Source organism: Citrobacter sp. LJND-P06, assembly GCF_058188415.1.
Genome location: NZ_CP187317.1, coordinates 3,104,848 through 3,162,518, shown reverse-complemented (window position 1 = coordinate 3,162,518; position 57,671 = coordinate 3,104,848). Strand labels below are relative to the sequence as shown.

Genomic DNA, 57,671 nt, shown 5'->3' with positions numbered 1-57,671 from the left:
CGAGTTTTAAATAAAATATCTAAAACCAGTTCGTACGGTCCGGCGTTTTTGGAACGGATTACCTGTGCCAGTGAACAAATTGACTGTTTCATGCCTGGATTCCTTCTGGCGTCACCTGTTCGATGTGGAAATCAAAACGCAGTGCGTCGCTTGCCTCAATCAGATGGTAGATTGAGAACTCATACACCGGCCCACTCGGAATATCAGACGGTGAGAACGGGAAGGCGAGGTTGCCCGCCGTTGCAATGCGGTTTTCATAACCGTAATGCAGCAGGGTAGAGCGCACCAGCGAGCAAACGCTGTTGGCAATGTCCTGCGTTGGCGCAACCACGTCCAACAAGATCCCCAGTTCGTGTCCGGCTGACTGCATAGGTTCATGGAGACCCATGACGCCGTTTTTACCGTACAGATGGAACGTGATGCGGATGCTGTCATCATTCAGAGAGAGGTTGCTCGCCACGCTGGCTTTCACCTCTTCAAGAATGGTGTCAATGCCCGCGATCATGATCGGATCGCGTGTTCCGGCGATGGTCATGCAACGGAACCCGACCTGACGCGCACCTTCCAGTTTCAGTGCATAAGGCGTCTCTTCATGGCGTGAGCCGCTGACGTAGACTTCGCCCTCGTTCACAGCCTTAAAGCTACAGCCTTTCAGGTTCAGCACGCCGCCGGGGCCTGGCAGGAAGTAGGGATCTGACTTCTCATACAGGGTGTGGGCAGCGGCCGAGGTTTCGGTAAATTTACGCTTCGGATTAAATGTCTTCAGCGTGAAACCGTTGTCATCGATAATCCCCATCGCGCAGTCTGAACCGGAGCCAGGCGTTGCAGCAATGGCAGCACATTCAAGGATCTTCCCGCAGTGCAGCGCCAACCCTTCATCGAAACCTTGCATGATGGGCAGGGCGGCGAAGCAGACCGGGTCATATGCTCGTCCGCCAAGTACGACCTGCGCACCGGCTTCCAGCGCACGCTGGAAAGGTTCGACACCCATTTGCGCGACGATGTAGGTGCTCGCGTCAATGGCTTCGTGAGTGAGTTCCGGCACGAAGTCGAGGGCGGTAATTTTCCCGTTATCCAACGCCTGGTGAACGACGTCTTTTTCAACATCCGACGGGATTAACGCCATTGAGAAGCTCAGTTTCTCTTCCTGCGCAATCTCGAGGATTATCTGGCGACACCATTCCAGATGCGGTGCCGCGCCGGATCCACCGGCAGTACCAATCACCACAGGAATATTGTTTTTCACGCCAGCGGTGATCATATACCGCAGATCGCGTTTAACGCCGGCCCTGTCGGTAAACGGTTTACCCGCGCCCAGGTAGTGAGGGCCTGGATCGGAGGATCCCGCGTCAACAGCAATAAGATCCGGTGACTCTTCCATGGCTTTGCGAAAACTCTCTTCCGGGAAGCCATAACCCAGAATAGCCGTCGGCGATAAGATCTTAAATGTGCGAGCCATTTCTTAATCCTTTGTCTGCAACAACGCGATGGTACGGTTCATTTCGTTGAACACGATATTGAGACCTTCATCGAAGCCCATACCCGGTTTGATCAGCATACGCATTGGGCGTGCGGCCAGTGCGACATGCACACAGGTGCGGGCGCTGATCTCGGTTTCGTTGCAGGTACCGCCCTGATAGGCTTCCATTCCGTGCTTGTTGCAGTACAGCACTGCATCAACGATGTTGTGAATACCGCCCAGATCCGGGGTTTTAATCTGCACCATGTGGCAACTGCCAGCATCGGTGAAGTCCACGATATCCTGGTAGGTGTTACACCATTCGTCGGCCACAATTTTCACGCCGGAACCCAGACGGGTCAGCTCTTTGGTGATTTCGGTCAACAGACGGATCTGATCCGGTTTGTTGCCCGCATCGACCGGGCCTTCAATGTACAGCGGCAGACCCTGTGCTTCTTGTTCCAGGCTGGCGATATACGCTGCGCAGCGTGCCGGGTCCATATCGAAAATCAGGCCAATCGTGCCGTACACATCGATATGCAGCGTTGGGTGATAGTTCTGGCTGGTACGCAGGCTCAGGATGCGGTCAGACAACCAGCGCACGTACTCACGCAGTTTTTCACCTTCAAGACCCAGTTTCTCTTCGACGTTGTTGATCAGCGCGTGAGGCAGAACATCAACACCTTTGAGGATCATTTTGTCGACGGCGATATAACGGTCGTCGCCGCTCTGACCAAATAAAGGAATCGCTTCCGGAACGCATGGCAACTGCCATTCGTCGCAAACGACTTCTGTTTTCAGGCGACCGGATGCCAGCGCGGTGGCGTCCAGCAGTGCCTGAGACAGACCGTAACGTACTGCGGTATGCAGCAGTTGGCCGTCAATGCGTAACTGGTCGAAGAAGCGGGCGTTCGGCAGGAACGCATCCACATCGCGGCCTTCCAGCAGCGGTTTAATGTGGTCATTCAGGAAGGGAATGAAATTTTCCGCCAGGAACAGAGGGTCACGACCGCCCGCACCAGAGTACTGCACCGCAGCGCAGTCACCGACGGCGACCGTGCCGTTTTCCAGAATCAGTTGTACGGAGACACACTCACCGGCCTGACGGACGGAAGTAAAGCCAGGGGTTACCGGATCGCCGGTGTAAATGAACCCATCATGACCTGCACCATTTTTGATCGCCTGCTGATCGTCAAAATAAAATGAGGAGTAGCCAGCGGTGAAAAGGGCCTGTTTAATTTTCATTATGGTCTTCCTATTAATTTGCTGTGGGATACGGCGTTAATGTCATCGATAACCATCTGGAAGGAAGGTTTACGTCCTTCGAAATTCGCACGCTCTGCGACGTAGTCGTGGTGCAGGGCGAGAATGTCTTTCGGCAGCGGAACCGCACCGGCTTCGAGAATACGAATCGCGCCTGCGTTATCGCGTACCGGCAGGATTTTGCCTGCGTTACAGGAGGCCGGTGCGAAAGGCACGTCCAGAACACCGGCTTCAAAGGCCAGCACTGTGCCGCGCGCAATGTCGCCGTTGCCCAGTTCGAAGACTTTTTTCAGCACTGCGCGGACTTCGCTCTTGATCAGATCCACTTCCTGTTCCACTGCAGCGCACTGCGGGAATTTCTGGTCGTAGACCATGTTGAGCATCTGGCGAGAGGCTTTAAGCCCTTGCGCATTTGCCGCAGCGGTCGGAATACCCCATGCTTCGTGCGGGCTCTTGGTGATCACTTTAGTGGCGCCGGACATACCTGCGACCGCTGCACCCCAGGAGATGATGGCGAACGCTTTGGATTCATCTTCCGGGAAGCCGCCCATCCACTGGTGGAATACCGTACTCAGCTCGTAATCGTCGAAGCCATAATTCTGGAAGTATTCGTGAGACAGTTCGCGCAGGGACTGAATCGCTGCGATATCCTGCGTCAGGCTACCCACCTGTCCGTAACCGACGGTAATCGATTTAACGCCCTGTTCCAGCGCCAGCAGGCCTTCAATAATCGCCACCGAGTGGGACATAAACGGTGGGATCAGCGTGCCGGTCAGCGGGCCGAACGGTTCACGGTTGATACGAATGCCGTGTTCTTCATACATCCCCATCATACGGTCGCAGTACTGCCAGTCGCGGATGGATTTTTCCAGCGTGACGCGCTTGGCGTAAGGGATGTTGTAGGAGATACCACCGCCTTCATAGCTGGTGAATCCACTGGCCATGGAGATTTCACCCAGCAGACGTGCATCTGGCGTACCGTGACGAATCTGCAGGGGTTTTTCCAGCGTTTCGGTCAGACGACGGCAGGCTTCAACCCCGTGGTTAACAACCGGTAACCCGTTAAGTTTTGACGTACCCGCTTCAATGGATTTCTGAATCCCGATCGCCGCTTCTTCATAGCGATTCAAACGGGTATACGCATCGATAGTGGTCGGCAGAAGGTCGCACTCTTGCTGCAATGTTTTGAGCAGTTCAATGTGCTCATCCATTAACGCAACGCCCGCGCGCGGCTGACTCAGGGTTTTACCTTCCTGGTCGGCTTTCAGCAGTGCGTGAGAAAAGCGTTTACTCTCTGGAATAGTCTGTTGGTATTTAACGCCATCTTCGAAATTTTCGACGTCCTTGCCGGTATGCCAGGTCTTGATAACCTCGGCGCGCTCGGTCATGAATTCATCATGGGTTAACTTTTTATTTCGGAGTTCCATTCTTTGTAGCCTTATGTTTTATAGGGTTAAACATTGAATGCTGGTGCGAGCAGCGGCTTGCGGGTACAACCTGGCAACGTTAGCCAGTAGTGGAAGCAGGCCATGGGAATCGCGGTAATATTCGAACTGATTCGGCAACAGGATCCTTCTGCCGTCGTCATCCAGTTCCCGGTATTTAAGCCAGTTGTGAATATCGAACTGGCTGGCGCGTGAGAGCCATCCGCCAGAACCGACGATTTTGCGTACGGTGGTGAGATCGCGACCCATCTGTAAGTCGACGTTTCCCACACAGGTACAGACCTGTTTTTTGGTTCCGGCGTGTCGCTCGGTGGCGTAACCTACACAGAGTCCCGCCAGCAGGGTGTCGAAGTATTTTTCTTCTTCGTTGTGCGGCAGGTAATCCGGGTGTGCCACCAGGTGACGCAGATAGCCGTAAAAGGCTTCCTGACGTGCCGGTTGTTGTGCAAATACGACATTCACCATTTCCTGGGTACTTTCACCCACCACGACGGCGGAGACGCGCATACCCAGATCGCCTTCAACGGTACGTTTGACGAAAGGTTCCGGTACGCCATGCAGTACGGTGTCAGGGGAGAGCGTGTTAGCGCTGGCAGAGTAGACATCCGTCGTGGCACCACCCATGTCGATCAACATGAACTCTTTCCACGCGCTGTCGTAATCGCTTATCGCTTTCACCAGCTCAAAGACAGTCCAGGGCGTTGGCATCGGCTCTTCACCGGTCGCGTCCACAATGACGTCCAGTCCTTTGCCTTTCACGATGCGTGATAAAAACAGATCGCAAATGGCCTGACGGGCGGCATACGGATTCGGGTGATCGAGATCTGGCAGAATGTTGTCTACGATGGTCAGATCCTTCTGCGCCAAAATAGATTGTACTTCGTCCTGAATATCCCGGTTTCCGGCGTAAATAATGGCGCAGTTAACATTCGACTCAGCCAGCGCACGCGCATTTGCCAGGCCGTAGCTTTCTTCGCCACCATCCGTGCCGCCAGAAAACAGCAGGATGTCCGGCGGCGACGATTCCAGTGCCTGGATGTCATGCCGGTTGAGTTTGTACGAGTAATACTGCGCGATTTTTGCCCCCGCAGAGTGTGCGGTGACTTTCGCTGATTCCAGCGTAATAGACGGTACAAGCCCCATTGCGGCAACGGCGAGTCCACCTTTGGCCGATGAGGAATACTTCAACTGCACTTCACCACTTTTCAGTAACGGGCGAGCATCGGTAACATTTAGCACCTGATTCAGGCTGGCAAAAAAACCTTCTGCCAGATGATGCGTGGTGGTTGGCGTCAGGACGTGGTTTACCAGGGTTAACGCGTCCCCTTCGTAATCGAAGAGGGCGGCCTTGGTCCACGTCGATCCGATATCGACAGAGACTGTTTGCATCAGATAGCCTCTTCGAGACAACGTTGTTCAACACCACTGCGCTGTTGAATATCATTGGTGATCAGTTGGCAGACATCTTCCAGATCGTGGCTTGGTGCGAAGACACGGTTAAAGCCCATATCTTTAAATTTCGCTTCTACTTCGGAGAAATCGTGCTTACCGACGACCAGGTTACCGCCGACATAGAGCAGAATTTCGCCGATGCCACGTTCGATGCAGCGCTCACGTAAACCGAGGCAGTCGATATCGCCGTGACCGTAAATAGATGACACCACAATTGCATCTGCACCGGTTTCGATCGCAGCATCGATATATTCATCCTGGCTTACCATCACCCCCAGATTGATTACACGAAAATCATGGTTAGTAAAAACGCGATCCAAAACTTTATTGCCTACCGCATGGCAGTCAGCACCAATGACGCCAATAACAAGTGTAGATTTTTTCATGAGTAATCCTCTGTAGGGCTGTTGGTAAAAAAGTAAGATTCGTTTTTAATATTTAGAACGCAGGTTGTCGTAACCTGTTAATAGCCCAGGAGTGTCTGTTTAAGCTTAAAATGAAGCAATTGATCTATTTTCAAAATATCCTTCTGAAAACGATTGTTTAGAATTTCGTTATTAAATAAAGTGTTTTATATCAGTATGTTATGTTTGTTTTTTCAATGTGATTTTTATTTAATTACAAAAACCACTAATTAAGGCGGATGTCATCTTTGTGATCGAAATCTTATTTACTGTGAATGAGGTTATTTTGTTGCTTAAATAAGGATAAAGATGAAATTGTGAACTGCGTAACGGAATATAATAGGATAAGACGTTAGGTATTTTTATGGTTGTTAATAAAAAGATAAAAATGATAATAATTTGTTTTATCTGATTTGTAACCGATTATACTATTTGCAGTAACATGATTTTATATTTGCGAGCCATGTATCATTCTCCAATTGTAATAATCACGTGAGATACTACTTGATGCTGTTTTCTGCGAGTGAACAAAGCAAATTTATCATCGTCCGTTTTAAACGCATTACGGCAATCGCTAATTACTCAGCCATTTTTTGACTCCACGGGAGACGTTCTCCGGTATCGACGTCGTCGGGCAGGTGCCCGTGTAAAGGTTTCCCTTCGCCGACTGAGGAAGACCTGCGCTGTTCATTAAAATGGCGGAGGGTAGGGAAGAATGTCTCCTGCGTCGGTATCGTTCTTCTGAAAGCGGTCTGTGACGCGATGACTCCTTTTGCCAAAGCGATAATCGACCGCGTGGAAACATGTATGGATGGGCAGATTTGTTCCTTCAGTGGGGGAGGGGAAGTGAAACAGAGATGTTTCTGCCTGCTCAGTCACAGATGTTCAACCAATAACTTGCATGAATAGCAAGCAATCAGACAAAAGCGATACCGGATGCAGATTTGTTGTTAACAGAATAATAACGGGTAAGTGTTAATTAAAATGAGCGTAAAAGTAAAATTATTGTGATTGTTTTTTGTAATGAATTTCCGCTATGGAAAATAACCGTCAATTGACTACGCTAAAAAGTTAAGTCCGGGAACGGGTTAACCCCGCTGATACGTTAATTAAAATACGGTTTTTTTATGCGTACATGCCTATTAGGTAATCATGCGTTTCAATTTCGATACATGCGTGCAACATTGAATTTACTGAAGTTACCAGTAATATACATTGTTAACAGATTTTGTGGATTTTGATATAAATCAAAGTTTAATACTTGGAAAAGCACACTAAAACGCGATAAATTGTCCATGATCAAATTGGTGAAAAAGTGATAAGTTCGCTATAAATTGATCACTGTCGAAAAACGTAAATCTAACTCAATAAAAACCTGTTTATTGTAAGGATTTTGCGGCGTAATATAATTGCGGGATCAATTTGAGTTTTTTATTAACATGTTTGTAACCTTTCATCGTTGCTGTTTCCTCTCACGACAAAACAGTAACGAAGAAAGTGCGCAAATAAATTTGTATTGGGGCATGCGTGTGACCCTTTCTAACGGGGTTCACTCTCGGAGTCTTCATGCGATGAGCAAGGAGTCATGATGTTAGATATAGTCGAACTGTCGCGCTTACAGTTTGCCTTGACCGCGATGTACCACTTCCTGTTTGTGCCACTGACGCTCGGTATGGCGTTTTTGCTGGCCATTATGGAAACGGTCTACGTCCTTTCCGGCAAACAGATTTATAAAGATATGACCAAGTTCTGGGGCAAGTTGTTTGGGATCAACTTCGCTCTGGGTGTGGCAACCGGTCTGACCATGGAGTTCCAGTTCGGGACTAACTGGTCTTACTATTCTCACTATGTAGGGGATATCTTCGGTGCGCCGCTGGCGATCGAAGGTCTGATGGCCTTCTTCCTCGAATCTACCTTTGTAGGTCTGTTCTTCTTTGGTTGGGACCGTCTGGGTAAAGTCCAGCATATGTGCGTCACCTGGTTGGTGGCGTTGGGTTCAAACCTTTCCGCGTTGTGGATTCTGGTTGCGAACGGCTGGATGCAGAACCCAATTGCAGCGGATTTCAACTTTGAAACCATGCGCATGGAGATGCTGAGCTTCTCTGAGCTGGTGCTTAACCCGGTTGCACAGGTGAAATTCGTTCACACTGTTGCCTCTGGTTATGTTTGTGGCGCGATGTTCGTTCTGGGTATCAGCTCCTACTACATGCTGCGCGGCCGTGATTTCGCGTTCGCTAAACGCTCTTTTGCCATCGCTGCCAGCTTCGGTATGGCTGCCATTCTCTCTGTTATCGTTCTGGGTGATGAATCCGGTTACGAAATGGGCGACGTGCAGAAAACCAAACTCGCGGCTATTGAAGCAGAGTGGGAAACCCAGCCTGCACCGGCATCCTTCACGCTGTTCGGTATTCCGGACCAGGATGCGCAGGAAAACCATTTTGCGATTCAAATTCCTTATGCGCTGGGCATCATTGCCACCCGCTCTGTTGATACGCAGGTCATTGGTCTGAAAGACCTGATGGTGCAGCACGAAGAGCGTATCCGTAACGGGATGAAAGCGTATCAGTTGCTGGAAGAACTGCGTGCTGGCTCAACCGATCAGGCCGTTCGCGACCAGTTCAACAGCATGAAGAAAGACCTGGGATACGGTCTGTTGCTGAAACGCTATACCGATAAGGTCACCGACGCGACCGAATTGCAAATTCAGCAGGCAACGAAAGATTCTATACCTCGCGTTGCGCCACTGTATTTCGCGTTCCGTATCATGGTGGCGTGCGGCATTCTGATGCTGGCGATTATTGCGGTCTCCTTCTGGACGGTTCTTCGCAACCGTATCGGCGAGAAAAAATGGCTGCTGCGCACGGCGCTGTATGCGATTCCGCTGCCGTGGATTGCCATTGAGTCCGGTTGGTTCGTCGCTGAGTATGGTCGCCAACCGTGGGCAATTGGTGAAGTGTTACCGACAGCCGTGGCGAACTCTTCGCTGACTGCCGGCGATCTCATCTTCTCGATGCTGTTGATTTGCGGCCTGTACACCCTGTTCCTGGTGGCTGAACTGTACCTGATGTTCAAGTTCGCACGCCGTGGCCCGAGCAGCCTGAAAACCGGTCGTTATCACTACGAGCAGTCCACTGTGACTTCTCAGCCGGCACGCTAAGACAGGAGTCGTCAAATGATCGATTATGAAGTATTGCGTTTTATCTGGTGGCTGCTGGTTGGCATTCTGCTGATTGGTTTTGCGGTCACTGATGGTTTCGACATGGGGGTGGGCATGCTCACCCGTTTCCTCGGTCGTAATGATACCGAGCGTCGAATTATGATTAACTCCATCGCCCCACACTGGGACGGTAACCAGGTTTGGCTGATCACCGCGGGTGGCGCATTGTTCGCTGCATGGCCGATGGTGTATGCCGCTGCGTTCTCCGGTTTCTATGTGGCGATGATCCTTGTACTGGCATCCTTGTTCTTCCGTCCGGTCGGTTTTGACTACCGCTCGAAGATTGAAGACATGCGCTGGCGCAACATGTGGGACTGGGGCATCTTCATCGGTAGCTTCGTTCCACCGCTGGTAATTGGCGTGGCATTCGGCAACCTGCTGCAAGGGGTTCCGTTCCATATGGATGAGTACATGCGTTTGTACTACACCGGTAACTTCTTCCAGTTGCTGAATCCGTTTGGTCTGCTGGCAGGTATCGTGAGCGTGGGGATGATCATTACTCAGGGCGCAACCTATCTGCAGATGCGTACCGTGGGTGAACTCCATCTGCGTGCACGTGCAACGTCGCAGGTTGCAGCTCTGGTTACTCTGGTCTGCTTCGCTCTGGCGGGTGTCTGGGTGATTTACGGTATTGACGGTTATGTTGTGACTTCCGCACTGGATCACCACGCCGCCTCTAACCCGATGATCAAAGAAGTGGCTCGGGAAGCGGGCGCATGGATGGTGAACTTTAACAATGCACCAATCCTGTGGCTGGTTCCGGCGCTGGGTGTGGCTCTGCCGCTGTTGACCATCCTGACGTCTCGTATGGAGAAAGGGGCCTGGGCGTTCGTCTTCTCCTCACTGACGTTGGCCTGCATCATCCTGACTGCCGGTATCGCAATGTTCCCGTTTGTGATGCCGTCCAGCACGATGATGAACGCAAGTCTGACGATGTGGGACGCAACGTCCAGCCAGAGAACATTGAATCTGATGACCTGGGTTGCTGCGGTGTTTGTACCGATCATTCTGCTCTACACCGGCTGGTGTTACTGGAAGATGTTCGGTCGCATCACCAAAGAAGATATTGAACGCAACAGCCACTCTCTGTACTAAGTAAGGAGCTTAAAATGTGGTATTTCGCATGGATTTTGGGAACGCTTCTTGCCTGTGCATTTGGGATAATCACAGCGCTGGCGCTTGAGCACGTTGAAGCAGGCAAAGCCGGACAAGAAGAAAGTTGATGACCAACATTATCGCGATGTTATATGCGGTAATGGATAAGCGCCCCTTGCGGGCGCTTTCCTTTGTGCTGGCAATCGTGTTGGCTGGCTGCATATTCTGGGACCCATCACGCTTCGCAGCAAAAACCAGCGAGCTTGAAATCTGGCATGGTTTTCTGTTGATGTGGGCGGTCTGTGCAGGCGTGATTCACGGTGTGGGATTCCGTCCCCGCGCGGTTCACTGGCAGGGACTTTTCTCGCCATTGATTGCCGATATTGTGCTTATCACCGGTCTGTTTTTCTTCTTCTTCTGAATAAGAAACATCCTTAAATATTTATGGGCTTGCATAAGCCCATAATTTTTTACTCTCCCTTAACTTCCCCCCATTCCCAAGCCTCAATAGCGCGCGTATAGTAGCAACGTTTAAAATCTCTAACTTTTGTTGCATTACCGGGATGTAAAGTGAATACAACGCTATATACAACAGCATTCTCGATGCATCGGGGCGGCAAGTGCGCGAATCACCAGGCGCTGACTGGAGTCAGTGGCTGGAGTGAGTGGACAGAGCCAACAAAGAGGCAGCAGGAATGAATAAGTATATATTTCGATGGCCGGTTCGTGTCTACTATGAAGACACCGATGCCGGTGGTGTGGTTTACCACGCCAGTTATGTCGCTTTTTATGAAAGAGCACGCACAGAGATGCTGCGCCATCATCACTTCAGCCAACAGGTGTTGCTGGCTGAACGAGTCGCCTTTGTGGTTCGCAAAATGACCCTGGAATATTTTGCGCCAGCGCGACTTGACGATATGCTCGAAATCCAAACAGAAATTACGTCAATGCGTGGCACCTCTTTGGTATTCACGCAACGCATTGTCAACGCAGAGAACACCGTGCTGAATGAAGCAGAAGTTCTGATAGTTTGCGTTGACCCACTCAAAATGAAGCCTCGTGCGCTTCCCAAGTCTATTGTCGCGGAGTTTAAGCAGTGACTGACATGAATATCCTTGATTTGTTCCTGAAGGCCAGCCTTCTGGTTAAACTTATCATGTTGATTTTGATTGGTTTTTCGATCGCATCCTGGGCTATCATTATCCAGCGAACTCGTATTCTTAACGCGGCAGGGCGTGAAGCTGAAGCGTTCGAAGATAAGTTCTGGTCCGGAATCGAACTGTCTCGCCTGTACCAGGAAAGTCAGGGGCGCCGTGATACCCTGGCCGGTTCAGAGCAAATCTTCTACAGCGGATTCAAAGAGTTTGTGCGGCTACATCGTGCGAACAATCATGCGCCAGAAGCGGTGGTTGAAGGGGCATCCCGTGCGATGCGTATCTCAATGAACCGTGAGCTCGAAACATTAGAGACGCATATTCCCTTCCTCGGTACGGTTGGGTCTATCAGTCCGTATATCGGTCTGTTTGGTACGGTCTGGGGGATTATGCACGCATTTATCGCACTGGGTGCGGTAAAACAGGCTACCCTGCAGATGGTTGCGCCAGGTATCGCGGAAGCATTGATTGCAACGGCCATCGGTCTGTTTGCTGCAATTCCTGCCGTTATGGCTTACAACCGCCTGAATCAGCGCGTGAACAAGCTGGAACTGAATTACGACAACTTTATGGAAGAGTTCACCGCGATCCTGCACCGCCAGGCATTTACCAGTAGCGAAAGCAACAAGGGGTAAGCCATGGCCAGAACGCGTGGACGAGGTCGTCGCGAACTTAAGTCCGAAATCAATATTGTACCGTTGCTCGACGTTCTGCTGGTGCTGCTGCTGATCTTTATGGCGACAGCACCCATCATTACCCAGAGTGTGGAAGTCGATCTGCCGGATGCGACCGAGTCGCAGGCCGTTAGCAGCAATGACGAGCCTCCGGTCATTATTGAAGTTTCCGGTATTGGGCAATACAGCGTGGTGGTTGAAAAAGATCGTATGGATCAGTTACCGCCAGAACAGGTTATTGCCGAGGCGAAAAGTCGCCTGGAGTCCAATCCGAAAACGGTCTTCTTAATCGGTGGCGCGAAAGATGTGCCTTACGATGAAATAATTAAAGCGCTGAACTTGTTACACAGTGCGGGCGTGAAATCGGTTGGCTTAATGACGCAGCCAATCTGAAGTCTGCGTCCCTCTGGCTTGCAATATAGCGAGTAACAGACGAACAGTTTTTGGGAACCGAGAGTGTCAAAGGCAACCGAACAAAACGACAAGCTCAAACGGGCGATAATTATTTCAGCGGTGCTGCATGTCATTTTATTTGCAGTACTGATCTGGAGTTCGTTCGATGAGAACATTGAGGCTTCAGCCGGGGGCGGCGGTGGATCTTCCATTGACGCCGTCATGGTTGATCCTGGCGCTATTGTTCAACAGTACGATCGTCAGCAGCAACAACAGGCGAGTGCGAAGCGTGCTGAGCAACAGCGTGAAAAACAAGCGCAGCAGCAAGCCGAGGAGCTTCGTGAGAAGCAGGCTGCTGAACAAGAGCGTTTGAAGCAACTAGAGAAAGAACGTTTAGCTGCGCAGGAAAAAGTGCGTGAGCAGACGGAGCAGCAAAAACAGGCTGAAGCCGCAGCGGCAAAAGCGCAGGAGCAACAGAAGCAGGCTGAGGAAGCGGCGGCGAAAGCGGCTGCTGACGCGAAGGCCAAGGCGGATGCTCAGGCGAAACAAGCCGCAGAAGCAGCGAAGAAAGCGGCCGCAGACGCACAGAAAAAAGCGGAGGCTGACGCCGCCGCAAAAGCTGCTGCTGATGCGAAGAAAGTCGCCGAAGTGATGGCGGCTAAGGCTGCCGCTGAAGCTGTGAAAAAAGCGCAGGCAGAAGCTGCGAAGCAAGCACAGGCAGAGAAGGCCGCCGCAGAGAAAGCTGAAAAAGCGGCTGCTGCGAAAGCTGCCGCTGCCGAAAAAGCCGCAGCCGATAAGAAAGCGGCTGCAGATAAAGCCGCAGCGGACAAAAAAGCCGCTGCTGAAAAGGCTGCTGCCGATAAAAAAGCGGCAGCCGATAAGAAAGCCGCAGCAGATAAGGCCGCTGCCGCTAAAAAAGCGGCGGCTGAAAAAGCTGCAGCAGCTTCCGGTGTCGACGATCTGCTGGGCGATTTAAGCTCTGGTAAGAATGCGCCGAAATCCGGCGGCGGGGCGAAAGGCAGCAATGCTTCCCCTGCCGGAAGTGGTAATACTAAAAATAATGGCGCATCAGGTGCGGATATCAGTAACTATGCCGGGCAGATTAAAACTGCCATTGAGAGTAAGTTTTATGACGCCTCGTCCTATGCAGGGAAAACCTGTACGCTGCGCATAAAACTGGCTTCCGACGGTATGTTACTGGATATTCAGTCTGAAGGTGGCGATCCCGCGCTTTGTCAGGCTGCGCTTGCCGCAGCTAAACTTGCGAAGATCCCGAAACCGCCAAGCCAGGCAGTATATGAAGTGTTCAAAAACGCACCATTGGACTTCAAACCGTAATCGCGATGTTGGCCGTCACATCGGTCAACATCAGGCACCGGTTGTCGCTGGGTTCTGGTAGTTTTGTGTATTTGAGTTTGTTAACATTCTGCTAAATTATCGTGGGCTATCTGTCCAGATAAGGGAGATATGATGAAGCAGGCATTACGAGTAGCATTTGGTTTTCTCATACTGTGGGCGTCGGTTCTGCACGCTGAAGTCCGCATTGTGATCGACAGTGGTGTAGATTCCGGTCGTCCTATTGGCGTGGTTCCGTTCCAGTGGGCGGGGCCGGGCGCAGCTCCTGAAGATATCGGTGGTATCGTGGGTGCTGACCTGCGCAACAGCGGTAAATTTAATCCGCTAGACCGTGCTCGTCTGCCTCAGCAGCCGGGTACCGCTCAGGAAGTTCAGCCTGCGGCATGGTCTGCTCTGGGCATTGACGCCGTCGTGGTCGGCCAGGTAACGCCGAATCCGGACGGTTCCTACAATGTTGCGTATCAACTGGTTGACACCGGTGGTGCGCCGGGTACCGTTCTGGCTCAGAACTCTTACAAAGTGAACAAGCAGTGGCTGCGTTATGCGGGTCATACTGCAAGTGACGAAGTGTTTGAAAAACTGACCGGTATTAAGGGCGCGTTCCGCACCCGTATCGCGTATGTGGTTCAGACCAATGGAGGTCAGTTCCCGTACGAGCTGCGCGTGTCTGACTACGATGGCTACAACCAGTTTGTGGTTCACCGTTCTCCGCAGCCGCTGATGTCTCCTGCATGGTCTCCGGACGGTTCCAAACTGGCCTACGTGACCTTTGAAAGCGGCCGTTCTGCGCTGGTCATCCAGACGCTGTCTAACGGCGCGGTTCGTCAGGTGGCTTCTTTCCCGCGTCACAACGGTGCGCCAGCATTCTCCCCGGACGGCAGCAAACTGGCGTTTGCCTTGTCTAAAACCGGTAGTCTGAACCTGTATGTGATGGACATTGGTTCCGGCCAGATCCGCCAGGTGACGGACGGTCGCAGCAACAACACTGAACCGACCTGGTTCCCGGACAGCCAGAATCTGGCATTTACCTCAGACCAGGCCGGTCGTCCGCAGGTGTATAAAGTCAATGTCAACGGCGGTGCTCCGCAACGTATTACCTGGGAAGGATCGCAAAACCAGGATTCTGATGTGAGCAGTGACGGCAAATTTATGGTAATGGTAAGCTCAAATAGTGGGCAACAACACATTGCCAAACAAGATCTGGTAGCGGGTGGCGTACAAGTTCTGTCGTCAACGTTCCTGGATGAAACGCCAAGTCTGGCACCTAACGGCACTATGGTAATCTACAGCTCTTCTCAGGGGATGGGATCCGTGCTGAATTTGGTTTCTACAGATGGGCGTTTCAAGGCGCGTCTTCCGGCAACTGATGGTCAGGTTAAATTCCCTGCCTGGTCGCCGTATCTGTGATAATAAATAATTGATTAATAAAGGAATCATTGAAATGCAACTGAACAAAGTGCTGAAGGGGCTGATGATCGCTCTGCCTGTTATGGCAATCGCGGCATGTTCTTCTAACAAGAACGCCAGCAATGACGGCAGCGAAGGCATGATGGGCGCTGGCACTGGTATGGATGCTTCTAATGGCAGCGGCAACATGTCCTCTGAAGAGCAAGCGCGTCTGCAGATGCAACAGCTGCAGCAGAACAACATCGTTTACTTCGATCTGGACAAGTACGATATCCGTTCTGATTTCGCTGCAATGCTGGATGCGCACGCCAACTTCCTGCGTAGCAACCCGTCTTACAAAGTCACCGTAGAAGGTCACGCGGACGAACGTGGTACTCCTGAGTACAACATCTCCCTGGGTGAACGTCGTGCTAACGCTGTTAAAATGTACCTGCAGGGTAAAGGCGTTTCTGCTGACCAGATCTCCATCGTTTCTTACGGTAAAGAAAAACCTGCAGTACTGGGTCATGACGAAGCGGCTTACTCCAAAAACCGTCGTGCCGTACTGGTTTACTAAGAGAATGACATGAGCAGTAACTTCAGACATCACCTGTTGAGTCTGTCGTTACTGGTTGGCATAGCGGCCCCCTGGGCCGCTTTTGCTCAGGCGCCAATCAGTAGTGTCGGCTCTGGCTCGGTCGAAGACCGCGTCACTCAACTCGAGCGTATTTCTAATGCTCATAGCCAGCTTTTAACCCAACTCCAGCAACAACTTTCCGATAATCAGACTGATATTGATTCCCTGCGTGGCCAAATTCAGGAAAGCCAGTATCAACTGAATCAGGTTGTTGAGCGTCAGAAGCAGATCCTGTTACAGATAGACAGTCTGAGCAGCGGTAGCGCCGCAGCGCAGCCTGCTGCTGGCGATCAAGGTGGTGCGGCAACGACGACTACGCCTGCACCGGCTGCTGACGCTGGCGCAGCAACGTCAGGCGCGCCTGCCTCAAGCGGAGACGCGAATACGGATTACAACGCGGCAATTGCCCTGGTGCATGATAACGCGCGTCAGGACGACGCGATTGTGGCGTTTCAGAACTTCATCAAACAATACCCGGACTCAACGTACCAGCCGAACGCCAATTACTGGCTGGGGCAGTTGAATTACAACAAGGGTAAAAAAGATGATGCCGCGTTCTACTTTGCCTCGGTAGTGAAAAACTATCCGAAGTCTCCGAAGGCTGCTGATGCGATGTTCAAAGTCGGCGTCATCATGCAGGACAAAGGCGATACAGCAAAAGCCAAAGCCGTTTACCAGCAGGTCATCACGAAATACCCTGGTACCGATGGCGCAAAACAAGCGCAAAAACGTCTCAGCGCAATGTAATGCACACCATGCGACCAGAAATCGCGTTATTTCTGGTCGTGTCGTGTGATTCATAAGCAGTTGAGTGATCTATATCGAAATTTTTGTTGCGCTGAAATCTGAAATCAGTAATATATGCCGCCGTTGCCACGGGATATCAAACAAACCAAAAGCAACGCAAAAGTGGGTCGTTAGCTCAGTTGGTAGAGCAGTTGACTTTTAATCAATTGGTCGCAGGTTCGAATCCTGCACGACCCACCACTAACTTAAGTAGATTGTGGTAGTAAAACGTGAAGGATAACGTTGCGTTAGCAACGGCCCGTAGGGCGAGGCGAAGCCGAGTCATCCTGCACGACCCACCACTAAATCAGTTAGTAAGCAGTATCCAGCGTAGTATCGGGTGATTAGCTCAGCTGGGAGAGCACCTCCCTTACAAGGAGGGGGTCGGCGGTTCGATCCCGTCATCACCCACCACTCGGGGCGTTAGCTCAGTTGGTAGAGCAGTTGACTTTTAATCAATTGGTCGCAGGTTCGAATCCTGCACGCCCCACCAATTATTTGGTGGTTCCGAGTAAAATTTTCAGGTAACACCCAAATGGGGCGTTAGCTCAGTTGGTAGAGCAGTTGACTTTTAATCAATTGGTCGCAGGTTCGAATCCTGCACGCCCCACCAATATTAAGGTGGGTTCCTGAAAAGAATAAAGCAGTAAACCCCATAAGGGGGCGTTAGCTCAGTTGGTAGAGCAGTTGACTTTTAATCAATTGGTCGCAGGTTCGAATCCTGCACGCCCCACCAGTGTAAAAAGGCGCCCTAAAGGCGCCTTTTTGCTATCTGCGATTTAGCCGATTAGACAAAATTGTCGGGAACAATTTTGAACAACGCGCCAGCGTTGGCCCGAAGGGCGAGCGAAGCGAGTCATCCTGCACGCCCCACCAGTGTAAAAGAGGGCGCTGGCGGCGCCTTTTTGCTATCTGCGATTCAGGCGATTCGAACCGGTAGGCCGGATAAGACGTTAGTCGCCATCCGGCATCATCAAAAAACGCAATTCTTGTGACTTTTTTACGCCAATCCTCTATCTTGTTTAGCATATAAAACACTTATGCCCGATTAATGCGCGTAGTGCGCTAATGACCGGCAATTTCGTTAAGCCAGTAAAACGAGAAAGCATGATGAGCGTGATGTTTGATCCAGAAGCTGCAATCTATCCGTTTCCACCGAAGCCAGCGCCGCTGAGTGTGGATGAAAAACAATTCTACCGTGAGAAAATCAAACGTCTGCTGAAAGAGCGGGATGCTGTGATGGTCGCTCACTATTATACCGACCCGGAAATCCAGCAACTGGCTGAAGAAACCGGCGGCTGTATCTCGGATTCGCTTGAGATGGCACGCTTTGGCGCGAAACACTCCGCGTCAACCCTTCTGGTTGCTGGGGTTCGTTTTATGGGGGAAACCGCCAAAATCCTCAGCCCGGAAAAAACCATTCTGATGCCGACTCTGCAGGCGGAATGCTCACTGGATCTGGGATGCCCGATCGATGCATTCAACGCGTTTTGCGACGCGCATCCGGATCGTACCGTGGTGGTCTATGCCAACACGTCAGCCGCGGTAAAAGCGCGGGCAGACTGGGTGGTGACCTCCAGCATCGCCGTTGAACTTATTGAGCATCTTGATAGTTTAGGTGAAAAAATCATCTGGGCGCCGGATCGCCATCTGGGGAATTACGTGCAGAAACAGACCGGTGCCGACGTGCTATGCTGGCAGGGCGCCTGTATCGTGCACGATGAGTTTAAAACCCAGGCCTTAACCCGCATGAAGGGACTTTATCCCAATGCCGCCGTGCTGGTACATCCTGAGTCACCGCAATCGATCGTTGATATGGCCGATGCGGTGGGGTCAACCAGTCAGCTCATCACAGCGGCGAAAACGTTGCCGCATCAGCAACTGATTGTGGCGACCGACCGGGGTATTTTCTACAAAATGCAGCAGGCGGTTCCTGAGAAAGAGCTGCTCGAAGCGCCGACGGCGGGAGAAGGTGCAACCTGTCGTAGTTGCGCTCATTGTCCGTGGATGGCGATGAACGGCCTTAAAGCGATTGCTGAAGGCCTGGAACAAGGCGGAGCGTCTCATGAAATCCATGTTGATGAAACGCTGCGAGAAGGCGCTTTAGTGCCGTTAAACCGCATGCTGGAATTTGCGGCTACACTACGAGCTTAATCATGACGTTTTGCTCTGGGGGAAAAGATGGATTTTTTTAGCACGCAGAACATTCTGGTTCATATCCCAATCGGCGCGGGGGGTTACGATCTGTCGTGGATTGAGGCTGTGGGAACTGTCGCCGGTTTATTGTGTATTGGCCTGGCGAGTCTGGAGAAGATCAGCAATTACTTTTTTGGTCTGATTAACGTGACGTTGTTCGCCATTATCTTTTTTCAGATCCAACTCTATGCCAGCCTGCTGTTACAGGTCTTTTTCTTTGCCGCTAATATCTATGGCTGGTATGCCTGGTCCCGGCAAACAAGTCAACATGAAGCGGAACTGAAAATTCGCTGGCTGCCGTTGCCAAAAGCGCTGAGCTGGCTGGCTGTCTGCGTGGTCGCCATCGGTCTGATGACGGCATTCATCGACCCGGTATTCGCTTTCCTGACAAAAATTGCGGTGAATATTATGCAGACGCTCGGGTTGCAGGTCACTGCGCCTGAGCTACAGCCTGACGCCTTCCCCTTCTGGGATTCCTGCATGATGGTGCTGTCGATTGTGGCGATGATCCTGATGACGCGCAAATACGTTGAAAACTGGCTCTTGTGGGTGGTCATCAACGTCATCAGTGTCGTGATTTTCGCGCTACAGGGCGTTTACGCGATGTCGCTGGAATACCTGATCCTGACGTTTATTGCCCTGAACGGCAGTCGGATGTGGATCAACAGCGCGCGCGAACGCGGCTCACGCGCACTTTCCCATTAATGGTGGTGATGTATATGCCCGGATTGCCTCTGGTTCAGTTGGCAATCCGGGCCGTTACAGGGTTGATACTCTAACTGTATGGTGGCGTGTTCAATCTGGTAATGATGGATCAGAAAATGTTGGATACGTTCCAGCAACGCATCATGATCGTGCGGTGGGATCACCTGCACATGCATCGTCATCACCGGCTTCTCGCCGACCATCCAGACATGCACATGGTGCACATTACGCACTTCCGGGATATCCCTGCTGAGATGGCGCTGTAATGCGGCAATATCCAGGGAAACCGGCGCGCCTTCCAGCAGTTCGTTGACGCTATCTTTCAACAAACGCCATGCGCTTCTTAGTACCAGCAGGGAAACCAGAATCGAGAGGATCGGGTCGGCAGGCGTCCAGCCCGTCCAGATGATAATCAGCGCAGCGATGATCGCCCCGACCGATCCCAGCAAGTCTCCCATCACATGCAGGGCCGCAGCCCTGACGTTGAGATTTTTTTCTTCACTGCCGCGGTGCAGTATCCAGAACGAGAGCACATTGGCCATCAGTCCGGCGACGGCGATGACCATCATCATGCCACCTGCAACGGGTTGCGGTGTGTAGAAACGTTCTATGGCCTCCCAGACAATCAAAATGGTGATCACCACCAGCGCGATGGCATTCACAAACGCCGCCAGTGTCGTGAGTCTTAGCCAGCCGAAGGTATGGCGGATTGTGGGCGGTCGTCGGGAAAACTGTACGGCCAGCAGTGCAAAGAGCAGGGCGGCGGCGTCGGTAAGCATGTGGCCCGCATCCGCCAACAGTGCCAGCGAGCCGGAGAGTATTCCGCCCACCACCTCAACCAACATAAATCCGGCAGTGACACAAAACGCGAACAGCAACCGGCGGGCATTTTTATCTTCCGGCAGGTGAGGTGAAGTATGAGTATGTGAGTGCGCCATAGTGCCATCCCTTTGTTATTCTCATCATTACTGTATGACATCATACGGATTTTTGACTGACAAAATAAAAAGGAGAGCTTTTGCTCTCCCGGTATCAGCCAAATTTTCAGGTTTTGGCGACTCAGCAGAAGGGCGCTAACCACTGCGGAAAGCCGATTTAGCGCAGCACAGAATCTGGAAAATAATTTTGATAAGCGTAATTTAAGTTGAAAATTGCAGGCTGGATCTCGTTTTTCGCTACTTTATGGCGTTTTTAAACTGATTTCAGGATTAATCCATGCAAACTGTAAAACCCAGTTTACACTTTCGGGATGAAGATATAGATTGGAGGGATTGCATTCATTTATATAAGTATGGCTACGCTGGAATAATCATGAATTATCAGAACGACGATTTACGCATTAAAGAGATCAACGAGTTATTACCGCCGGTCGCACTCCTGGAAAAATTCCCCGCTACTGAAAACGCCGCCAACACGGTAGCGCATGCCCGTAAAGCGATTCATAAAATTCTGAAAGGCAATGACGATCGCCTGCTGGTGGTGATTGGGCCGTGTTCAATTCATGATCCGGCGGCGGCCAAAGAGTATGCGGCTCGCCTGCTGGCGTTGCGTGAAGAATTAAAAGACGATCTAGAGATCGTCATGCGCGTGTATTTTGAAAAACCGCGCACCACCGTGGGCTGGAAAGGGTTGATCAACGATCCGCACATGGATAACAGTTTCCAGATCAACGACGGTCTGCGTATTGCCCGCAAGTTATTGCTGGATATCAATGATAGCGGTTTGCCGGCTGCCGGTGAGTTCCTCGATATGATCACCCCACAATACCTTGCCGACCTGATGAGCTGGGGCGCCATTGGGGCGCGTACTACCGAATCGCAGGTTCACCGCGAGCTGGCTTCTGGACTTTCCTGCCCGGTAGGATTCAAAAATGGCACCGATGGCACGATCAAGGTCGCCATTGACGCTATCAATGCCGCAGGGGCGCCGCACTGCTTCCTCTCCGTCACCAAATGGGGTCACTCCGCGATTGTGAATACCAGCGGAAATGGCGACTGCCATATCATTCTGCGCGGCGGGAAAGAACCGAACTACAGCGCGCAGCACGTCGCTGTCGTGAAAGAGGGGCTTGGGAAAGCCGGGCTGCCTTCGCAGGTGATGATCGATTTTAGCCACGCGAATTCCAGCAAACAGTTCAAAAAGCAGATGGACGTCTGCGCGGATGTCTGTCAGCAAGTTGCTGGTGGAGAAAAAGCGATTATTGGCGTGATGGTAGAGAGCCATCTGGTCGAAGGGAATCAAAACCTGGAAGGCGGTGAACCGCTGACCTACGGTAAAAGCATTACCGATGCCTGCATTGGTTGGGAAGATACCGACATGCTGCTGCGTAAGTTGTCGAATGCGGTTAAAGCACGCCGCGGATAATCCGCTTATTTGCCCCAGATTCAGAGCCGACTTTTGCAGTCGGCTTTTTTGTCTCTTTTTTACGGAATATAAAAAATTATATAACGATGGCTAAGTACGGTATAATCACGCTTCCGACCCCGTAAGAAAAAGATCTGCCCGCAGACAGATATGCACCCTGATGAAATACTATGTCGCTCTCCGCTAATGTCACTTCCCCAAACGCCATTCTGCGCCTCTACCGGCAGGTTGTGCGTCAACGCTTACTGCTGGCGCTGGTGATTACTCTGGCAATTCTGGCTTCGTTGGTGCTCGATTCAACCCTTGGCGCGTCGGGTTTACCGTTCACGGAACTCTGGAAAACGCTGCTGCATCCTGCGAGCGCGAATGCCGGGGTTCGCGTGATTGTCTGGGATATCCGCTTACCGTATGCGCTGATGGCGCTGCTGATCGGAATGGCGCTTGGGCTGGCGGGCGCCGAAATGCAGACCATTTTAAATAACTCGCTGGCGAGCCCTTTTACACTTGGCGTTTCGTCTGCGGCGGCGTTTGGTGCGGCGCTGGCGATTGTGCTGGGCATCGGGATCCCGGGTATTCCGGCGGCCTGGTTTATCCCCGCCAATGCGTTTGCGTTTGCCTTGCTTTCCGCGTTGTTACTGGATGGCATTACCCGCTGGACGCGTGTAGCGACGTCGGGCGTTGTGCTGTTCGGTATTGCGCTGGTGTTTACCTTCAATGCGCTGGTTTCAATGCTGCAGTTTGTGGCGGATGAAGATACGTTGCAGGGACTGGTCTTCTGGACGATGGGCAGTCTGACCCGCGCCTCATGGGAAAAACTTGGCGTGCTGGCGGTGGTTTTCGTCGTTGTCTCGTGCTGGTCAATGCGCAGTGCCTGGCAACTGACGGCATTGCGGCTGGGAGAAGAGAGGGCGATGAGCTTCGGCATTGATGTCCGGCGTTTGCGACTGGCCGCGTTATTACGCATCAGTCTGCTCTCGGCGCTTTCGGTGGCGTTTGTTGGGCCGATCGGTTTTATCGGCCTGGTAGCGCCGCATATTGCGCGAATGCTGTTTGGGGAAGATCACCGTTTTTATCTACCAGGCAGCGTGTTGACCGGCGGGCTTGTGCTTTCTCTGGCGTCGGTCGCCTCCAAAAACATAGTGCCTGGCGTTATCATCCCGGTGGGGATTGTCACTTCACTGGTGGGCGTACCGTTTTTCCTGAGCATCATTCTTCGCCACCGGGGAAGCGGATTATGAGCGGGCTGATGATTAAGGGGCTGTATGCCGGTTATCCGAATCACCCTGTGATGGGTAATCTGAGTATTCCTGAACTCCCGCGCGGTAAAATCACGGTGTTGCTGGGGCCAAACGGCTGTGGGAAGTCGACCTTGTTACGTGCGCTGGCGGGCTTAACGAAAGCCAACGGAGACGTGTTTCTGGGTGATGAAAACCTGATGTCGCTGCCGTTTGCCCGGCGTGCGCAAAAGGTGGTGTTCTTACCCCAGTCATTACCGCAGGGCGTGCATTTGCAGGTGCTGGAGTCGGTGGTGGTGGCGCAACGCGCAACGGGCGGAAATAACGCTTCGCAGGATCAGGCGCAGGTAATGGCGCTACTTGAACATTTGGGCATTTCACATCTCGCGCTGCATTATCTCGACAGGCTCTCCGGCGGTCAGCGGCAGTTGGTCGGGCTGGCGCAATCACTGATCCGCCGACCTGAACTTCTGCTGCTGGACGAGCCGCTCAGCGCGCTGGATTTAAATTATCAGCTGCACGTTATGGAACGGATTGCTCAGGAGACGCGAACGCGGCAACTGGTGACGCTGGTGGTGGTACACGATATGAATATGGCATTACGCTTCGGCGACCATATTGTGATGCTCAAGGATGGCAAACTGGTGGCGAGTGGCGCGCCGCACGCGGTGATCACCGCAGAACGTCTGGCGCAGGTGTACAACGTCCGTGGGCGCGTGGAACGCTGTTCGCGGGGAAAGGCGCAGGTGATACTGGATGGGGTTATCGGGGTATAAGCACCGGGTAGTCAATCGATGACGAAGGGCTACCCGGCAAATGGGATTACTTCGCTTTGCCCTGATTCGCAACGGCAGCGGCTTTTGCTGCGATTTCGTCAGCATTGCCCAGATAGTAACGTTTGATTGGCTTGAAGTTTTCATCGAACTCATACACCAGCGGTACGCCGGTCGGGATGTTCAGTTCAAGAATTTCATCTTCACCCATATTATCCAGGTATTTCACCAGCGCGCGCAGGGAGTTACCGTGAGCGGCAACAATGACGCGCTCACCGCTTTTGATGCGCGGCAGAATGGATTCGTTCCAGTAAGGGATAACACGATCAATGGTCAGCGCCAGGCTTTCTGTCACCGGCAGCTCTTTGTCAGTCAGTTTGGCATAACGCGGATCGTGGCCCGGGAAACGCTCATCGTCTTTGGACAGCTCTGGCGGTGTTACCGCAAAGCCACGACGCCACTGTTTCACCTGCTCATCACCGTATTTCTCTGCGGTTTCGGCTTTGTTCAGACCCTGCAGCGCACCGTAGTGACGCTCGTTCAGTTTCCAGGATTTCTCTACCGGCAGCCAGGCCTGATCCAGTTCATCCAGCACGTTCCACAGGGTGTGGATGGCACGTTTCAGCACAGAGGTATAAGCAAAATCAAAGCTATAGCCTTCATCTTTCAGCAGTTTACCTGCCGCTTTTGCTTCGCCCACGCCTTTCTCAGACAGATCAACATCATACCAGCCGGTGAAGCGGTTTTCGTTGTTCCACTGACTTTCACCATGACGTACCAGAACCAGCTTAGTTACAGCCATATGCTTACTCCTCAATTATTCATCTAATGATAATTATTCTCATTATATTGCCATGACGCCTCAGCGGCAATGGTTATCCCTATACAATAGCGAAAATTACGTCTTATTGTAACTTTGTTGTAAATGAAAGGTTGCTTTTGCGCTTGAGTAGAAGGGGGGATGAAGTCGGCGTTTAGATGCTTTCCCGGCGTGAAAAGATACTGGAAACGTGAAAATCGTCAAATTCAAAGGTCAATGAGTCACCATTCTTGTCTTTCATCCATTACCGGGTTTTTCCTGTATCAGGTATGGTATTCGTTATTGATTGAATTATTTTACATGGTTTTTTATTGGCACTCCGTCAAAGAGGTTTTAAGCAAAGCGCATTTCCTTATTAAGCGCAGTTTTGAGGGCATTTATTATGATTTGTTCAATAAGTTCTCTGGAGAGAATCATTTTACCTGTGGCCGTAAAATTAGGAAAACAGGTACACGTTAATGCGATAAAAAATGGTTTTATTCGATTGATGCCTTTAACGCTGGTGGGGGCAATGTTTGTTCTTATTAATAATGTCTTTCTGGATTTTGGCGCAGGTTCTTTTTTCTGGTCGATGGGCATTCGGGTTGATGCGGGAACAATTGAATCCCTGAATAGTTTAAAAATTATTGGCGGCAGTGTTTATAACGGCACGCTCGGAATTATGTCGCTGCTGACGCCTTTCTTTATTGGCATGGCGCTGGCAGAAGAGCGAAAAGTTGATGCGCTGGCTGCCGGGTTGTTATCCATTGCGGCTTTTATGACGATCACCCCATATAGCGTGGGCAATACCAGTAATGCCATTGGCGCGAACTGGTTGGGCGGCGCCAATATTATTTCCGGGATTATCATTGGGCTGGTTGTCGCTGAAATGTTCACGTTTATCGTCCGCCGCCGATGGATTATTGTGCTGCCTGATAGCGTTCCCGCGTCAGTCTCTCGCTCGTTTTCCGCATTGATCCCCGGCTTTATCATTCTTCTGATCATGGGGATGATTTCCTGGGGACTGTCGCTGGTGGGGACTCATTTTCACCAGATAATTATGACGTCAATCGCCACCCCTCTGGCATCGCTGGGCGGCGTTGTGGGCTGGGCCTATGTGATTTTTAACTCATTGCTGTGGTTTTTCGGCGTACACGGCGGACTGGCGCTAACGGCATTAAATAGCGGAATTCTGGGGCCATGGGGAATGGAGAACATGGCAACCTACGCTCAGTACGGATCCGTAGAGGCCGCGCTGGCCGCAGGGAAAACCTTCCATTTCTGGACTGGCCCCATGATGGAGTCCTATGTCTATCTTGGCGGGACTGGCGCTACCCTGAGTCTGATCCTCGCGATTTTTATCGCATCGCGCCGCGCTGATTACCGACAGGTGGCGAAAATGGCGCTACCATCCGGTTTGTTTAACATCAATGAGCCGATTCTGTTTGGCCTGCCCATTATTATGAATCCGCTATTGATGATCCCCTTTATTCTTATCCAGCCGATCCTCGCTGGAATTACGCTTGCGGTTTATTCATTGGGTCTGATTCCGCCGTCGACCAATTTTGCACCGTGGACAATGCCTCCCGGCCTTGGCGCATTCTTTAACTCTAATGGAAGCATTGCCGCATTAATACTGGCGCTGGTGAATCTTACCATCGCCACCCTGATTTACCTGCCATTCGTTATCCTCGCGAATAAAGCGCAAACGGTGATTGATGAGGAAGAGAGCGAGGAAGATATTGCTAATGCGTTGAAGTTTTAATGAGAAACTACCATGGAAATTAACACTGTTCATGAGAATCAGTTTTTAAAGGGGAAGGATTTTCACTTCTTTATCCTCGATAAAACTGAGAGTTTCAGTGGATTACATCAACACGATTATTATGAATTTACCCTTGTCCTGACCGGAAGTTACCGTCAGGAGATTAATGGTAAACGCGTTATAATGGAGCGTGGCGACTTCGTGTTTATTCCCGTGGGATCTTATCATCAAACATTTTATGACTATGGCGTAACGCGCATTTTAAATATGGGGATCAGTCGACGCTATTTCGACGAACACTATCTGGATATGCTTCCGTCATGCTTTGTGGCTTCGCAGCGCTACGTGATGTCAAACTCATTTTTAACCTGCGTTGAGTCTACATTATCTACTCTGGATGTGCATCAGAGTGAGTGCGATGAATTTAATAAATTACTCACCTTTTACGTCATTAACCGGCTACAGCATTATGCAGATAATCCTCAGCAGGATTTTGTACCCGGTTGGTTAGCGCAACTGGTAAGAGAAATGCATAAAAAACTGATGTTTGCCGAAAGTGCGCTGGATAATATGGTTAGATTATCCGGAAAAACGCAGTCTTACCTTACACGTGCGACAAAACGATATTATCAGAAAACCCCCGGGCAGATTATTAATGATATTCGTATTAATTATTGTAAGAAGCAGTTAGAGACGACCAATTTTTCGGTGGCGGATATTGCCTTTGATGCCGGGTTCAGTAGCCCGGGTATTTTTATCAATAACTTTAAAAAACTGACGTCTTTCACGCCTGGCAACTATCGCAGGCAATTAATTAATTCACACCAGTAGCACTGGTGTCGATATTCGACAGTGGGCGCGTTTTCTACAGAAAATGCTGGAAACTGTTTTCAGGAGTGAAAATGAAAAAATTAAAAGTGGTCACCATTGGGGGCGGCAGCAGCTACACCCCGGAACTTCTCGAAGGATTTATTAAACGTTATCCGGCGTTACCCGTCAGTGAACTCTGGCTGGTGGATATTGAAGAGGGCAAAGAAAAGCTCGATATCATCCATGCGCTGTGCCAGCGCATGGTAAAGCAGGCTGGCGTACCTATCGCTATCCATAAAAGCCTTGATCGCCGCGAAGCGTTACAGAATGCCGATTTCGTGACCACGCAATTTCGCGTCGGCCAGCTTAAAGCCCGTGAACTGGATGAGCGAATCCCGCTGTCTCATGGGTATTTAGGCCAGGAAACCAACGGCGCTGGCGGGTTATTTAAAGGGTTACGCACCATCCCCGTTATTTTTGACATCATTAAAGATGTGCAGGAGATTTGTCCTCAGGCGTGGGTCGTTAATTTTACCAATCCTGCCGGAATGGTGACCGAAGCGGTGTATCGCTATACCTCATTTCGTCAGTTTATCGGCGTCTGTAACGTTCCGGTGGGGATGCGGATGTTTATTGAGGACATTCTCGGGTTAACGAAAAAGGATGAACTCTCTGTCGATTTATTTGGCCTGAATCATCTGGTTTTTATCAAAGATGTCTGGGTTAACGGGGTGTCGCGATTCGCTGAAGTCATTGATCTGGTGACGTCCGGTATCTATAACGGCAGCACGGTAAAAAATATATTTAGCTTGCCGTTTAGTGGCGGACTTATTCGTTCGTTAAATCTGCTGCCATGCTCTTATCTGCTGTATTACTTTAAGCAGAAAGAGATGCTGGCAATAGAGATGGGCGAATATTACAAAGGCGAAGTGCGCGCCCAGGTTGTGCAGAAACTTGAAAAGACGCTTTTCACACTCTATCAGGATCCTGAACTCGCCGTGAAGCCTAAAGAATTAGAGGCCCGCGGCGGCGCATACTATTCTGATGCGGCCTGCGAAGTAATTAACGCTATCTATAACGATAAACAGACCGAGCACTATATCAACGTTCCTCATGGCGGACATGTCGATAATATTCCCCGGGAGTGGGCGGTGGAAATGACCTGTCTTTTAGGCAAAGACGGCGCGACGCCGCATCCGCGGATTACCCATTTTGACGACAAGGTTCTTGGTCTGATTCACACCATAAAAGCGTTTGAAATTGCCGCCGCCCATGCGGCGTTGAGTGGAAAATTTGACGATCTTTTGCTGGCGCTCAATCTCAATCCGCTGGTGGACTCTGATAGCGGCGCGGAATTACTGGCGCGGGAAATGCTGCTCGCAAATACGCAACATTTGCCGCAGTTCGCCGATGCCATCGACACCCTTCGGAAATGAGGTCAGGGAAGATGTCGACACTGTTAATTGTGAACGCGGATGATTTTGGCTTAAGCGAGGGGATTAATTACGGCATTATTGAAGCGCATCGCCACGGGGTCGTGACCTCAACGACGGCGATGATGAATGCCGGAGGTATTGAGCATGCGGCAGAAATCAGCGCGGATTTTCCCGATCTGGGCGTGGGGTTACACTTTGTTCTCACGTTTGGCGCTCCGTTGTCCGGGATGCCTTCGCTAGCGCGGGAAGGTCACTTAGGAAAATGGGTATGGGAGGTAGCAAAACAGGGCAAACTGGCGGATGAGGATATCGTGGCCGAATTGCACCAGCAGTATGAACGTTTCGTGGCTCTGTTTGCCCGACAGCCGACGCATATTGACAGCCATCACCATGTCCATTTTATCCCCCAGGTCTGGCGGCATGTTGAGCAATTCGCCCGCGAAAAGGGGCTGCCATTACGCATCGACTGGCCGGTCGCCCGGCAGCAAAACATCATCCCGCAGGGGGGGAGGGGCGTTGACCACTTTATCAGTGATTTTTATGCGGAAAACGTTTCAACGCGCTATTTTCTTGCCTCTCTGGCTCAGGCAACGGCAAACGGCGAGCAGAGCGTTGAGCTGATGTGTCATCCTGGATTTATTGATAATACCGTTCGCCAAAGCAGCTACTGTTTTCAACGGCTGGATGAACTGGCGGTGCTGGCGTCGCCTGCATTGAAGCAGGCCGTTCTGGGGCACGGTTTTCGCCTGGGGACATACCACAGTCTGTGATAGCACGCCCGGCGCGGTGCAGTTGCCGGGCGTTTAAGGGAATCAGGCGGGGATAAACTGATATTCCGTCAGGCTCACATACTCTTCGCCCGGGTGAAGAATACAGTCTGGCTGTGGCCATTCCGGATGATTTGGGCTGTCCGGCAGGAATTCACTTTCCAGCGCCAGGCCTTGCCAGTCGGCATACGCGTCCGGCCCACGGGAAGGCGTGCCGCCGAGGTAGTTACCGGAATAAAATTGCAGCGCTGGCGCGCTGGTGTACACCTTCATCTGCAACTTTTCATCCTGTGACCACAGATGCGCGCAGGGAGTGCGTGCATCGCCCCCAGCCTGCAACAAAAATGCGTGGTCATATCCCTTCACTTTGCGTTGATCGTCATCAGCAAGAAACGCACTGGCGATCGTTTTCGCCTGGCGGAAATCGAATGAGGTACCGGCAACGGATTTCAGTCCTTCGCGCGGGATGCCCCCTTCATCAACCGGCAGATATTCATCAGCCAGAATCTGCAGCTTATGATTGCGGACATCGGTTACATCGCCATCCAGGTTGAAATAAACGTGGTTGGTCAGATTGACCGGGCAGGGCTTATCCACCGCCGCGCGGTAGGTAATCGAAATACGATTGTCTTCGGTCAGTCGATATTGCGCGGTGGCGCACAGACGTCCCGGAAAGCCCTGATCGCCATCCTCGGAAGTCAACGCAAACAACACCTGACAATCGTTCTGGTTGACGACCTGCCAGCGACGTTTATCAAAACCGTCGGGGCCGCCATGCAACTGGTTCTCGCCCTGACTCGGTAACAAACTGACCGTTTCACCCGCGAAGCTGTAGCGACTGTCGGCGATGCGGTTAGCATAACGCCCGACGGATGCGCCGAGAAACGCCGATTGTTCGGGATACTGTTCCGGGCTGGAGCAACCCAATAAGGCTTCGCGAACACTCCCGTCACTCAGGGGGATGCGAGCAGAAAGAAGCGTGGCGCCCCAGTCCATCAGGGTGACCACCATCCCTGCGCTGTTGCGCAGGGTAAGCAGGCGAAACGGCTGACCATCAGGTGCCAGCGCTGGGGTTTCATTTAGCACTGTCCGGCTCCTTGTGAAGGTTTGCAGACGTAGAAAGTTTCTTTGATACCGGTTTTTGCTTCGTACTGCTCAGCAACGGCCTGTTGTACGGCGGGTACCAGCGCTTCTGGGATCAGCGCGACGATGCAACCGCCGAAGCCGCCGCCGGTCATGCGTACGCCGCCGTTTTCGCCAATGGTCGCTTTGACAATTTCAACCAGCGTATCGATTTGCGGCACGGTGATTTCAAAATCATCACGCATGGAGGCGTGGGATTCCGCCATCAGCTCACCCATTCGTTTCAGATCGCCGTTTTCCAGCGCGTTTGCTGCTTCAACGGTACGCGCGTTTTCAGTCAGGACGTGACGAACCCGTTTTGCCACCACCGGATCCAGCTCACTGGCAACCGCGTTGAAGGCCTCAAGGCTGACATCGCGCAGAGCAGGCTGCTGGAAGAAGCGTGCGCCCGTTTCGCACTGTTCGCGGCGAGTGTTGTATTCACTGCCCACCAGCGTACGTTTAAAGTTGCTGTTGATGATAACGATCGCCACGCCTTCTGGCATCGATACGGCTTTGGTGCCCAGTGAACGGCAATCAATAAGCAAGGCATGGTCTTTCTTGCCCAGCGCGGAGATCAGCTGATCCATGATGCCGCAGTTGCAGCCAACAAATTGATTTTCCGCTTCCTGGCCGTTGAGCGCGATTTGCGCGCCGTCCAGCGGCAGATGGTAAAGCTGCTGGAACACGGTGCCCACCGCCACTTCCAGCGCGGCGGAAGAGCTTAACCCCGCGCCTTGCGGCACGTTACCGCTGATCACTAAATCCGCGCCGCCAAAACCCGCGTGACGTTTTTGCAGGTGTTTTACCACGCCGCGTACGTAATTTGACCATTGCTGGCTATCGTGGGTGACGATCGGGGCGTCGAGGGAGAATTCGTCAACCTGATTGTCATAATCGACGGCAATGACGCGGACTTTACGATCGTCGCGCGTCGCACAGCTAATCACCGTCTGATAATCGATAGCGCAGGGCAGCACGAAACCGTCGTTGTAATCGGTATGTTCGCCGATCAGATTAACGCGGCCTGGCGCCTGAATGGTGTGGGTGGCAGGGTAGCCAAAAATTTTTGCAAACAGAGATTGTGTGTTCTCTTTCAGACTCATTTTTTACACTCCGGATTCGCGAAAATGGATGTCGCTGACCGCACGCAGGCGTTCTGCCGCTTGTTCAGCCGTCAGGTCACGCTGAGTCTCTGCCAGCATTTCGTAACCGACCATAAATTTACGGACGGTCGCGGAGCGCAGCAGCGGCGGATAAAAGTGCGCGTGCAGTTGCCAGTGTTCGTTCTCTTCGCCGTTAAATGGCGCGCCGTGCCAGCCCATGGAGTAGGGGAATGAGCACTGGAACAGGTTGTCATAACGACTGGTCAGTTTTTTCAACGCCAGCGCCAAATCGGCGCGCTGGTCATCGGTGAGATCGGTCATGCGCGATACATGCGCTTTTGGCAACAGCAAGGTTTCAAACGGCCAGGCTGCCCAGTAGGGGACGACCGCGAGCCAGTGCCCGGTTTCCACGACGGTACGGCTGCCATCAGCCAGTTCACGCTGAACGTAATCCACCAGCATCGGGGAACCCTGCTCAGCGAAATACGCCTTTTGTAGACGATCTTCACGTTCGGCTTCGTTGGGCAGGAAACTGTTAGCCCATACCTGGCCGTGTGGATGCGGGTTGGAGCACCCCATTGCCGCGCCTTTGTTCTCGAAAACCTGTATCCACGGATACGTTTTTCCCAGCTCGGCGGTTTGTTCCTGCCAGGTTTTAACGATTTCCGTCAGTGCGGGGACGCTCAATTCGGGTAACGTTTTGCTGTGATCCGGAGAAAAACAGATAACCCTGCTGGTGCCGCGCGCGCTCTGGCAACGCATCAACGGATCGTGGCTGTCCGGCGCGTCCGGCGTGTCGGACATTAAGGCGGCAAAGTCGTTGGTAAAAACGTAGGTACCGGTGTAGTCGGGGTTTTTATCACCGGTCACACGGGTGTTGCCTGCGCACAGAAAACAGTCCGGATCGTGAGCAGGCAGGACGTCGTTAGACGGCGTTTCCTGCGCCCCTTGCCAGGGGCGTTTCGCACGATGTGGCGACACCAGAATCCATTGCCCGGTGAGCGGGTTAAAGCGGCGATGTGGATGATCGACAGGGTTAAATTGCGTCATGATTGTTCCTTAATCCGGATATCCCTGCGGATGGCGTGACTGCCAGTGCCAGGTATCTTGCGCCATTTCGTCAAGCGTACGGGTGACGCGCCAGTTCAGTTCGCGGTCTGCTTTGCTGGCATCCGCCCAGTAAGCGGGAAGATCGCCTTCGCGACGCGGGGCAAAATGGTAGTTCACCGGTTTGCCGCAGGCTTTACTGAAGGCGTTGACGACGTCCAGCACGCTGCTGCCGACACCTGCGCCAAGGTTATAAATGTGTACGCCATGTTTACCGGCCAGTTTTTCCATTGCAGCGACGTGCCCGTCGGCGAGATCCATCACGTGGATGTAGTCGCGCACGCCGGTACCGTCTTCGGTCGGGTAGTCGTTGCCAAAGATAGCGAGAGAGTCACGACGACCCACTGCCACCTGGGCAATGTAGGGCATCAGGTTATTTGGAATGCCCTGCGGGTCTTCGCCCATATCGCCTGACGGATGCGCGCCGACCGGGTTGAAGTAACGCAACAGCGCGATGCTCCAGTCAGGCTGCGCTTTTTGCAGATCGGCGAGGATCTGTTCGACCATCAGTTTGCTTTTGCCGTACGGGCTTTGCGGCGTACCGGTCGGGAAGCTTTCGACATAAGGAATTTTCGGCTGGTCGCCGTAAACGGTGGCGGAGGAGCTGAAGATGAAGTTTTTGACGCCGGCAGCGCGCATGGCGCCGATCAGACGCAGGGTGCCGTTAACGTTGTTGTCATAATATTCCAGCGGTTTAGCGACGGATTCGCCAACGGCTTTCAGTCCGGCAAAGTGAATCACGGTATCAATCGCGTGATCGTGCAGGATTTCGGTCATCAGCGCTTCGTTGCGAATATCGCCTTCAACGAAAGTCGGATGCTTTTTGCCTAAACGTTCAATAACGGGCAGTACACTGCGCTTACTGTTGCAGAGGTTATCAAGGATGATGACGTCGTGACCGTTTTTCAGTAACTGTACGCAAGTATGGCTTCCTATGTAACCGCTACCACCTGTAACCAACACTCTCATAATTCGCTCCGTTAAGCATATGGTATGGAATAAACATAGCATAACAAAGTTGCGAAAAGTGTGACACGGAATAAATTAGTGGAATCGTTTACACTTCGATATCTTTAGGTTCAGCAATTAATGACGCCATTGTAAATCATAGGATTAAGGAAGAGTTGCAGAGTTTGTCCGAAAAAAAAGGGCGCATTGACGCGCCCACGGATGAAAATCAATGGCGTGCTGTCTGCCGGTAGAGATACCCGTCGCCTTCCGGCACAAACTCCAGGCGATGGGTGATACAGTCTGGCGCGTCTTCGGCGTGGTGAGAGACAAACAGCAGTTGGGTTTCCCCTTCGCCGATCAGTACATCAACAAAGCGGCGGACAAGCTGACGGTTTAGCGGGTCAAGCCCCTGCAACGGCTCATCAAGGATCAGCAGCGTGGGGTGTTTCACCAGCGCCCGAACAATCAGCGCCAGCCGCTGTTGTCCCCAGGAAAGACTATGGAACGGCGCGTCGGCGGTGCGCTTATCCATTCCAAGAATATCCAGCCATTGCTGCACCAGCTTGCGCTGCCTGTCCGAGACGGCCTGATAGATGCCGATTGAATCAAAAAAGCCCGACAGGATCACATTACGTAGCGTGGTACTGACACGGTAGTCAAGGTGCAAACTGCTGCTGACATAGCCAATGTGTTTTTTGATATCCCACAGGGTTTCACCACTGCCACGACGACGCCCAAACAGCGTCAGGTCGTTGCTGTAGCCCTGGGGATGATCGCCGGTGACCAGGCTGAGTAGCGTCGATTTCCCTGCGCCATTAGGGCCGACAATCTGCCAGTGCTCGCCCGGATTAACCTGCCAGCTCAAATGGTTGAGGATAGGGCGATCGTTGTAGGAAACGACGCCGTCTTTCAGCACAATCCGCGCCTCTGTCTCCGACAGGGTGTGGCGCGCGGAAGGGACATCGGGTTCGGGTAATTGCATACCTGCCAGTTGCTCGCTGTGGGCGAGTTGGGCTACCAGCGCCTGTTGTAACAGCGCGGATTTTTCGCCGGTTTCTGTCAGCGTGCAGTCAGCGAGGACGCCCGCAAACTGGACAAAGTCAGGGATCTCATCGAAACGGTTTAAGACCAGCACGAGCGTATAGCCCGATTGATGCAGGGTGGCGAGAAGCTCCGCTAACTGGCGGCGGGAAGCCACATCAAGCCCATCAAACGGCTCGTCGAGAATCAACAAATCGGGTTCGGACATCAGCGCCTGGCAGAGCAGGGTTTTGCGCGTTTCGCCGGTAGAGAGGTATTTAAACCGTCGGGTGAGTAACCCGGTGATGCCAAACTGCGCGGCGAGTTCAGCGCAACGGGAGGGGTTTTTGACCTCTTGCTGGATAATTTCCGCCGTTGTGCGCCCGGTATCTTCTTCGCCTGGGCTGAGCAGATCGGTGTTATTGCGCTGCCATTCATCGCTGACCAGTTGTTGCAACTGTTCAAATGAGAGGCGAGTCCTGCGCGTAAAGGCGCACTGACGTTCACCTTTTAATAAGGGGAGTTCACCCGCCAGCGCTCGTGCCAGCGCGGATTTTCCGCTACCGTTGGAGCCCACAAACGCCCAGCTATCACCCGCATTCAACGTAAACGTGTTCAGTTGAAGCGTTTTGGTATCGCTCAGACGAAACGTGCCTTGCGAAATATGCAACGATGACATTTTATATCCCATTTTTTGCAGCGATGAACCACAGGGATACGTCTTTCGTGAAACAATGTCAATGTGCTTAGCACAACGTGGCGATAATCACGCTGTCGGCGTTAAAATACGCCGTCACGTTGGCGCCTTCTTCCAGTTTGGCGGCCTCTTCACGCGGCAATGTGGCGCACAAGGTCTGACCATCCGGAAGCGTCATCAGCACTTCACATTGCCCGGCGCCGCGTTCGATATGGCTGATGGTGCCCTGAAGCTGATTGTCGGCTGCCTGTGCGGTGGCATCGTCCTGGGTAATACCTACCCAGGGCGCTTTCAGGAGGATCAGTACCTCTTTACCTTCATTCAGGCCCAGACGTTCGCCGCTTTGTGCCGTGATCGCCACTTTCAGTCGCGTTTCGCCATCGGCTAACAGGACGTCGACGTGCTGTTGTACCTGATCGTGGTTACGCGAGGTGATGGTGCCAAACCACTGGTTGCGGGCGCTGGTTTGCAGTGAAAAACGGGAGATCGCCGCCAGCAGACTATTGAGAGGTAACGCATCGTCGTCGCTCAGCACATCGAAGGCTTTTTGCTGAATCTGCGCCAGTAAATCATAAAGCTGGATCAGTCGTTGACCATAACGCGTCAACACCGCGCCACCGCCGCCTTTGCCGCCCGTTGCGCGCTCCACGAGCGTCTGCTCGCTAAGCTGGTTCATCTCGTTAATCGCATCCCAGGCGCTTTTGTAACTGATGCCTGCATCTTTCGCGCCCTGGCTAATGGAGCCGGAAAGCGCAATGTGCTTAAGCAGAGAAATGCGTCGTGGGTCGGCAAACAGTTTTTGCTGAAGTTTCAGGGTGAGAAGGATTTCGGCTTGCATAACAAGATCCTGGCAAAAGGGTTATTGTGACGGAAAACGGCGGGCGCGCAAAGCCGATAGCACAAAAGGGGAGTGCTTTTCTCGTTTATAAGGTTAGAATAACTGAAGGATTATATCTGGAGTTGACCATGTTAGAGTTATTAAAAAGTCTGGTATTCGCCGTAATCATGGTACCTGTCGTGATGGCCGTCATCCTCGGGATGATCTACGGCCTGGGAGAAGTGTTCAACATTTTCTCCGGTATCGGTAAAAAAGATCAGCCCAGACAGAACCATTAATTCCCCAAACGCCCGCTCAGTCGGGCGTTTTTGTTTTCTCAAGATCCTGCTTTCTCTGCCGATATTTTCTTTGTGTCATCTCTCATGGGCGTGAATAACCGCTGGGAAAATGTTGGCAATACCGTTATATTTATTTGTACATAACGATATTCAAAAGGAGTTACAGATGGCTCATAGATGGTTACGCCTGTTTGCCGGGGCAACATTAACGTTAACCGTTGCTGGTCAAGCGCTGGCCGATGAAGGGAAAATCACCGTCTTTGCGGCAGCGTCACTGACCAACGCGATGCAGGATATTGCCGCACAGTACAAAAAAGAGAAAAACGTTGATGTTGTCTCGTCTTTTGCCTCTTCTTCAACGCTGGCACGCCAGATTGAAGCGGGGGCGCCTGCCGATCTGTTTATCTCTGCCGATCAGAAATGGATGGATTACGCCGTTGATAAAAAAGCGATAGATACCGGTTCGCGTCAAACGCTGCTGGGTAACAGCCTGGTGGTTGTCGCACCGCAAGCGAGCGAGCAGAAAGCGTTCACCATCGACAGCAAAACCCCCTGGATGCAACTGCTGAACGGCGGACGTCTGGCCGTTGGCGACCCCGATCACGTTCCGGCAGGTATCTACGCCAAAGAAGCGCTGCAAAAACTGGGCGCATGGGATACTCTGACGGCACAGCTTGCACCGGCTGAAGATGTTCGCGGCGCGCTGGCGTTAGTGGAGCGTAACGAAGCGCCGCTGGGGATTGTTTACGGCTCTGATGCCGTAGCCAGTAAAGGCGTGAAGGTGGTGAGTACCTTCCCGGAAGATTCGCATAAAAAAGTAGAGTATCCGATTGCGATTGTCGATGGACACAAAAACGCCACGGTCAGCGCGTTCTATGACTACCTGAAAGGACCGCAGGCTTCTGACATTTTTAAACGTTATGGATTTACGACGAAGTAATGATACTGACCGATCCAGAATGGCAGGCTGTCTTACTGAGCCTGAAAGTCTCTTCCCTGGCCGTGCTGTTTAGCCTGCCGTTTGGGATCTTTTTTGCCTGGTTACTTGTCCGGTGCTCGTTTCCAGGCAAAGCCCTGCTCGATAGCGTTTTGCATCTGCCGTTGGTGTTACCGCCCGTGGTGGTGGGCTATCTCCTGCTGGTCGCGATGGGGCGACGCGGGTTTATCGGCCAGTGGCTGTATGATGTGTTCGGCATTACCTTTGCGTTTAGCTGGCGCGGCGCGGTGCTGGCGGCGGCCGTCATGTCTTTCCCGTTGATGGTGCGGGCCATTCGCCTGGCGCTGGAAGGGGTGGATGTCAAACTGGAACAGGCCGCCCGCACGCTCGGCGCAGGCCGCTGGCGCGTGTTCCTGACCATTACGCTACCGCTCACCCTGCCGGGCATTATTGTGGGTACGGTGCTGGCGTTTGCCCGTTCGCTCGGCGAGTTTGGCGCAACCATTACCTTTGTTTCCAATATCCCCGGCGAAACGCGCACCATTCCTTCTGCAATGTATACCCTGATCCAGACGCCCGGAGGGGAAAGCGCGGCGGCGAGACTGTGTTTGATCTCTATCGTACTGGCGCTGATTTCTCTGTTGGTTTCGGAATGGCTGGCCCGCATTAGCCGTGAACGGACGGGGAGATAACGATGCTGGAACTCAACTTCTCCCAGACGTTAGGCACACATTGCCTGACGCTCAACGAAACGTTACCTGCCAGCGGGATCACCGCGATTTTTGGTGTTTCCGGTGCCGGGAAAACCTCGCTCATTAATGCCATCAGCGGTCTGACGCGCCCGCAAACCGGGCGCATTGTGCTGAATGGCCGGGTGCTGAACGATGTCGAAAACGGCATTTGTTTAACCCCGGAAAAACGGCGCGTGGGGTATGTTTTTCAGGATGCTCGCCTGTTCCCGCATTATAAAGTGCGCGGCAATCTTCGTTACGGGATGGCGAAAAGCATGGCCGGACAGTTTGATAAACTGGTGGCTTTGCTGGGTATTGAACCGCTGCTGGACCGTTTCCCGGGAAGCCTCTCCGGTGGTGAGAAGCAACGCGTGGCTATCGGGCGGGCGTTGCTGACGGCGCCAGAACTCCTGTTACTGGATGAACCGCTGGCCTCGCTGGATATTCCGCGTAAGCGTGAGCTGCTGCCTTACCTGCAACGTTTGGCGCGTGAAATCCATATTCCCATGCTGTATGTCAGCCACTCTCTAGATGAGATCTTGCACCTGGCGGATAACGTCATAGTGCTGGAAAACGGTCAGGTGAAAGCCTTTGGCGCGCTGGAGGATGTGTGGGGGAGCAATGTCATGCACCCGTGGCTGCCGCAGGAGCAGCAGAGCAGCATTCTGAAAGTCAGCGTACTGGAACACCATCCGCATTATGCGATGACGGCGCTGGCTCTCGGGGATCAGCATCTGTGGGTGAGCAAGCTTGATGAGCCGCTGCAAACCGCGATGCGCATTCGCATCCAGGCCTCGGATGTCTCACTGGTACTGCAACCGCCGCAGCAAACCAGTATTCGTAATATTTTGCGCGCAAAAGTGGCGCAGTGTTATGACGACAAAGGGCAGGTTGAAGTGCAACTGGAGGTTGGGGGCAAGACTCTGTGGGCGAGGATCAGCCCGTGGGCCAGGGATGAGTTGGGTATCAAACCTGGCCTGTGGCTGTACGCGCAAATCAAGAGCGTGTCGATTACCGCCTGATTACAGCAGATGAGAATAGATAAACGCCGCGATGCTGTCGGTGGTATTGTCGCCGATGACAACATTGGCCCGCGCTTTCACCGCTTCCTCGGCATTGCCCATGGCGACGCCGGTGCCCGCGGCTTCCAGCATACTGATATCGTTAAAGTTATCGCCGAATGCAATCACATCCTGCATTGAGCCTCCCTGGGCCTCAACCCACTGCGTCAGGCGTTTTCCTTTGCTGTTGCCTTTACGCGCAATATCCACCTGATCGTGCCATGACCATTCGCACTCCAGACCCAGAGTCTGTCCGACGTGCTGACCAAATTGCTGCAACTTAGGAATGTCTTCGTCCGTCAGGGCGAACTTCCAGACGGCATTCACCTCATGCGCGGCCTGAGCCAGCGAAGGCACCTGGGTAAACGTCGGGCGCTGTTCCGGCGGCAGAGCCTGCGCCCAGTTATTGGTGCGGAGCACGTGCCCGGTCGGGCGCTCATAGAGCATGGCGTCATCAACGTACATCAGCCCGTGGATCTGGTGCTCATCCAGCATATCGATCAATTGCAGCGCCTGACTCACCGGCATGGGATCCGCTTCCAGTACGTTTTTTGCATGATAATCATACAAATAGGTGCCGTTACAGCAAATTGCAGGTGTATCCAGCGCCAGTGCCTGATAAAAAGGGTGAATCGCAACGTGATGGCGACCGGTGACAATGATAAGTTGATACCCGGCTTTTCTGGCGCGTGAAAGTGCCTCAAGCGAGGAGGGCAGCAAGGTCTTCTTCGGGGTCAGCAAGGTACCGTCTAAATCCAGAGCAATCACGCGAGCGGTCATAGATATTTCCAGGTTAAGGTTGAGAGTTTTGTCTGAGAGAATGGTACACCGAGAAGAGAGTCGGACAAAATTCTGAGCGTTAATTCAGAATTCATCGTTAAAAGCGACTACGTTAAGCTGTATCCGGTTATTGCAGCCAGTTGCCAAAGCAAAGGAGCATTCATGAAGCAAACAGTTTATACCGCCAGCCCTGAAAGCCAGCAAATTCACGTCTGGAGCCTGAATCATGAAGGCGTGTTGACGCTTGTGCAGGTGGTTGACGTCCCCGGCCAGGTTCAGCCGATGGTGGTCAGCCCGGATAAGCGCTATCTCTACGTGGGCGTGCGCCCGGAGTTTCGCGTACTGGCGTATCGCATTGCGCCAGACGACGGGGCGCTGACGTTTGCTGCACAGTCCGCATTGCCGGGCAGTCCGACGCATATTTCCACCGATCGCCAGGGCCGCTTTGTCTTTGTCGGATCCTACAATGCCGGAAACGTCAGCGTGACGCGTCTGGAAGATGGACTGCCTGTTGAGGTGGTGGATGTTGTTGAAGGGCTGGAGGGATGCCACTCCGCGAACATCTCGCCGGATAATCGTACTTTGTGGGTTCCGGCACTCAAACAGGATCGCATTTGCCTGTTTACGCTCAGCGACGACGGCAAACTGGTGGCGCAGGAACCGGCGGAAGTGACGACGGTTGAAGGTGCTGGCCCGCGCCATATGGCATTCCATCCGAACCAGCAATACGCCTACTGCGTGAATGAGCTGAACAGCTCCGTGGATGTCTGGGAACTCAACGATCCTCATGGCAACGTGGAGTGCGTACAAACGCTGGATATGATGCCTGCCGATTTCTCTGACACACGCTGGGCGGCAGACATTCACATTACGCCGGATGGCCGTCATCTGTATGCCTGCGATCGTACCGCCAGTCTGATTACGGTGTTCAGTGTTTCTGAAGATGGTAGCGTGCTGACCAAAGAAGGCTACCAGCCGACGGAAACCCAGCCGCGTGGCTTCAATGTTGACCATCAGGGAAAATATCTGATAGCCGCCGGGCAAAAGTCACACCATATTGCGGTGTATGACATTGTCGGCGAGCAGGGGCTGCTAAGCGAAAAAGCGCGCTATGCGGTGGGCCAGGGGCCAATGTGGGTCGTGGTTAACGCCTACTAATTGTGTGTCGCAGGCCGGATAAGGCGTATCAAACCTCATCCGGCGCATTGCCCGGTAGCGCATGCGCTGACCGGGCCAGGACTGCGATTACTGCTTCGGTTCTGCAACCACTTTGCTACCTACCCCGCGGTTGTTGTACTCCCACAGGCGGTTGAAGTTGGTGTCGTTCAGGTTGCGCTGAATCTCACCCTTATCATCCATCGTACCGGTGTTTCCCGTAAACGGGTGCTTGAAAATCGCGGTATCAGCCCACGGTTTGGCCATATTAAAGCCTTCATTGATCACGCTATCGCGGATCACCACCTGACCGTTGGTGTTGGTATCGACATCCAGCGAGCGGCCCAGTTGCGCGACATTATCGCCACTAGCCGTGAAACGGCTGTTGGTGGCAAGGAAGCCGTAGAAGACGTTAGACAGCGTTGCCGGGGCGAAAACGTAGGCTTCTTTTTGTGTACGGGAGTTCACAACGCGGAAGTCCGTGTTATCAAACACCACGGCACCACGACCAGAAACAATATCCACATCCCCTTCGAGGTAGCTATTGGTTACCAGCGTGCGCGGCTGACGATCGTTTTGCAGACGGTTTTGCACGCTGCTGTTGGTCACCAGGAAGGTGTTCTGACGACCGAGAAGGTTCACCTTGTTGATCTGAACTTTGTCGCCGTCGGTGCGCAGGGCAACGGCTGGGTGATGACCGTCATCTACGCTGTCACCGAGATTGTTTTCGATAGTCAGGTTCTGCAATTGCAGGCCGTTATTCTGTGACCAGAACGCCGCTGAACACATGACGCCAATGTTCGCGTTACGTTGGCTCTGACAGCTATCAAACATGTACCACGCGGGTTTACCCGGCATATATTTACCGCCCGGGTTTACCGTGCGACGCCAGTCAGCAATGCTCATATCGCCGTCGATGGCGTATCCAATTTTCACATCAATCGGCTTCTCGCCCATACCGTACAGCGTCAGGCTGCCAGGCGCGGCCGGAATGTACACGGTACCCTGATATTCGCCTGGCATAATCGCGATAAACTGACGCTTATCGGTACGTTTGGTAATGGCAGCATCCACTGCCGCCTGAATCGTCGTATGCGTGACGCCCTGCGTGCCTGCCGGGCCGACCACAAAGTCAGGCTGCGCTGGCAGAGAAATAGAAGAAGGCGACCACGGTGCCGTATTCGGCGTCAGTGAAGCGAAATAATGAGCAGCAACAAAGTTCTGTGCTTCATTCGCCGACAGGATCGGACGCGAGGACGTTCCAGGCGCAGTTTGATCGGAAGGGATTTGATCGGGCGGCGTAGAGCTACAGGCGGTCAGTGTCACGCCAAAAGCCAGTGCCAGCGCCAGACGGGAAACCGAAAATGTGTTCACAGGTTGCTCCGGGCTTTGAAAGTTAAATTAATTCCATTGAAGCCTGCTTTTTTATACTAAGTTGGGCGAAACGGAAAGGCGAAAAGGCAAAAAGTTCATTTCAGGCAGCGGATGCCCCGTGGATTGGGCCGACACGTCACAAATAAGCAACATTTATCGTCCCCCCGGTTGACAATAGCGCTGGAATAAAAATAAATGTCTATACAACCTATGACAAGTGGTGGATGGAATGCGGCAACTTTTACCTGATGACGTTATCTGGCGCAATGTCCGACTGGCGACCATGGACCCTGAACGCAATACGCCGTATGGCATGGTCGAGGGGCATGCGCTGGTGGTGCGTCAGGGCAACATACTGGATATTGTCCCCGAGTCATCATTAGCGGCAGCGCAGGGCAAGACGTTGGATATGCAGGGCCGCCTGGTCACGCCGGGATTGGTAGACTGCCATACGCACCTGATCTTTGGCGGCAACCGCGCCGCAGAATGGGAACAGCGGCTGAACGGGGTTTCGTATCAACAGATTAGCGCCCAGGGCGGCGGTATTAATTCGACCGTGTCGGCGACGCGAAAAGCCTCCGCTGACGATCTGCTTGCCATCGCGCGGGCCAGAATGGCGCGTCTGGTTAAAGAAGGCGTCACGCTGCTGGAGATAAAGTCTGGCTATGGGCTGGATTTGCCCACCGAAGAGAAGATGCTACGGGTCATCGCGACGCTGGCGTCTGAAAACACCGTAGAAATCAGTCCGACGTTACTGGCGGCGCACGCCACGCCAGCGGAATATCGCGACGATCCAGACGGTTACATCACGCAAGTGTGCGAGTCGATGCTGCCTTATTTATGGGAAAAGGGGCTGTTTGAAACCGTGGATCTGTTCTGCGAAAGCGTCGGTTTTACTCTGGCGCAAAGCGATCGTGTGTTCCAGGCCGCACAGGCGCTGGGGATCCCGGTGAGGGGCCACGTTGAGCAACTCTCTTTGCTGGGCGGTGCGCAGTTGGTCAGCCGTTATCACGGCCTGTCTGCCGATCATATTGAATATCTGGACGAAGCGGGCGTCGCGGCGATGCGCCAAAGCGGTACCGTGGGCGTCCTGCTGCCGGGGGCGTTTTATTTTCTCAAAGAAACCCAGCGCCCTCCGGTTGAACTGCTGCGCCGCTATCAGGTGCCGATGGCTATCGCCACCGATTTTAACCCAGGCACCAGCCCGTTCATTAGCCTGCATCTGGCGATGAACATGGCCTGCGTTCAGTTTGGGCTAACGCCGGAAGAGGCGTGGGCCGGCGTCACACGCCATGCTGCGCGAGCGCTCGGGCGACAGGCAACCCATGGGCAGCTTAAAGCAGGCTATGTGGCTGATTTTGTGGTCTGGGATGCGGCGCTTCCGGTTGAAATTCTGTACGAGCCGGGCCGTAACCCGCTGTATCAACGCGTTTTCAGAGGGCAGATAAAATGACGCAATGGCAACCGACTCCCCGTTCTTTATGGCAGGGGCGTGACGACAGCGCTGAAGCCGCCAATGCGCTGCGCCTGTTCCAGACCATCACGCTCAGTCCGACATTTTCCCCATCCTCATACCCGGAGAATATCGCGTTACTGGGGTTTGCCTGTGATGAAGGTGTAAAGCGTAATCAGGGGCGGCCAGGTGCGGCGGGCGCACCGGACGCGCTGCGAAAAGCGCTGGCGAATCTGGCGGCGCATCAGGGGCATGACCGACTGGTGGATTTAGGCAATATCATCGCGCAGGCCCCCGATCTTGAAGCGGCGCAACAGGCCTTGCGTGACGCCGTACGGCAGTGTCAGCAGGCCAATATGCGCACCCTGGTGTTAGGCGGAGGGCATGAAACCGCGTTTGGTCATGGGGCTGGCGTTCTGGATGCGTTCCCGGATGCACGCATTGGGATCCTCAATCTGGATGCGCACCTGGATCTTCGCCACGCACAAAACGCGACGTCCGGCACGCCGTTTCGGCAATTGGCCCAGCTCTGCGAGGCGCAGGAGCGTGAGTTTCATTATGCCTGCTTTGGCGTGAGTCGGGCGGCAAATACCGCTGCCTTATGGGATGAAGCGCAACGGCGTAAGGTGACGGTCGTTGAAGATTTGGACTGCGGCGACGCACAACCACAGCTTTCGCAGTTTATCGCCAGCGTGGACAAAATCTATCTGACTATCGATCTCGACGTGCTTCCGGTCTGGGAAATGCCTGCGGTTTCCGCGCCCGCTGCACTCGGGGTGTCGCTGGCCACCGTGATGCGTCTGGTGGAACCTGTTTGTCGAAGCGGTAAACTTCAGGCGGTGGATATGGTTGAATTTAACCCCCGCTTTGACGATGATGGCAAAGCAGCGCGAGTTGCGGCGCGGCTTGGCTGGCAAATCGCGCACTGGTGGCACTAACACCAGACCCACTTTTAACCGCATAAGGAAGGCTGTTGCATGTTTCCCTCTCGCTCACGTTCTGCCACGGCCAGCGCGCCGGCGCCTTTTTATGAAAAGGTCAAACAGGCTATCAGCGAAAAAATCGCCAGCGGGGTCTGGCAACCCCATGACCGTATTCCGTCGGAAGCGGAGCTGGTGGCGCAGTATGGTTTCAGTCGAATGACCATCAACCGGGCGCTGCGGGAGCTAACCGATGAGGGGCTGCTGGTGCGCTTACAGGGCGTCGGGACATTTGTCGCGGAGCCGAAAGGACAATCGGCGCTGTTTGAAATCCGCAGCATTGCGGACGAAATCATCGCCCGTCACCATCAGCACCGTTGTGAAGTGTTGACGCTTCAGAGCACCAGGGCGACGGCGCTACAGGCGGCGGCGCTCAACGTCAAAGAAGGGACGCCCATTTTCCATTCTATTATGGTGCACTACGAAGACGCTCTGCCGGTACAAATTGAGGATCGCTGTGTGAATGCTGAAGTGGTGCCGGACTATCTCTCTCAGGATTACCAGCAGACAACGCCGCATGCCTATTTGTCGTTGATCGCCCCGTTGACCGAAGGGGAGCACATTGTCGAGGCGGTGCGCGCCACGGCAGAAGAGTGCGCCTTATTAAAGATCAAAGAACATGACCCGTGCTTGCTTATCCGTCGTACCACCTGGTCGGCAACGCAGATCGTCTCTCATGCGCGTTTACTTTTTCCGGGGTCGCGTTATCGCCTGCAAGGCCATTTCATGTCCTGATCGGACAACCGCAAAAACCGTGATTGCTGACGCAATATAACAAAAATGTATCATTTCTGTTAATTGCGTCCTTGCGATAGCTTGTATAGACAAGTATATGTTAGTGACTTATCTGAGCGTTCGTGAGGAATCTGACATGCCCCAAAGCAAATATCGTGAGCAGGATATCCGTGCCCCAAGAGGGACGACCCTAACAGCCAAAAGCTGGCTGACCGAAGCGCCGCTGCGCATGTTAATGAATAACCTTGATCCCGATGTGGCTGAAAATCCCCACGAGCTGGTGGTGTATGGCGGGATTGGACGCGCCGCACGCGACTGGCAATGCTATGACGCCATCGTTAAAGCGCTGACCCAACTGAATGATGATGAAACCCTGCTGGTGCAATCCGGCAAACCGGTGGGCGTCTTCAAAACCCATGAAAATGCACCGCGCGTGTTGATCGCCAACTCCAACCTGGTTCCGCACTGGGCGACCTGGGAGCATTTCAACGAGCTGGATGCGAAAGGTCTGGCCATGTACGGCCAAATGACGGCCGGAAGCTGGATCTACATTGGCAGCCAGGGGATCGTGCAGGGCACCTATGAAACCTTTGTCGAAGCCGGACGCCAGCACTATCAGGGCAACCTGGCGGGGCGCTGGGTTCTGACTGCCGGGCTTGGCGGGATGGGCGGTGCTCAGCCGCTCGCCGCAACGCTCGCTGGCGCCTGTTCACTCAACATTGAATGCCAGCAGAGCCGTATCGATTTCCGTCTGCGTACCCGCTATGTGGATGAACAGGCGGAATCTCTGGATGACGCGCTGGCGCGTATTGCAAAATATACCCGTGAGGGTAAAGCCGTCTCTATCGCCCTGTGCGCCAATGCGGCGGACATCGTGCCGGAGCTGGTAAAACGCGGCGTACGCCCGGACATGGTGACTGACCAGACCAGCGCCCACGATCCGCTGCATGGTTATCTGCCCTCTGGCTGGAGCTGGGAAGACTACCAGCAGAAAGCAATTTCTGACCCGCAAGGGACGGTACTGGCGGCGAAACGCTCAATGGCGACGCACGTCCAGGCAATGCTGGCGTTTAGCGAAATGGGCGTTCCGACGTTTGATTACGGCAACAATATTCGCCAAATGGCCAAAGAGATGGGCGTTGAAAAGGCGTTTGATTTCCCCGGCTTCGTTCCGGCCTATATTCGACCGCTGTTCTGCCGTGGGATTGGCCCTTTCCGCTGGGTGGCGCTTTCCGGCGATCCGCAGGATATTTATAAAACCGATGCCAAAGTGAAAGAAATCGTCAAAGACGATAAACATTTGCATCACTGGCTGGATATGGCCCGTGAACGCATCAACTTCCAGGGACTTCCCGCGCGTATCTGCTGGGTCGGACTGGAGTGGCGGCAAAAACTGGGGCTGGCGTTTAACGAAATGGTGCGTAGCGGTGAAGTTTCCGCACCGATTGTGATTGGCCGTGACCATCTTGATTCCGGTTCCGTCGCCAGTCCAAACCGTGAAACCGAAGCGATGCGCGACGGCTCGGATGCGGTTTCCGACTGGCCGCTGCTGAATGCGTTGCTCAACACCGCCAGCGGCGCAACCTGGGTTTCACTGCACCACGGTGGCGGTGTGGGAATGGGCTTCTCCCAGCACTCCGGGATGGTTATCGTCTGTGACGGCACCGATGAAGCGGCAGCACGTATCGCCCGAGTACTGCACAACGATCCGGCAACGGGCGTGATGCGTCATGCCGATGCCGGTTATGACATCGCCGTCGAATGCGCCGTCGAGCAAGGGCTAAACTTACCGATGATCGCGGCTACTCAAGGAAATCGTTGATATGAATACGCTTATGTTAACGCCGGGACAACTGAGTCTTGAACAACTGCGCGCCGTCTGGCAGCAGCCTGTGCAACTGAGTCTGGATGCCAGCGCGATTGATGGTATTAATGCCAGCGTCGCCTGTGTGAATAACATTGTGGCTGAAGGGCGCACGGCCTACGGGATCAACACCGGTTTTGGCCTGCTGGCGCAGACGCGCATCGCCAACGAAGATTTGCAAAATTTGCAGCGCTCGCTGGTACTTTCACATGCCGCAGGGGTTGGCGAACCGCTGGACGACGCGATGGTGCGTCTGATGATGGTGTTGAAAATCAACAGCCTGGCCCGCGGATTTTCAGGCATTCGTCTGAGTGTGATTGACGCGCTGATCGCACTGGTCAATGCCGGAGTCTATCCGCTGATCCCGGCAAAAGGATCGGTGGGGGCGTCAGGCGACTTAGCGCCGTTGGCGCACATGTCCCTTACGCTGCTCGGCGAGGGCAAAGCGCGCTGGCAAGGTGAGTGGCTCCCGGCGAAGGACGCACTGCGTAAAGCGGGTCTGGAACCTGTCACGCTGGCGGCAAAAGAGGGACTGGCGCTGCTTAACGGCACCCAGGCATCGACCGCGTTTGCGCTGCGCGGTCTGTTTGAGGCGCAAGAGTTATTTGCTTCCGCCGTGGTCTGCGGTGCGCTGACCACAGAAGCTGTATTAGGGTCACGTCGCCCGTTTGATGCGCGCATTCATGCCGCGCGTGGGCAGCGCGGTCAGATAGATGCCGCGGCGCTTTATCGCCACGTGCTGACCGAAAGTAGCCCAATTTCCGACTCTCACCATAACTGTGAAAAAGTGCAGGATCCGTACTCTCTGCGCTGTCAGCCGCAGGTAATGGGCGCGTGTCTGACGCAACTGCGTCAGGTCATGGAGGTTCTGCTTGTTGAAGCCAATGCGGTTTCGGACAACCCGCTGGTGTTTGCCGAAGAGGGCGATGTGATTTCCGGTGGCAATTTCCATGCGGAACCGGTGGCGATGGCGGCGGATAATCTGGCGCTGGCGATCGCAGAGATTGGCGCGCTGTCGGAAAGACGCATTGCGTTGATGATGGACAAACACATGTCGCAGCTACCGCCGTTCCTCGTGAAAAATGGCGGGGTTAACTCCGGCTTTATGATAGCGCAGGTGACGGCGGCGGCGTTGGCCAGCGAGAACAAAGCGCTGGCGCATCCGCACAGTGTCGACAGTCTGCCAACATCGGCGAACCAGGAAGACCATGTTTCTATGGCGCCAGCGGCAGGTCGTCGGTTGTGGGAAATGGCCGCCAATACGCGAGGCGTGATCGCCGTGGAGTGGCTGGCAGCCTGTCAGGGGATTGATCTGCGTGAAGGGTTAACCTCCAGTCCATTGCTGGAACAAGCACGCCAGGCATTACGTGAACAGGTTCCGCACTACACCCAGGATCGTTTCTTCGCTCCGGATATTGAGTGCGCCACTGCGTTACTGGCGCGGGGCGATTTATTGCGTCTGGTGCCGGCGTTTTTGTAATCCGTAGGCCGGGTAAGGCGCTTGCGCCGCCACCCGGCAAAACGACACTTAACTGAACATCGCGGTAATTGATGCGCTGGCGAGCGAATGGAAATGGACATTAAACCCGACCATCGCACCGCTGGCGCCTTCATCGACCTCAATGCGTTCCACATTCAGGGCATGCACCGTAAAGATATAGCGGTGCGTTTCCCCTTTTGGCGGCGCTGCGCCACCGTAGCCCGCCTTGCCAAAATCCGTGCGCGTCTGAATCGCTTCTTCCGGCAGCGGCGAAAGACCGGAGCCTGAGCCTTGCGGTAAAACGCGCGTGTCGGCAGGCAAGTTGACGACAACCCAGTGCCACCAACCCGAGCCGGTGGGCGCGTCGGGATCGTAACAGGTCACGACAAAACTTTTTGTCCCGGCCGGAACATCGTCCCAGGCCAGGTGCGGAGAGATATTATCTCCGTCATAGCCCATCCCGTTAAACACCTGGCGATGGGGCAGTTTTTCCCCGTCGCGCAGGTCGTGGCTGACAAGTTTCATACACCCTCCGTTAATCTGCTGATTCGCAAAAAAGTGTAATCGGTATCAGACAGGCTTACCGCCGATTAATGGATAAAAAATGTTTCCTGCGTCACGGCGTCATTCACCGCCTGCGTCAGTTTACGCAACTGCTCAGGCTGAATAAGGTAAGGCGGCATCAGATAAATCAGCTTACCGAACGGACGTACCCACACCCCTTGTTCCACAAAGAAGCGTTGGAGCGCCGCCATATTCACCGGATGTGTCGTTTCCACCACGCCAATAGCGCCAAGCACGCGCACATCCGCTACCCACGGCGACTGCGCAGCAGGGGTTAATTCCGCGCGTAACTGGGTTTCGATGGCGGCAACCTGGTGTTGCCACTCTCCGCTTTCCAGCAGCGACAGGCTGGCGGTCGCCACGGCACAGGCCAGCGGATTACCCATAAAGGTTGGGCCATGCATAAAACATCCGGCTTCGCCGTTGCTGATGGTTTCAGCGATAGTGCGGGTGGTTACGGTAGCGGAGAGGGTCATCGTACCGCCGGTCAGCGCTTTCCCCAGACACAGAATGTCCGGCGTGATGTCGGCGTGCTCGCAGGCAAACAGTTTACCCGTGCGGCCGAATCCGGTCGCAATCTCATCGGCAATCAGCAGAATGCCTTCGCGGTCGCACATTTTGCGGATGCGGCGCAGCCATTCAGGATGGTACATCCGCATACCGCCCGCCCCCTGGACAATTGGCTCCAGAATGACCGCCGCAATCTCGGTGCGGTGCGCGGCCATCAGACGGGCGAACGCCACCATATCCCGTTCATCCCACTCGCCGTCCATCCGGCTTTGCGGCGCGGGAGCGAACAGATTATCCGGCAGATAGCCCTTCCACAGGCTATGCATGGAGTTCTCCGGGTCACAGACGGACATCGCGCCGAACGTATCCCCGTGATAGCCGTTACGAAACGTCAGGAAGCGCTGGCGGGATTCGCCTAATGCCCGCCAGTATTGCAGCGCCATTTTCATCGCCACTTCCACTGCGACCGAACCGGAATCCGCCAGAAAAACGCACTCAAGTCGCTCTGGGGTCATCGCTACCAGTTTACGGCACAAATTGATGGCAGGGGCATGGGTGATCCCGCCGAACATCACGTGCGACATGCTGTCGATCTGCGTTTTCATTGCCGCGTTGAGCTGTGGGTGATTGTAGCCATGAATCGCCGCCCACCAGGAGGACATGCCGTCCACCAGGCGTTCGCCGTTAGACAAAATCAGTTCGCAACCCTCGGCGCGCTCCACCGGATACACCGGGAGCGGTGAGGTCATTGACGTGTAGGGATGCCAGATATGGCGTTGGTCAAAGGCAAGATCGTCCGTTGTCATAATCGACTTGTAAACCAAATTAAAAAGATTTAGGTTTACAAGTCTACACCGAATCAAAAATTAACAACACCCTTTGGAGAGGCCCGATGGCTCACCACGCTCGCTGGACAATGTCGCAAGTCACCGAATTATTTGAAAAACCGTTGCTGGATTTGCTGTTTGAAGCGCAACAGGTTCACCGTCAACATTTTGACCCGCAGCAGGTGCAAGTGAGTACGCTGTTGTCGATTAAAACCGGTGCCTGCCCGGAAGACTGCAAATACTGCCCGCAGAGTTCCCGCTACAAAACGGGCCTGGAGTCAGAACGTTTGATGGAAGTTGAACAGGTGCTGGACTCTGCGCGTAAAGCGAAAAATGCAGGATCGACCCGTTTCTGCATGGGGGCAGCCTGGAAGAATCCGCACGAACGCGATATGCCGTATCTGGAACAGATGGTGCAGGGCGTGAAAGAGTTGGGGCTGGAAGCGTGCATGACGCTGGGCACACTCAACGACACCCAGGCGAAGCGCCTGGCTGACGCGGGTCTGGACTATTACAACCACAACCTCGACACCTCGCCTGAGTTCTACGGCAACATAATCACCACCCGTTCGTATCAGGAGCGTCTCGACACGCTGGACAAAGTCCGCGAGGCGGGCATTAAGGTCTGTTCTGGCGGTATCGTAGGGTTAGGTGAAACGGTAAACGACCGGGCTGGTCTGTTGCTGCAATTAGCCAACCTGCCGACACCGCCGGAAAGCGTGCCTATCAACATGCTGGTGAAGGTGAAAGGGACGCCGCTGGCCGATAATGACGACGTCGACGCGTTTGATTTTATTCGCACCATTGCGGTGGCGCGTATCATGATGCCCACCTCGTTTGTGCGTCTCTCCGCAGGCCGCGAACAGATGAACGAACAGACCCAGGCCATGTGCTTTATGGCTGGCGCAAACTCGGTGTTCTACGGCTGTAAACTGCTGACCACGCCAAACCCGGAAGAAGATAAAGACCTGCAGTTGTTCCGCAAGCTGGGACTGAATCCGCAGCAAACGGCCGTGCTGGCCGGTGACAACGAACAGCAGCAACGCCTCGAACAGGCGCTGAAGACCCCGGACACCGACGATTACTACAACGCGGCAACCGTATGACCTGGCAGCAAAAAATCGACGATGCGCTGGCAGCGCGTCGTTCTGCCGACGCTTTGCGCCGCCGTCACGCGGTGGTGCAGGGCGCCGGGCGCTGGCTCCATGCGGACGATCGTCAGTATCTCAATTTTTCCAGCAATGATTACCTGGGGCTGAGTCACCATCCGCAGATTATCTGCGCCTGGCAGCAAGGCGCGGAGCGCTTTGGTGTGGGGAGCGGCGGCTCGGGTCATGTCAGCGGCTATTCCGTTGCCCATCAGGCGCTGGAGGAAGAACTGGCGCAGTGGCTGGGGTATTCGCGTGCGCTGTTATTCATCTCCGGTTTTGCGGCGAACCAGGCGGTCATCGCCGCACTGATGGCAAAAGACGATCGCATCGTGGCAGACCGGCTCAGCCACGCGTCGCTGCTGGAGGCCGCCAGCCTCAGTCCCGCGCAACTGCGGCGCTTTACGCATAACAATCCCGAACATTTGTCGCGTTTGCTGGCCGCCCCGTCTTCAGGTCAACAACTGGTGGTGACCGAAGGGGTATTCAGCATGGATGGCGATAGCGCGCCGCTTGCCGAGATCCAGCGTACCGCGCAACAGCACCGCGCATGGCTAATGGTCGATGATGCGCACGGTATTGGCGTTACCGGCGAGGAGGGGCGAGGGAGTTGCTGGCAGCAGCAGGTGAAGCCTGAATTGCTGGTGGTGACGTTCGGCAAGGGGTTTGGCGTCAGCGGGGCGGCCATTCTCTGTTCCGACAGCGTGGCGGAGTATCTGTTGCAGTTCGCCCGTCACCTGATCTACAGCACCAGTATGCCGCCCGCTCAGGCTCAGGCGTTACGCGCCTCTTTGGCGGTGATCCGTAGCGATGAAGGTCGCCAACGCCGGGAAAAACTGGCGTCATTGATTGAACATTTTCGCGCTGGCGTGGATACCACGGCGTTTGCCCTGGCACCTTCACACAGCGCAATCCAGCCGCTGATCGTCGGTGAAAACACGCGCGCATTAGCGCTTGCGGAAACGTTGCGCAGCCAGGGATGCTGGGCGAGCGCGATCCGCCCGCCTACCGTGCCTGTGGGCACCGCACGGCTGCGTTTGACGCTGACCCAGGCGCATGAAAAACAAGACATCGATCGTTTGCTGGAGGTGCTGCATGGCGCAGTTTGATAAGCAGGCCATCGCGGCGGCGTTCGGACGCGCAGCGACGCAGTATGAACAACATGCCGAACTGCAACGCCAGAGCGCGGATGCGTTACTTGAACTGTTGGCGGATCGCGCGTTTTCACAGGTGCTGGATGCCGGTTGCGGGCCGGGGCGCATGAGCCGCTACTGGCGAACGCAGGGCTGCGAAGTAACGGCCCTCGACCTCTCGGCACAAATGCTTGAGGAGGCGCGTCGTCAGCAGGCCGCCGATCATTATTTGATGGCGGATATTGAGTCGATTTCGCAACCTACGGCGAGCTTCGATCTGGCCTGGAGCAACCTCGCGGTGCAATGGTGCAGCGATTTACACCAGGCGTTATCGGAGCTCTATCGCGTGGTTCGCCCCGGCGGACAGGTGGCGTTCACCACTCTGGCGCAAGGGTCGTTGCCGGAGCTGAGCCAGGCGTGGCGGGCGGTCGACAATCGGGCGCATGCAAACCACTTTTTAGCCGGTGACGCTATCGAAAACGCGCTGGAGGGCTGGCGCGTCCGCCACAGAATTCAGGCTATCACGCTGTGGTTTGACGATGCGCTGAGCGCGATGCGTTCGCTCAAAGGCATTGGGGCGACCCATCTGCACGAAGGACGCGAACAGCGAGTGCTTACCCGCAGTCAGCTCCAGCAGTTGCAACTGGCCTGGCCGCAACAGCAGGGAAAATATCCGCTGACTTATCATCTTTTTCTGGGAGTGATTGAACGTGACTAAGCGTTATTTTGTCACCGGGACTGACACCGAAGTTGGGAAAACCGTTGCCAGTTGCGCACTACTGCAGGCTGCCGCAATGCGGGGGTATCGTACCGTTGGTTACAAACCGGTGGCGTCGGGCAGTGAGATGACGCCAGACGGTTTACGCAACGGCGATGCACTGGCATTACAGCGCAACAGTACGCTGGCTCTGGCGTATCAGGATATCAATTCCTATACCTTTGCCGAGCCGACATCGCCGCATATTATCAGCGCCGATGAGGGAAGGCCGATTCTCGCGACGGTAATGTCTGACGCTTTACGGGCGTTAGAAGCCCAGGCTGACTGGGTGTTGGTTGAAGGGGCTGGGGGCTGGTTTACGCCGCTCTCAACGACGCTGACCTTTGCTGACTGGGTTCGAGCCGAGCAACTGCCGGTGATTCTGGTGGTGGGCGTCAAACTGGGATGTATTAACCATGCCATGCTAACAGCGCAGGCGGTACAGCACGCGGGTTTAACGCTCGCAGGCTGGGTTGCCAACGATGTGACGCCGCCAGGGAAACGTCATCAGGAGTATATGGCGACGTTATCGCGCGTGATCCCGGCGCCGCTCTTAGGGGAGATCCCCTGGCTGGATGAATCGCCGGAATGCGCCCCGACAGGCCATTACCTCGATCTCAGCGCGCTGGAGCGGGCGTCATCCCCTGATTAAGTCGCTCGCCGTTTTGCCGGGTCAGTTGCCCCTGCGCCACGTTGCGCCACCTTGCGCCTCTGGCGCAGGCGGAAAAAGCGCCCGGCGACCCGGCGAATCAACGGCATACGTTGCTCCCCCAGCAAAAACAGTGGCACCAACAAAATGGTGAAAATGCGAGCAAGATCTCGTCTGGTAGGGGGCGCGCTGTTAGCTGATAAAAATCAAAAATTAGCGATAATTTTTTTTTAGTTGCCCGAAAATGACCAGAAGGTCGATTTTGCCAGGCGGCAGTCCATACGGGCTGGAAGCAGTTATCCACTATTCCTGTGGATAACCTTGTGCATTAGAGTTAGAAAACATAACGTAAGCGAGAGAATACGCGGCCTGCGACTGAATTGATGCGAAAGACGTCTTAAAGAAATATTCGTTATAAAACAGCTTGTTAAATAAAAGCAATGGCTGAAAGAAAAGTGTCATGGATTGCCATAAAACGCGCATTACACTGCTTGACAAATGTTAAAAAAGTCATAGGTCTGGGGATAACCGACATTGGGTGGTTTTTTATCTCGTCCGGGGCTAAATTTTGCACTGTGATGACGTGGTTTTTGCCTGCGTAACAGAAATACTTTACCGTGCTACTGTTTTTTCATCCAGTATATTTTACTGGCAATCTTAGCCATCCCGAGTAAAATTACACACCTGCCCGCCCATTGCTTCAGGTAGCTGCTCATGAGTAAACCGTTCAAACTGAATTCCGCATTTAAACCTTCTGGCGATCAGCCTGAGGCGATACGTCGTCTGGAGGTCGGGCTGGAAGATGGTCTGGCGCACCAGACTTTGCTGGGCGTCACGGGTTCAGGAAAAACGTTCACCATTGCCAACGTGATTGCGGATTTGCAGCGTCCCACCATGGTGCTGGCGCCGAATAAAACGCTGGCGGCGCAGTTGTACGGCGAAATGAAAGAGTTCTTCCCGGAAAACGCGGTGGAATATTTCGTCTCTTACTACGACTACTACCAGCCTGAAGCCTATGTGCCCAGTTCTGACACGTTTATCGAGAAAGATGCCTCGGTGAACGAACACATCGAACAGATGCGTCTGTCGGCCACCAAAGCGCTGCTGGAGCGTCGGGATGTGGTGGTGGTGGCTTCTGTTTCCGCCATCTACGGTCTGGGCGACCCCGATCTCTACCTGAAAATGATGCTGCATCTGACGGTGGGCATGATCATCGACCAGCGCGCCATTTTGCGCCGTCTGGCGGAATTGCAATACACCCGAAACGATCAGGCTTTCCAGCGCGGTACATTCCGTGTGCGCGGCGAAGTGATCGACATCTTCCCGGCGGAGTCTGACGACATCGCACTGCGCGTCGAATTGTTCGATGAAGAGGTGGAACGTTTGTCGCTGTTTGACCCGCTCACCGGACAGGTAGAGTCAACGATTACGCGCTATACCATCTACCCTAAGACGCACTACGTCACCCCGCGTGAACGGATTGTGCAGGCGATGGAAGAGATTAAAGTCGAACTGGCGGATCGGCGTAAAAATCTGCTGGCGAACAACAAACTGCTCGAAGAACAGCGTTTATCACAGCGTACCCAATTCGATCTGGAAATGATGAACGAACTGGGATACTGCTCCGGCATCGAAAACTACTCCCGTTATCTCTCCGGGCGCGGGCCGGGTGAACCGCCGCCGACGCTGTTTGACTATCTGCCCGCAGACGGTCTGCTGGTGGTGGATGAATCCCACGTGACCATTCCACAAATTGGCGGGATGTATCGCGGCGACAGGGCGCGTAAAGAGACGTTAGTCGAGTACGGATTTCGTTTGCCGTCAGCGCTGGATAACCGTCCGCTGAAGTTTGAAGAGTTCGAAGCGCTGGCCCCGCAAACTATCTACGTATCCGCAACGCCAGGTAACTATGAGCTGGAGAAATCCGGTGACGATATTGTGGATCAGGTGGTGCGACCGACCGGGCTACTGGATCCGGTGATTGAAGTCCGTCCGGTGGCAACACAGGTGGATGATTTGCTCTCCGAAATCCGTATTCGCGCAGCGATCAACGAGCGTGTGTTAGTGACGACGCTGACCAAACGGATGGCGGAAGACCTGACGGAATATCTGGAAGAACACGGCGAACGGGTGCGCTACCTGCACTCCGATATCGATACCGTTGAGCGTATGGAAATTATTCGCGACCTGCGTCTGGGCGAGTTTGACGTGTTGGTGGGGATCAACCTGCTGCGTGAAGGGCTGGATATGCCGGAAGTCTCGCTGGTGGCGATACTTGATGCCGACAAAGAAGGCTTCCTGCGTTCTGAACGTTCGCTGATACAGACCATCGGGCGCGCGGCGCGCAATATCAACGGCAAAGCCATTCTCTACGGCGATAAAATTACCGCTTCGATGGCGAAGGCCATTAGCGAGACGGAACGACGCAGAGAGAAGCAGCAGCAGTACAACGAAGAACACGGCATCATCCCGCAGGGGCTGAACAAAAAAGTGGTCGATATTCTGGCGCTGGGTCAAAACATCGCGAAGACCAAAGCGAAGGGAAGAGGGAAGTCTCGCGCAGGAGCGAAGTCCGATGTGGTTGAACTGGACATGACGCCGAAAGCGCTGCAGCAAAAAATCCATGAACTGGAGGGGCAAATGATGCAACATGCCCAGAATCTGGAGTTTGAAGAAGCCGCGCAGATCCGCGATCAGTTGCACCAGTTACGCGAATTGTTTATTGCGGCATCTTAAGGGACTTTGCGGTAGGCCTGATAACACGCGTTAATGTCGCCATCAGGCCTGTTGATTTAACCGAGCGCCTGTACCGCTTTTTCCAGCGCGCAGTGCAGCAACTGGCG

General features: G+C 53.7%; 54 protein-coding genes and 5 tRNA genes (2 of these 59 only partly in view). 40 read left to right on the top strand and 19 right to left on the bottom strand.

Annotation, left to right across the window (positions count from 1 at the left end; all coding sequences use genetic code 11):
• The 6 genes in view from ACO7SM_RS15125 to glmS are tightly spaced (at most 18 nt apart) and all read right to left on the bottom strand, a layout consistent with a single transcriptional unit that may run on beyond the window.
• Positions 1-92, bottom strand: the 5' end (the start) of a protein-coding gene (locus ACO7SM_RS15125; RefSeq protein WP_162382520.1) for a DUF4387 domain-containing protein. It extends 226 nt beyond the left edge of the window; only the first 92 of its 318 coding nucleotides appear in the window; its start codon is at positions 90-92; its stop codon lies beyond the left edge, outside the window.
• Positions 89-1,459 (bottom strand): acyclic terpene utilization AtuA family protein, encoded by a 1,371-nt coding sequence (locus tag ACO7SM_RS15120; RefSeq protein WP_192611599.1) that lies wholly within the window; start codon positions 1,457-1,459, stop codon positions 89-91. The genes ACO7SM_RS15125 and ACO7SM_RS15120 overlap by 4 nt, the downstream gene beginning before the upstream one ends.
• A gap of 3 nt (positions 1,460-1,462) precedes the next feature.
• Positions 1,463-2,704: a methylaspartate ammonia-lyase gene (locus tag ACO7SM_RS15115; RefSeq protein ID WP_490468220.1), complete on the bottom strand. Its 1,242-nt coding sequence runs from the start codon at positions 2,702-2,704 to the stop codon at positions 1,463-1,465.
• Positions 2,704-4,149 carry a methylaspartate mutase subunit E gene (locus ACO7SM_RS15110; RefSeq protein WP_490468219.1) on the bottom strand — a complete coding sequence of 482 codons (1,446 nt, stop codon included), beginning with the start codon at positions 4,147-4,149 and terminating at the stop codon, positions 2,704-2,706. Before ACO7SM_RS15110 ends, ACO7SM_RS15115 begins: the two co-directional genes overlap by 1 nt.
• A gap of 18 nt (positions 4,150-4,167) precedes the next feature.
• Positions 4,168-5,556, bottom strand: a complete 1,389-nt coding sequence (glmL, locus tag ACO7SM_RS15105; RefSeq protein ID WP_490468218.1) for a methylaspartate mutase accessory protein GlmL — start codon at positions 5,554-5,556, stop codon at positions 4,168-4,170.
• Entirely contained in the window at positions 5,556-6,005 is a 450-nt protein-coding gene (gene glmS / locus ACO7SM_RS15100) for a methylaspartate mutase subunit S (RefSeq protein ID WP_490468217.1), read from the bottom strand. Before glmS ends, glmL begins: the two co-directional genes overlap by 1 nt.
• Before the next feature lie 1,606 nt (positions 6,006-7,611).
• Between glmS and cydA the strand changes: the two genes are divergently transcribed.
• The 18 genes from cydA (at position 7,612) to pnuC (ending at position 19,622) form a co-directional block, all read left to right on the top strand.
• Positions 7,612-9,180: a cytochrome ubiquinol oxidase subunit I gene (cydA, locus tag ACO7SM_RS15095; protein ID WP_490470957.1), complete on the top strand. Its 1,569-nt coding sequence runs from the start codon at positions 7,612-7,614 to the stop codon at positions 9,178-9,180.
• A 15-nt stretch (positions 9,181-9,195) separates the two neighbouring features.
• Positions 9,196-10,335 carry a cytochrome d ubiquinol oxidase subunit II gene (gene cydB / locus ACO7SM_RS15090; protein ID WP_490468216.1) on the top strand — a complete coding sequence of 380 codons (1,140 nt, stop codon included), beginning with the start codon at positions 9,196-9,198 and terminating at the stop codon, positions 10,333-10,335.
• A gap of 14 nt (positions 10,336-10,349) precedes the next feature.
• The gene (cydX, locus tag ACO7SM_RS15085) at positions 10,350-10,463 is read left to right on the top strand and encodes a cytochrome bd-I oxidase subunit CydX (RefSeq protein ID WP_071828905.1); all 114 of its coding nucleotides are present in this window, start codon (positions 10,350-10,352) and stop codon (positions 10,461-10,463) included.
• Positions 10,463-10,756: a cyd operon protein YbgE gene (gene ybgE / locus ACO7SM_RS15080; RefSeq protein ID WP_276292369.1), complete on the top strand. Its 294-nt coding sequence runs from the start codon at positions 10,463-10,465 to the stop codon at positions 10,754-10,756. The genes cydX and ybgE overlap by 1 nt, the downstream gene beginning before the upstream one ends.
• Positions 10,757-11,030: 274 nt before the next feature.
• Positions 11,031-11,435, top strand: coding sequence for a tol-pal system-associated acyl-CoA thioesterase (ybgC, locus tag ACO7SM_RS15075; RefSeq protein WP_192611606.1), 405 nt, complete (start codon positions 11,031-11,033; stop codon positions 11,433-11,435).
• A complete protein-coding gene (gene tolQ, locus ACO7SM_RS15070; protein WP_490468215.1) occupies positions 11,432-12,124 on the top strand; it encodes a Tol-Pal system protein TolQ in 693 nt (230 codons plus the stop codon). Before ybgC ends, tolQ begins: the two co-directional genes overlap by 4 nt.
• Positions 12,125-12,127: 3 nt before the next feature.
• Entirely contained in the window at positions 12,128-12,556 is a 429-nt protein-coding gene (gene tolR / locus ACO7SM_RS15065) for a colicin uptake protein TolR (RefSeq protein ID WP_192611607.1), read from the top strand.
• 63 nt (positions 12,557-12,619) lie between these two features.
• Positions 12,620-13,894, top strand: coding sequence for a cell envelope integrity protein TolA (gene tolA, locus ACO7SM_RS15060; protein WP_490468214.1), 1,275 nt, complete (start codon positions 12,620-12,622; stop codon positions 13,892-13,894).
• A 132-nt stretch (positions 13,895-14,026) separates the two neighbouring features.
• Positions 14,027-15,319 (top strand): Tol-Pal system beta propeller repeat protein TolB, encoded by a 1,293-nt coding sequence (tolB, locus tag ACO7SM_RS15055; RefSeq protein ID WP_490468213.1) that lies wholly within the window; start codon positions 14,027-14,029, stop codon positions 15,317-15,319.
• A gap of 34 nt (positions 15,320-15,353) precedes the next feature.
• Positions 15,354-15,875 (top strand): peptidoglycan-associated lipoprotein Pal, encoded by a 522-nt coding sequence (gene pal, locus ACO7SM_RS15050; protein WP_490468212.1) that lies wholly within the window; start codon positions 15,354-15,356, stop codon positions 15,873-15,875.
• A gap of 9 nt (positions 15,876-15,884) precedes the next feature.
• On the top strand, positions 15,885-16,682 hold the full coding sequence (cpoB, locus tag ACO7SM_RS15045; protein ID WP_490468211.1) for a cell division protein CpoB: 798 nt from the start codon (positions 15,885-15,887) through the stop codon (positions 16,680-16,682).
• A 164-nt stretch (positions 16,683-16,846) separates the two neighbouring features.
• Positions 16,847-16,922 (top strand) — tRNA-Lys (locus ACO7SM_RS15040).
• A gap of 137 nt (positions 16,923-17,059) precedes the next feature.
• A tRNA-Val gene (locus tag ACO7SM_RS15035) sits at positions 17,060-17,135 on the top strand.
• 3 nt (positions 17,136-17,138) lie between these two features.
• Positions 17,139-17,214, top strand: a tRNA-Lys gene (locus tag ACO7SM_RS15030).
• A 44-nt stretch (positions 17,215-17,258) separates the two neighbouring features.
• Positions 17,259-17,334, top strand: a tRNA-Lys gene (locus ACO7SM_RS15025).
• A 47-nt stretch (positions 17,335-17,381) separates the two neighbouring features.
• Positions 17,382-17,457: transfer RNA gene (locus tag ACO7SM_RS15020), tRNA-Lys, on the top strand.
• A 374-nt stretch (positions 17,458-17,831) separates the two neighbouring features.
• Positions 17,832-18,875 carry a quinolinate synthase NadA gene (gene nadA, locus ACO7SM_RS15015; protein WP_490470956.1) on the top strand — a complete coding sequence of 348 codons (1,044 nt, stop codon included), beginning with the start codon at positions 17,832-17,834 and terminating at the stop codon, positions 18,873-18,875.
• 27 nt (positions 18,876-18,902) lie between these two features.
• The gene (gene pnuC / locus ACO7SM_RS15010; protein WP_490468210.1) at positions 18,903-19,622 is read left to right on the top strand and encodes a nicotinamide riboside transporter PnuC; all 720 of its coding nucleotides are present in this window, start codon (positions 18,903-18,905) and stop codon (positions 19,620-19,622) included.
• Here pnuC and zitB read toward each other — a convergent pair.
• A complete protein-coding gene (zitB, locus tag ACO7SM_RS15005) occupies positions 19,619-20,560 on the bottom strand; it encodes a CDF family zinc transporter ZitB (protein ID WP_490468209.1) in 942 nt (313 codons plus the stop codon). The two genes, pnuC and zitB, sit on opposite strands and share 4 nt — an antisense overlap.
• 373 nt (positions 20,561-20,933) lie before the next feature.
• Here zitB and aroG point away from each other — a divergent pair, with 373 nt between their 5' ends.
• The 3 genes from aroG (at position 20,934) to ACO7SM_RS14990 (ending at position 23,997) form a co-directional block, all read left to right on the top strand.
• Positions 20,934-21,986, top strand: coding sequence for a 3-deoxy-7-phosphoheptulonate synthase AroG (aroG, locus tag ACO7SM_RS15000; RefSeq protein ID WP_490468208.1), 1,053 nt, complete (start codon positions 20,934-20,936; stop codon positions 21,984-21,986).
• 170 nt (positions 21,987-22,156) lie between these two features.
• On the top strand, positions 22,157-23,224 hold the full coding sequence (locus ACO7SM_RS14995) for a FecCD family ABC transporter permease (protein ID WP_490468207.1): 1,068 nt from the start codon (positions 22,157-22,159) through the stop codon (positions 23,222-23,224).
• Positions 23,221-23,997, top strand: a complete 777-nt coding sequence (locus tag ACO7SM_RS14990) for an ABC transporter ATP-binding protein (protein ID WP_490468206.1) — start codon at positions 23,221-23,223, stop codon at positions 23,995-23,997. The genes ACO7SM_RS14995 and ACO7SM_RS14990 overlap by 4 nt, the downstream gene beginning before the upstream one ends.
• Positions 23,998-24,043: 46 nt before the next feature.
• Here the strand turns inward: ACO7SM_RS14990 and gpmA are convergent, their stop codons facing one another.
• Positions 24,044-24,796 carry a 2,3-diphosphoglycerate-dependent phosphoglycerate mutase gene (gpmA, locus tag ACO7SM_RS14985; protein WP_490468205.1) on the bottom strand — a complete coding sequence of 251 codons (753 nt, stop codon included), beginning with the start codon at positions 24,794-24,796 and terminating at the stop codon, positions 24,044-24,046.
• 400 nt (positions 24,797-25,196) lie between these two features.
• Between gpmA and chbC the strand changes: the two genes are divergently transcribed.
• From chbC to chbG, 4 genes are all read left to right on the top strand, one after another.
• Entirely contained in the window at positions 25,197-26,558 is a 1,362-nt protein-coding gene (chbC, locus tag ACO7SM_RS14980) for a PTS N,N'-diacetylchitobiose transporter subunit IIC (RefSeq protein WP_490468204.1), read from the top strand.
• A gap of 12 nt (positions 26,559-26,570) precedes the next feature.
• A complete protein-coding gene (gene chbR / locus ACO7SM_RS14975; RefSeq protein ID WP_490468203.1) occupies positions 26,571-27,389 on the top strand; it encodes a transcriptional regulator ChbR in 819 nt (272 codons plus the stop codon).
• 71 nt (positions 27,390-27,460) lie between these two features.
• On the top strand, positions 27,461-28,804 hold the full coding sequence (locus ACO7SM_RS14970) for a 6-phospho-beta-glucosidase (RefSeq protein WP_490468202.1): 1,344 nt from the start codon (positions 27,461-27,463) through the stop codon (positions 28,802-28,804).
• Positions 28,805-28,815: 11 nt separating this feature from the next.
• Positions 28,816-29,574 carry a chitin disaccharide deacetylase gene (gene chbG, locus ACO7SM_RS14965; protein WP_490468201.1) on the top strand — a complete coding sequence of 253 codons (759 nt, stop codon included), beginning with the start codon at positions 28,816-28,818 and terminating at the stop codon, positions 29,572-29,574.
• Positions 29,575-29,616: 42 nt separating this feature from the next.
• Here chbG and galM read toward each other — a convergent pair whose 3' ends face one another.
• The 6 genes from galM to modE all read right to left on the bottom strand — a co-directional run bounded on the left by galM (position 29,617) and on the right by modE (position 36,412).
• Positions 29,617-30,657, bottom strand: a complete 1,041-nt coding sequence (gene galM / locus ACO7SM_RS14960) for a galactose-1-epimerase (RefSeq protein WP_490468200.1) — start codon at positions 30,655-30,657, stop codon at positions 29,617-29,619.
• Positions 30,651-31,799 (bottom strand): galactokinase, encoded by a 1,149-nt coding sequence (galK, locus tag ACO7SM_RS14955; protein ID WP_490468199.1) that lies wholly within the window; start codon positions 31,797-31,799, stop codon positions 30,651-30,653. The genes galM and galK overlap by 7 nt, the downstream gene beginning before the upstream one ends.
• A gap of 3 nt (positions 31,800-31,802) precedes the next feature.
• On the bottom strand, positions 31,803-32,849 hold the full coding sequence (gene galT / locus ACO7SM_RS14950) for a galactose-1-phosphate uridylyltransferase (RefSeq protein WP_490468198.1): 1,047 nt from the start codon (positions 32,847-32,849) through the stop codon (positions 31,803-31,805).
• A gap of 9 nt (positions 32,850-32,858) precedes the next feature.
• Entirely contained in the window at positions 32,859-33,875 is a 1,017-nt protein-coding gene (gene galE / locus ACO7SM_RS14945) for a UDP-glucose 4-epimerase GalE (RefSeq protein ID WP_490468197.1), read from the bottom strand.
• Between the two features lie 208 nt (positions 33,876-34,083).
• A complete protein-coding gene (gene modF / locus ACO7SM_RS14940) occupies positions 34,084-35,556 on the bottom strand; it encodes a molybdate ABC transporter ATP-binding protein ModF (protein WP_490468196.1) in 1,473 nt (490 codons plus the stop codon).
• 67 nt (positions 35,557-35,623) lie between these two features.
• Positions 35,624-36,412, bottom strand: a complete 789-nt coding sequence (gene modE / locus ACO7SM_RS14935) for a molybdenum-dependent transcriptional regulator (RefSeq protein ID WP_490468195.1) — start codon at positions 36,410-36,412, stop codon at positions 35,624-35,626.
• Positions 36,413-36,540: 128 nt separating this feature from the next.
• Here modE and ACO7SM_RS14930 point away from each other — a divergent pair, with 128 nt between their 5' ends.
• From ACO7SM_RS14930 to modC, 4 genes are all read left to right on the top strand, one after another.
• Positions 36,541-36,690, top strand: coding sequence for an AcrZ family multidrug efflux pump-associated protein (locus tag ACO7SM_RS14930; RefSeq protein ID WP_203358432.1), 150 nt, complete (start codon positions 36,541-36,543; stop codon positions 36,688-36,690).
• A gap of 166 nt (positions 36,691-36,856) precedes the next feature.
• Positions 36,857-37,630 carry a molybdate ABC transporter substrate-binding protein gene (modA, locus tag ACO7SM_RS14925; RefSeq protein WP_490468194.1) on the top strand — a complete coding sequence of 258 codons (774 nt, stop codon included), beginning with the start codon at positions 36,857-36,859 and terminating at the stop codon, positions 37,628-37,630.
• Positions 37,630-38,319 (top strand): molybdate ABC transporter permease subunit, encoded by a 690-nt coding sequence (gene modB, locus ACO7SM_RS14920; protein ID WP_490468193.1) that lies wholly within the window; start codon positions 37,630-37,632, stop codon positions 38,317-38,319. The genes modA and modB overlap by 1 nt, the downstream gene beginning before the upstream one ends.
• Positions 38,320-38,321: 2 nt before the next feature.
• A complete protein-coding gene (modC, locus tag ACO7SM_RS14915; protein ID WP_490468192.1) occupies positions 38,322-39,380 on the top strand; it encodes a molybdenum ABC transporter ATP-binding protein ModC in 1,059 nt (352 codons plus the stop codon).
• Here modC and ACO7SM_RS14910 read toward each other — a convergent pair whose 3' ends face one another.
• On the bottom strand, positions 39,381-40,199 hold the full coding sequence (locus ACO7SM_RS14910) for a pyridoxal phosphatase (protein ID WP_490468191.1): 819 nt from the start codon (positions 40,197-40,199) through the stop codon (positions 39,381-39,383).
• Positions 40,200-40,361: 162 nt separating this feature from the next.
• Here ACO7SM_RS14910 and pgl point away from each other — a divergent pair, with 162 nt between their 5' ends.
• Complete coding sequence (gene pgl / locus ACO7SM_RS14905; RefSeq protein WP_490468190.1) at positions 40,362-41,357, top strand: 6-phosphogluconolactonase; 996 nt, start codon at positions 40,362-40,364, stop codon at positions 41,355-41,357.
• Positions 41,358-41,444: 87 nt separating this feature from the next.
• Here the strand turns inward: pgl and ACO7SM_RS14900 are convergent, their stop codons facing one another.
• Positions 41,445-42,728: a putative acyl-CoA thioester hydrolase gene (locus ACO7SM_RS14900; protein WP_490468189.1), complete on the bottom strand. Its 1,284-nt coding sequence runs from the start codon at positions 42,726-42,728 to the stop codon at positions 41,445-41,447.
• Between the two features lie 229 nt (positions 42,729-42,957).
• Here ACO7SM_RS14900 and hutI point away from each other — a divergent pair, with 229 nt between their 5' ends.
• The 5 genes from hutI (at position 42,958) to hutH (ending at position 49,240) form a co-directional block, all read left to right on the top strand.
• Positions 42,958-44,181 (top strand): imidazolonepropionase, encoded by a 1,224-nt coding sequence (gene hutI, locus ACO7SM_RS14895; protein ID WP_490468188.1) that lies wholly within the window; start codon positions 42,958-42,960, stop codon positions 44,179-44,181.
• The gene (gene hutG, locus ACO7SM_RS14890) at positions 44,178-45,119 is read left to right on the top strand and encodes a formimidoylglutamase (protein ID WP_490468187.1); all 942 of its coding nucleotides are present in this window, start codon (positions 44,178-44,180) and stop codon (positions 45,117-45,119) included. The genes hutI and hutG overlap by 4 nt, the downstream gene beginning before the upstream one ends.
• A 39-nt stretch (positions 45,120-45,158) precedes the next feature.
• Entirely contained in the window at positions 45,159-45,896 is a 738-nt protein-coding gene (locus tag ACO7SM_RS14885; protein WP_490468186.1) for a histidine utilization repressor, read from the top strand.
• Positions 45,897-46,032: 136 nt separating this feature from the next.
• Positions 46,033-47,718, top strand: coding sequence for a urocanate hydratase (hutU, locus tag ACO7SM_RS14880; RefSeq protein WP_490468185.1), 1,686 nt, complete (start codon positions 46,033-46,035; stop codon positions 47,716-47,718).
• 1 nt (position 47,719) lies between these two features.
• On the top strand, positions 47,720-49,240 hold the full coding sequence (gene hutH, locus ACO7SM_RS14875; protein ID WP_490468184.1) for a histidine ammonia-lyase: 1,521 nt from the start codon (positions 47,720-47,722) through the stop codon (positions 49,238-49,240).
• A 48-nt stretch (positions 49,241-49,288) separates the two neighbouring features.
• On the opposite strand, the gene ACO7SM_RS14870 is transcribed toward hutH, so the two are convergent.
• Both ACO7SM_RS14870 and bioA read right to left on the bottom strand, forming a co-directional pair.
• Positions 49,289-49,765 carry a kinase inhibitor gene (locus tag ACO7SM_RS14870; RefSeq protein ID WP_490468183.1) on the bottom strand — a complete coding sequence of 159 codons (477 nt, stop codon included), beginning with the start codon at positions 49,763-49,765 and terminating at the stop codon, positions 49,289-49,291.
• Between the two features lie 65 nt (positions 49,766-49,830).
• Positions 49,831-51,120 carry an adenosylmethionine--8-amino-7-oxononanoate transaminase gene (bioA, locus tag ACO7SM_RS14865; RefSeq protein WP_490468182.1) on the bottom strand — a complete coding sequence of 430 codons (1,290 nt, stop codon included), beginning with the start codon at positions 51,118-51,120 and terminating at the stop codon, positions 49,831-49,833.
• 86 nt (positions 51,121-51,206) lie between these two features.
• Between bioA and bioB the strand changes: the two genes are divergently transcribed.
• From bioB to uvrB, 5 genes are all read left to right on the top strand, one after another.
• Positions 51,207-52,247 (top strand): biotin synthase BioB, encoded by a 1,041-nt coding sequence (bioB, locus tag ACO7SM_RS14860; RefSeq protein ID WP_490468181.1) that lies wholly within the window; start codon positions 51,207-51,209, stop codon positions 52,245-52,247.
• The gene (gene bioF, locus ACO7SM_RS14855; RefSeq protein WP_490468180.1) at positions 52,244-53,398 is read left to right on the top strand and encodes an 8-amino-7-oxononanoate synthase; all 1,155 of its coding nucleotides are present in this window, start codon (positions 52,244-52,246) and stop codon (positions 53,396-53,398) included. The genes bioB and bioF overlap by 4 nt, the downstream gene beginning before the upstream one ends.
• On the top strand, positions 53,385-54,140 hold the full coding sequence (gene bioC, locus ACO7SM_RS14850; protein WP_490468179.1) for a malonyl-ACP O-methyltransferase BioC: 756 nt from the start codon (positions 53,385-53,387) through the stop codon (positions 54,138-54,140). Before bioF ends, bioC begins: the two co-directional genes overlap by 14 nt.
• Complete coding sequence (gene bioD / locus ACO7SM_RS14845; RefSeq protein ID WP_490468178.1) at positions 54,133-54,831, top strand: dethiobiotin synthase; 699 nt, start codon at positions 54,133-54,135, stop codon at positions 54,829-54,831. The genes bioC and bioD overlap by 8 nt, the downstream gene beginning before the upstream one ends.
• A 711-nt stretch (positions 54,832-55,542) precedes the next feature.
• Positions 55,543-57,564: an excinuclease ABC subunit UvrB gene (gene uvrB, locus ACO7SM_RS14840; protein ID WP_490468177.1), complete on the top strand. Its 2,022-nt coding sequence runs from the start codon at positions 55,543-55,545 to the stop codon at positions 57,562-57,564.
• 56 nt (positions 57,565-57,620) lie between these two features.
• Here uvrB and yvcK read toward each other — a convergent pair whose 3' ends face one another.
• Positions 57,621-57,671 carry the final stretch of a uridine diphosphate-N-acetylglucosamine-binding protein YvcK gene (yvcK, locus tag ACO7SM_RS14835; protein WP_490468176.1) on the bottom strand. The gene runs 858 nt beyond the window's last position, so 51 of the gene's 909 nt are visible here — the last part of the coding sequence; its start codon lies off the right edge, out of view; the stop codon is at positions 57,621-57,623.

Coding starts and splice junctions, on each gene's coding strand:
- ACO7SM_RS15120 (WP_192611599.1), bottom strand. CDS start 1,459: ATGGCTCGCACATTTAAGATCTTATCGCCGACGGCTATTCTGGGTTAT.
- ACO7SM_RS15115 (WP_490468220.1), bottom strand. CDS start 2,704: ATGAAAATTAAACAGGCCCTTTTCACCGCTGGCTACTCCTCATTTTAT.
- ACO7SM_RS15110 (WP_490468219.1), bottom strand. CDS start 4,149: ATGGAACTCCGAAATAAAAAGTTAACCCATGATGAATTCATGACCGAG.
- glmL (WP_490468218.1), bottom strand. CDS start 5,556: ATGCAAACAGTCTCTGTCGATATCGGATCGACGTGGACCAAGGCCGCC.
- glmS (WP_490468217.1), bottom strand. CDS start 6,005: ATGAAAAAATCTACACTTGTTATTGGCGTCATTGGTGCTGACTGCCAT.
- cydA (WP_490470957.1), top strand. CDS start 7,612: ATGTTAGATATAGTCGAACTGTCGCGCTTACAGTTTGCCTTGACCGCG.
- cydB (WP_490468216.1), top strand. CDS start 9,196: ATGATCGATTATGAAGTATTGCGTTTTATCTGGTGGCTGCTGGTTGGC.
- cydX (WP_071828905.1), top strand. CDS start 10,350: ATGTGGTATTTCGCATGGATTTTGGGAACGCTTCTTGCCTGTGCATTT.
- ybgE (WP_276292369.1), top strand. CDS start 10,463: ATGACCAACATTATCGCGATGTTATATGCGGTAATGGATAAGCGCCCC.
- ybgC (WP_192611606.1), top strand. CDS start 11,031: ATGAATAAGTATATATTTCGATGGCCGGTTCGTGTCTACTATGAAGAC.
- tolR (WP_192611607.1), top strand. CDS start 12,128: ATGGCCAGAACGCGTGGACGAGGTCGTCGCGAACTTAAGTCCGAAATC.
- tolB (WP_490468213.1), top strand. CDS start 14,027: ATGAAGCAGGCATTACGAGTAGCATTTGGTTTTCTCATACTGTGGGCG.
- pal (WP_490468212.1), top strand. CDS start 15,354: ATGCAACTGAACAAAGTGCTGAAGGGGCTGATGATCGCTCTGCCTGTT.
- cpoB (WP_490468211.1), top strand. CDS start 15,885: ATGAGCAGTAACTTCAGACATCACCTGTTGAGTCTGTCGTTACTGGTT.
- nadA (WP_490470956.1), top strand. CDS start 17,832: ATGAGCGTGATGTTTGATCCAGAAGCTGCAATCTATCCGTTTCCACCG.
- pnuC (WP_490468210.1), top strand. CDS start 18,903: ATGGATTTTTTTAGCACGCAGAACATTCTGGTTCATATCCCAATCGGC.
- zitB (WP_490468209.1), bottom strand. CDS start 20,560: ATGGCGCACTCACATACTCATACTTCACCTCACCTGCCGGAAGATAAA.
- aroG (WP_490468208.1), top strand. CDS start 20,934: ATGAATTATCAGAACGACGATTTACGCATTAAAGAGATCAACGAGTTA.
- ACO7SM_RS14995 (WP_490468207.1), top strand. CDS start 22,157: ATGTCGCTCTCCGCTAATGTCACTTCCCCAAACGCCATTCTGCGCCTC.
- ACO7SM_RS14990 (WP_490468206.1), top strand. CDS start 23,221: ATGAGCGGGCTGATGATTAAGGGGCTGTATGCCGGTTATCCGAATCAC.
- gpmA (WP_490468205.1), bottom strand. CDS start 24,796: ATGGCTGTAACTAAGCTGGTTCTGGTACGTCATGGTGAAAGTCAGTGG.
- chbC (WP_490468204.1), top strand. CDS start 25,197: ATGATTTGTTCAATAAGTTCTCTGGAGAGAATCATTTTACCTGTGGCC.
- chbR (WP_490468203.1), top strand. CDS start 26,571: ATGGAAATTAACACTGTTCATGAGAATCAGTTTTTAAAGGGGAAGGAT.
- ACO7SM_RS14970 (WP_490468202.1), top strand. CDS start 27,461: ATGAAAAAATTAAAAGTGGTCACCATTGGGGGCGGCAGCAGCTACACC.
- chbG (WP_490468201.1), top strand. CDS start 28,816: ATGTCGACACTGTTAATTGTGAACGCGGATGATTTTGGCTTAAGCGAG.
- galK (WP_490468199.1), bottom strand. CDS start 31,799: ATGAGTCTGAAAGAGAACACACAATCTCTGTTTGCAAAAATTTTTGGC.
- galT (WP_490468198.1), bottom strand. CDS start 32,849: ATGACGCAATTTAACCCTGTCGATCATCCACATCGCCGCTTTAACCCG.
- galE (WP_490468197.1), bottom strand. CDS start 33,875: ATGAGAGTGTTGGTTACAGGTGGTAGCGGTTACATAGGAAGCCATACT.
- modF (WP_490468196.1), bottom strand. CDS start 35,556: ATGTCATCGTTGCATATTTCGCAAGGCACGTTTCGTCTGAGCGATACC.
- modE (WP_490468195.1), bottom strand. CDS start 36,412: ATGCAAGCCGAAATCCTTCTCACCCTGAAACTTCAGCAAAAACTGTTT.
- ACO7SM_RS14930 (WP_203358432.1), top strand. CDS start 36,541: ATGTTAGAGTTATTAAAAAGTCTGGTATTCGCCGTAATCATGGTACCT.
- modA (WP_490468194.1), top strand. CDS start 36,857: ATGGCTCATAGATGGTTACGCCTGTTTGCCGGGGCAACATTAACGTTA.
- modB (WP_490468193.1), top strand. CDS start 37,630: ATGATACTGACCGATCCAGAATGGCAGGCTGTCTTACTGAGCCTGAAA.
- modC (WP_490468192.1), top strand. CDS start 38,322: ATGCTGGAACTCAACTTCTCCCAGACGTTAGGCACACATTGCCTGACG.
- ACO7SM_RS14910 (WP_490468191.1), bottom strand. CDS start 40,199: ATGACCGCTCGCGTGATTGCTCTGGATTTAGACGGTACCTTGCTGACC.
- pgl (WP_490468190.1), top strand. CDS start 40,362: ATGAAGCAAACAGTTTATACCGCCAGCCCTGAAAGCCAGCAAATTCAC.
- hutI (WP_490468188.1), top strand. CDS start 42,958: ATGCGGCAACTTTTACCTGATGACGTTATCTGGCGCAATGTCCGACTG.
- hutG (WP_490468187.1), top strand. CDS start 44,178: ATGACGCAATGGCAACCGACTCCCCGTTCTTTATGGCAGGGGCGTGAC.
- ACO7SM_RS14885 (WP_490468186.1), top strand. CDS start 45,159: ATGTTTCCCTCTCGCTCACGTTCTGCCACGGCCAGCGCGCCGGCGCCT.
- hutU (WP_490468185.1), top strand. CDS start 46,033: ATGCCCCAAAGCAAATATCGTGAGCAGGATATCCGTGCCCCAAGAGGG.
- hutH (WP_490468184.1), top strand. CDS start 47,720: ATGAATACGCTTATGTTAACGCCGGGACAACTGAGTCTTGAACAACTG.
- ACO7SM_RS14870 (WP_490468183.1), bottom strand. CDS start 49,765: ATGAAACTTGTCAGCCACGACCTGCGCGACGGGGAAAAACTGCCCCAT.
- bioA (WP_490468182.1), bottom strand. CDS start 51,120: ATGACAACGGACGATCTTGCCTTTGACCAACGCCATATCTGGCATCCC.
- bioB (WP_490468181.1), top strand. CDS start 51,207: ATGGCTCACCACGCTCGCTGGACAATGTCGCAAGTCACCGAATTATTT.
- bioF (WP_490468180.1), top strand. CDS start 52,244: ATGACCTGGCAGCAAAAAATCGACGATGCGCTGGCAGCGCGTCGTTCT.
- bioC (WP_490468179.1), top strand. CDS start 53,385: ATGGCGCAGTTTGATAAGCAGGCCATCGCGGCGGCGTTCGGACGCGCA.
- uvrB (WP_490468177.1), top strand. CDS start 55,543: ATGAGTAAACCGTTCAAACTGAATTCCGCATTTAAACCTTCTGGCGAT.